At 72.3% G+C, this 57,671-nt stretch carries 43 protein-coding genes and 2 pseudogenes (2 of these 45 only partly in view); 30 read left to right on the forward strand and 15 right to left on the reverse strand.

Annotated features, from left to right (window positions below):
* Positions 1-435, reverse strand: the 5' portion of a protein-coding gene (locus tag J2S41_RS01045) for an SAM hydrolase/SAM-dependent halogenase family protein (protein WP_310361803.1). 342 nt of this gene lie to the left of the window's left edge; the window shows 435 of its 777 coding nt (coding positions 1-435); its start codon is at positions 433-435; its stop codon lies off the left edge, out of view.
* Between the two features lie 101 nt (positions 436-536).
* On the opposite strand from J2S41_RS01045, the gene J2S41_RS01050 reads away from it, so the two are divergent.
* Complete coding sequence (locus J2S41_RS01050; protein WP_310361805.1) at positions 537-1,460, forward strand: LLM class F420-dependent oxidoreductase; 924 nt, start codon at positions 537-539, stop codon at positions 1,458-1,460.
* Here J2S41_RS01050 and J2S41_RS01055 read toward each other — a convergent pair.
* From J2S41_RS01055 to J2S41_RS01070, 4 genes are all read right to left on the reverse strand, one after another.
* Positions 1,437-2,921: a hypothetical protein gene (locus tag J2S41_RS01055; RefSeq protein WP_310361808.1), complete on the reverse strand. Its 1,485-nt coding sequence runs from the start codon at positions 2,919-2,921 to the stop codon at positions 1,437-1,439. The two genes, J2S41_RS01050 and J2S41_RS01055, sit on opposite strands and share 24 nt — an antisense overlap.
* A 37-nt stretch (positions 2,922-2,958) precedes the next feature.
* Positions 2,959-3,159, reverse strand: coding sequence for a DUF397 domain-containing protein (locus tag J2S41_RS01060; RefSeq protein WP_310361809.1), 201 nt, complete (start codon positions 3,157-3,159; stop codon positions 2,959-2,961).
* A gap of 35 nt (positions 3,160-3,194) precedes the next feature.
* On the reverse strand, positions 3,195-4,046 hold the full coding sequence (locus tag J2S41_RS01065; RefSeq protein ID WP_310361811.1) for a DUF5753 domain-containing protein: 852 nt from the start codon (positions 4,044-4,046) through the stop codon (positions 3,195-3,197).
* A 279-nt stretch (positions 4,047-4,325) separates the two neighbouring features.
* Positions 4,326-4,691, reverse strand: a complete 366-nt coding sequence (locus J2S41_RS01070; RefSeq protein ID WP_310361813.1) for a hypothetical protein — start codon at positions 4,689-4,691, stop codon at positions 4,326-4,328.
* A gap of 90 nt (positions 4,692-4,781) precedes the next feature.
* Between J2S41_RS01070 and J2S41_RS01075 the strand changes: the two are divergent.
* The 5 genes and pseudogenes from J2S41_RS01075 to J2S41_RS01090 all read left to right on the forward strand — a co-directional run.
* A pseudogene (locus tag J2S41_RS01075) lies at positions 4,782-9,359 on the forward strand (ATP-dependent helicase); the annotation flags it as partial.
* A gap of 162 nt (positions 9,360-9,521) precedes the next feature.
* Positions 9,522-9,809: pseudogene (locus J2S41_RS39785) on the forward strand (hypothetical protein); the annotation flags it as partial.
* 315 nt (positions 9,810-10,124) lie between these two features.
* Positions 10,125-11,444: a hemolysin family protein gene (locus J2S41_RS01080; RefSeq protein ID WP_310361815.1), complete on the forward strand. Its 1,320-nt coding sequence runs from the start codon at positions 10,125-10,127 to the stop codon at positions 11,442-11,444.
* 295 nt (positions 11,445-11,739) lie between these two features.
* Positions 11,740-12,801, forward strand: coding sequence for a hemolysin family protein (locus J2S41_RS01085; protein ID WP_310361817.1), 1,062 nt, complete (start codon positions 11,740-11,742; stop codon positions 12,799-12,801).
* 71 nt (positions 12,802-12,872) lie between these two features.
* Positions 12,873-13,901 (forward strand): sporulation protein, encoded by a 1,029-nt coding sequence (locus J2S41_RS01090; RefSeq protein ID WP_310361819.1) that lies wholly within the window; start codon positions 12,873-12,875, stop codon positions 13,899-13,901.
* A gap of 616 nt (positions 13,902-14,517) precedes the next feature.
* On the opposite strand, the gene leuE is transcribed toward J2S41_RS01090, so the two are convergent.
* On the reverse strand, positions 14,518-15,168 hold the full coding sequence (leuE, locus tag J2S41_RS01095; protein ID WP_310361821.1) for a leucine efflux protein LeuE: 651 nt from the start codon (positions 15,166-15,168) through the stop codon (positions 14,518-14,520).
* Complete coding sequence (locus J2S41_RS01100) at positions 15,165-16,409, reverse strand: bifunctional pyridoxamine 5'-phosphate oxidase family protein/GNAT family N-acetyltransferase (RefSeq protein ID WP_310361823.1); 1,245 nt, start codon at positions 16,407-16,409, stop codon at positions 15,165-15,167. Before J2S41_RS01100 ends, leuE begins: the two co-directional genes overlap by 4 nt.
* Before the next feature lie 41 nt (positions 16,410-16,450).
* On the opposite strand from J2S41_RS01100, the gene J2S41_RS01105 reads away from it, so the two are divergent.
* The 7 genes from J2S41_RS01105 (at position 16,451) to rny (ending at position 25,615) form a co-directional block, all read left to right on the forward strand.
* The gene (locus tag J2S41_RS01105) at positions 16,451-17,815 is read left to right on the forward strand and encodes an aminotransferase class I/II-fold pyridoxal phosphate-dependent enzyme (protein WP_310361826.1); all 1,365 of its coding nucleotides are present in this window, start codon (positions 16,451-16,453) and stop codon (positions 17,813-17,815) included.
* Positions 17,816-17,852: 37 nt separating this feature from the next.
* Entirely contained in the window at positions 17,853-18,500 is a 648-nt protein-coding gene (locus tag J2S41_RS01110; protein ID WP_310361828.1) for a UdgX family uracil-DNA binding protein, read from the forward strand.
* Between the two features lie 49 nt (positions 18,501-18,549).
* Positions 18,550-19,809: an MFS transporter gene (locus J2S41_RS01115; RefSeq protein ID WP_310361829.1), complete on the forward strand. Its 1,260-nt coding sequence runs from the start codon at positions 18,550-18,552 to the stop codon at positions 19,807-19,809.
* A gap of 1 nt (position 19,810) precedes the next feature.
* Positions 19,811-20,011: a DUF3046 domain-containing protein gene (locus J2S41_RS01120; RefSeq protein WP_310361832.1), complete on the forward strand. Its 201-nt coding sequence runs from the start codon at positions 19,811-19,813 to the stop codon at positions 20,009-20,011.
* Positions 20,012-20,201: 190 nt separating this feature from the next.
* Complete coding sequence (recA, locus tag J2S41_RS01125; protein WP_310361835.1) at positions 20,202-21,248, forward strand: recombinase RecA; 1,047 nt, start codon at positions 20,202-20,204, stop codon at positions 21,246-21,248.
* A 21-nt stretch (positions 21,249-21,269) separates the two neighbouring features.
* Positions 21,270-21,995, forward strand: coding sequence for a regulatory protein RecX (locus J2S41_RS01130; RefSeq protein ID WP_310361836.1), 726 nt, complete (start codon positions 21,270-21,272; stop codon positions 21,993-21,995).
* Between the two features lie 1,841 nt (positions 21,996-23,836).
* Positions 23,837-25,615, forward strand: a complete 1,779-nt coding sequence (rny, locus tag J2S41_RS01135; RefSeq protein WP_310361839.1) for a ribonuclease Y — start codon at positions 23,837-23,839, stop codon at positions 25,613-25,615.
* Positions 25,616-25,938: 323 nt separating this feature from the next.
* Here the strand turns inward: rny and J2S41_RS01140 are convergent, their stop codons facing one another.
* The 4 genes from J2S41_RS01140 to J2S41_RS01155 form a co-directional block, all read right to left on the reverse strand.
* Positions 25,939-26,853 (reverse strand): amino acid ABC transporter permease, encoded by a 915-nt coding sequence (locus J2S41_RS01140; protein WP_310361842.1) that lies wholly within the window; start codon positions 26,851-26,853, stop codon positions 25,939-25,941.
* 1 nt (position 26,854) lies between these two features.
* Entirely contained in the window at positions 26,855-27,532 is a 678-nt protein-coding gene (locus J2S41_RS01145) for an amino acid ABC transporter permease (protein WP_310361844.1), read from the reverse strand.
* A 75-nt stretch (positions 27,533-27,607) separates the two neighbouring features.
* Entirely contained in the window at positions 27,608-28,474 is an 867-nt protein-coding gene (locus J2S41_RS01150; protein WP_310361847.1) for a glutamate ABC transporter substrate-binding protein, read from the reverse strand.
* An 88-nt stretch (positions 28,475-28,562) separates the two neighbouring features.
* Positions 28,563-29,309 carry an amino acid ABC transporter ATP-binding protein gene (locus J2S41_RS01155; protein WP_310361849.1) on the reverse strand — a complete coding sequence of 249 codons (747 nt, stop codon included), beginning with the start codon at positions 29,307-29,309 and terminating at the stop codon, positions 28,563-28,565.
* 211 nt (positions 29,310-29,520) lie between these two features.
* Between J2S41_RS01155 and miaB the strand changes: the two genes are divergently transcribed.
* The gene (gene miaB, locus J2S41_RS01160; RefSeq protein WP_310376223.1) at positions 29,521-31,032 is read left to right on the forward strand and encodes a tRNA (N6-isopentenyl adenosine(37)-C2)-methylthiotransferase MiaB; all 1,512 of its coding nucleotides are present in this window, start codon (positions 29,521-29,523) and stop codon (positions 31,030-31,032) included.
* 1,157 nt (positions 31,033-32,189) lie between these two features.
* On the opposite strand, the gene J2S41_RS01165 is transcribed toward miaB, so the two are convergent.
* A complete protein-coding gene (locus tag J2S41_RS01165) occupies positions 32,190-33,398 on the reverse strand; it encodes a DUF349 domain-containing protein (protein WP_310361851.1) in 1,209 nt (402 codons plus the stop codon).
* Positions 33,399-33,610: 212 nt separating this feature from the next.
* Here J2S41_RS01165 and miaA point away from each other — a divergent pair, with 212 nt between their 5' ends.
* From miaA to J2S41_RS01180, 3 genes are read left to right on the forward strand one after another with little or no spacing between them, the layout of a single operon-like run.
* Positions 33,611-34,564 carry a tRNA (adenosine(37)-N6)-dimethylallyltransferase MiaA gene (gene miaA, locus J2S41_RS01170; protein WP_310361852.1) on the forward strand — a complete coding sequence of 318 codons (954 nt, stop codon included), beginning with the start codon at positions 33,611-33,613 and terminating at the stop codon, positions 34,562-34,564.
* Between the two features lie 7 nt (positions 34,565-34,571).
* Positions 34,572-35,399, forward strand: a complete 828-nt coding sequence (gene dapF, locus J2S41_RS01175; RefSeq protein ID WP_310361854.1) for a diaminopimelate epimerase — start codon at positions 34,572-34,574, stop codon at positions 35,397-35,399.
* Complete coding sequence (locus tag J2S41_RS01180; RefSeq protein ID WP_310361856.1) at positions 35,396-36,139, forward strand: glycerophosphodiester phosphodiesterase; 744 nt, start codon at positions 35,396-35,398, stop codon at positions 36,137-36,139. The genes dapF and J2S41_RS01180 overlap by 4 nt, the downstream gene beginning before the upstream one ends.
* A gap of 11 nt (positions 36,140-36,150) precedes the next feature.
* On the opposite strand, the gene J2S41_RS01185 is transcribed toward J2S41_RS01180, so the two are convergent.
* A complete protein-coding gene (locus J2S41_RS01185; RefSeq protein WP_310361859.1) occupies positions 36,151-37,065 on the reverse strand; it encodes an AraC family transcriptional regulator in 915 nt (304 codons plus the stop codon).
* A gap of 71 nt (positions 37,066-37,136) precedes the next feature.
* On the opposite strand from J2S41_RS01185, the gene J2S41_RS01190 reads away from it, so the two are divergent.
* Together J2S41_RS01190 and J2S41_RS01195 are read left to right on the forward strand one after the other, a co-directional pair.
* Positions 37,137-38,153: an NADP-dependent oxidoreductase gene (locus J2S41_RS01190; RefSeq protein ID WP_310361862.1), complete on the forward strand. Its 1,017-nt coding sequence runs from the start codon at positions 37,137-37,139 to the stop codon at positions 38,151-38,153.
* The gene (locus J2S41_RS01195) at positions 38,150-38,989 is read left to right on the forward strand and encodes an enoyl-CoA hydratase/isomerase family protein (RefSeq protein WP_310361864.1); all 840 of its coding nucleotides are present in this window, start codon (positions 38,150-38,152) and stop codon (positions 38,987-38,989) included. The genes J2S41_RS01190 and J2S41_RS01195 overlap by 4 nt, the downstream gene beginning before the upstream one ends.
* Before the next feature lie 602 nt (positions 38,990-39,591).
* Here the strand turns inward: J2S41_RS01195 and J2S41_RS01200 are convergent.
* Positions 39,592-41,055, reverse strand: coding sequence for an NAD-dependent malic enzyme (locus J2S41_RS01200; protein WP_310361866.1), 1,464 nt, complete (start codon positions 41,053-41,055; stop codon positions 39,592-39,594).
* Positions 41,056-41,264: 209 nt separating this feature from the next.
* Between J2S41_RS01200 and hflX the strand changes: the two genes are divergently transcribed.
* Together hflX and J2S41_RS01210 are read left to right on the forward strand one after the other, a co-directional pair.
* The gene (hflX, locus tag J2S41_RS01205; RefSeq protein ID WP_310376225.1) at positions 41,265-42,680 is read left to right on the forward strand and encodes a GTPase HflX; all 1,416 of its coding nucleotides are present in this window, start codon (positions 41,265-41,267) and stop codon (positions 42,678-42,680) included.
* A 186-nt stretch (positions 42,681-42,866) separates the two neighbouring features.
* Positions 42,867-45,050, forward strand: coding sequence for a hypothetical protein (locus J2S41_RS01210; RefSeq protein WP_310361868.1), 2,184 nt, complete (start codon positions 42,867-42,869; stop codon positions 45,048-45,050).
* A 66-nt stretch (positions 45,051-45,116) separates the two neighbouring features.
* Here the strand turns inward: J2S41_RS01210 and lexA are convergent, their stop codons facing one another.
* Complete coding sequence (lexA, locus tag J2S41_RS01215; RefSeq protein ID WP_310361871.1) at positions 45,117-45,896, reverse strand: transcriptional repressor LexA; 780 nt, start codon at positions 45,894-45,896, stop codon at positions 45,117-45,119.
* A gap of 483 nt (positions 45,897-46,379) precedes the next feature.
* On the opposite strand from lexA, the gene J2S41_RS01220 reads away from it, so the two are divergent.
* From J2S41_RS01220 to J2S41_RS01260, 9 genes are all read left to right on the forward strand, one after another.
* The gene (locus J2S41_RS01220; RefSeq protein ID WP_310361874.1) at positions 46,380-46,664 is read left to right on the forward strand and encodes a LysM peptidoglycan-binding domain-containing protein; all 285 of its coding nucleotides are present in this window, start codon (positions 46,380-46,382) and stop codon (positions 46,662-46,664) included.
* A 271-nt stretch (positions 46,665-46,935) separates the two neighbouring features.
* The gene (gene nrdR, locus J2S41_RS01225; RefSeq protein WP_310361876.1) at positions 46,936-47,472 is read left to right on the forward strand and encodes a transcriptional regulator NrdR; all 537 of its coding nucleotides are present in this window, start codon (positions 46,936-46,938) and stop codon (positions 47,470-47,472) included.
* A gap of 111 nt (positions 47,473-47,583) precedes the next feature.
* On the forward strand, positions 47,584-50,475 hold the full coding sequence (locus J2S41_RS01230; RefSeq protein WP_310376227.1) for a vitamin B12-dependent ribonucleotide reductase: 2,892 nt from the start codon (positions 47,584-47,586) through the stop codon (positions 50,473-50,475).
* Between the two features lie 310 nt (positions 50,476-50,785).
* The gene (locus J2S41_RS01235) at positions 50,786-51,589 is read left to right on the forward strand and encodes a hypothetical protein (protein WP_310361878.1); all 804 of its coding nucleotides are present in this window, start codon (positions 50,786-50,788) and stop codon (positions 51,587-51,589) included.
* Between the two features lie 302 nt (positions 51,590-51,891).
* Complete coding sequence (locus J2S41_RS01240; protein ID WP_310361880.1) at positions 51,892-53,439, forward strand: glycosyltransferase family protein; 1,548 nt, start codon at positions 51,892-51,894, stop codon at positions 53,437-53,439.
* Between the two features lie 2 nt (positions 53,440-53,441).
* Complete coding sequence (locus tag J2S41_RS01245) at positions 53,442-54,761, forward strand: glycosyltransferase family 2 protein (RefSeq protein WP_310361882.1); 1,320 nt, start codon at positions 53,442-53,444, stop codon at positions 54,759-54,761.
* Positions 54,754-55,866, forward strand: coding sequence for a glycoside hydrolase family 26 protein (locus J2S41_RS01250; protein WP_310361884.1), 1,113 nt, complete (start codon positions 54,754-54,756; stop codon positions 55,864-55,866). The genes J2S41_RS01245 and J2S41_RS01250 overlap by 8 nt, the downstream gene beginning before the upstream one ends.
* Positions 55,867-55,889: 23 nt before the next feature.
* Entirely contained in the window at positions 55,890-57,401 is a 1,512-nt protein-coding gene (locus J2S41_RS01255; protein ID WP_310361886.1) for a hypothetical protein, read from the forward strand.
* 98 nt (positions 57,402-57,499) lie between these two features.
* Positions 57,500-57,671, forward strand: the 5' portion of a protein-coding gene (locus J2S41_RS01260) for a hypothetical protein (RefSeq protein WP_310361888.1). It continues 158 nt past the right edge of the window; the window shows 172 of its 330 coding nt (coding positions 1-172); the start codon lies at positions 57,500-57,502; its stop codon lies beyond the right edge, outside the window.

Here is a 57,671-nt window from a genome sequence, read left to right on the forward strand (position 1 = left end):
GAGCGCGGCGCCGGCCGCGATCCGGGCCGCGACCGGGGAGTACACGTCGCGGCCGGGCAGCGTGCCGGAGACCGAGGGCAGGAACCAGTCCACCTCGGCCAGCGTCACCGCGGTCTCCACGCCGCCGAGCGCCTCCGCGGCCCAGGGCAGCACGCCGTTGTCCGGGCCGATCAGCACGCCACCGGGGGTGCGCAGCCCGATCGGGCGCAGCGTGCCCGGCCCGGCCACCGCCACGTGCACGGCCGGCGGCAGGTGCGGGGCGGTCTGGGCCAGCACGGACGCGGCGCGCGGGACGTCGCCGGGCGCGACCGCGTGTGTGATGTCGATGACCCGGACCGCGGGAGCGATGCGGGCGATCACGCCGTGACAGGAGGCGGCGAACCCGTCCGACAGCCCGTAGTCGGTGGTGAGGCTGATCCATGCATAGCCGGCCATGTATGGCACCGTATCCCGGCCGGGGTCGTCGTCCAATGCACCGATCGTCGGGTGTCAGGACCATACGCTTACAGGAACGTCCGGGTGGCAGAGTAAGGGGCATGAGGCTCTGTATCTTCACCGAACCCCAGCAGGGCGCGTCGTACGCGGACCAGTTGCGGGTCGCCCAGCGCACCGAGGAGAACGGCTTCGACGCGTTCTTCCGCTCCGACCACTACCTCTCGATGGGCGGCACCGGCCTGCCCGGCCCGACCGACTCGTGGGTGACGCTGGCGGGCCTCGCGTTGCAGACGTCCCGGATCCGGCTGGGCACGCTGGTCACCTCCGCGACGTTCCGGCTGCCCGCCCCGCTGGCGATCAGCGTGGCGCAGGTGGACGAGATGAGCGGCGGGCGGATCGAGTTCGGCCTGGGCAGCGGCTGGTTCGAGCCGGAGCACACCGCGTACGGCATCCCGTTCCCGCCGGTCGGCGAGCGCTTCGACCGGTACGAGGAGCAGTTGGAGATCATCACCGGGCTGTGGGGGACGCCGGCCGGCCAGACGTACTCCTTCTCCGGCAAGCACTACCAGCTCACCGACTCGCCCGCGCTGCCGAAGCCGGTGCAGTCGCCGGTGCCGATCATCATCGGCGGGACCGGCCGGAAGCGGACGCCGGCGCTGGCCGCCCGCTACGCGGCCGAGTACAACGTGGCGTTCGTCAAGCTGCCGGAGGCGGGCCGGGCCTTCGACCGGGTACGCGCCGCGTGCGCCGAGGCCGGCCGCACCGAGCTGCCCACGTTCTCCGCCGCCGTGGTGCTCTGCGTCGGCCGCAACGACGCGGAGGTGCGCCGCCGGGCCGACGCGATCGGCCGCGACGTCGACGAGATGCGCGGCAACGGTGGCGCGGCCGGCACACCGGACCAGGTCATCGAGCGACTCCGGGAGTACAGGGCGCTCGGCGCGAGCCGGATGTTCCTGCAGGTGCTGGACCTGTCCGACCTGGACCACCTGGACCTGGTGGCGTCAGAGATCGCTCCGCACCTCTGAGTCGTGCCGCCCGGGGTCCGGCGCCGGCCGCACGGCCTCGTCCGCGGCCGGCCTCGGACCCGGGGCCGGCCGGGTGGCGGGCCGGGGCGCCGCGTCCGGCTCTGCCGCCGCTTCCGAGCCCGGCCCGGTCGCCGGGTCCGGCTTCGCCGCCGCTTCCGGGCCCGGCTTCGCCTCCGCCTCCGGAGCGGGCCGGGTGGCCGGTTCCGGCGCCGCCGGTGGGACCTTGCCGGCCGGGCCGCCCCGCTGGCCGGGCAGGACGATGTCGCGGACCGCGAGATAGACCGCGCGGACCGCGAGCGTGCGCTCCACCTCGTCCAGGATCGGCGCGAAGAACTGGCGGCGGTGCTCGGTGTCGCTCATCGAGGTGACCGCGAAGTACATGCTGCCGAACCCGGCCAGCAGCAGCGCGTTGCGCAGCAGCGCCAGCGGCACGCCGAACGTCGCGGCGGACGTGCGCGGCGGCGCGCCGATCCACTGCTCCGCGGTCTCCGGCAGCACCACCAGCAGGCCGAGCGTCAGGAAGAACGTGAACAGGCCGACGCCCACCACGGTCGCCTGGATCAGCTGCCGGGTGGCCAGCATGAGCAGCAGGTTGCCGATCTGCCGGCCGGTCAGCGGCGGCGGCCGCAGCGAGCCCTCCGGCGCGATCTCCTCCATCGGCAGCTCGGCCAGCGGCGTGCGGCGGCACTCCTTGCTCAGCCGCTCCGGGTGCAGCTCCTGCTCCACCCGGCCGATCTCGTCCCGCAGCCGCGCGGCCGTGGCCAGCACGGTCACGGCCGCGAACAGCAGCACCACGGTCCAGACCCGGACCCAGGACAGCCGGTCCATCGCCTGCCACAGCTCGCCGGTGAAGAAGAAGAACAACGTCACGAACAGCAGCGTGGGCAGCGCCCGGCCCTGGATGCGCACGCTGTTGCGCATGTCGTGCACCGCGTGCCGCAGCCCGCGGCGGATGAGCGGCACCACGCCGTACGACGTGGCGAGCCAGGAGGCCGCGAACAGCACCGTGAAGATGCTGAGGAACGCCAGCACCGCCTCCGGGAAGGTGGCGCTGTGCGCGCCGATCCGCTCGCCCACGCCGACCTCGGGCGACCAGTTCTGCCGGGAGACCAGGAACTCCAGCGACGGTACGACCAGCGGCATCGCGGCGTAGCAGACCACCACCGCGCCGGCCGCGCGACGGGAGAACCGGGGCAGCCGCCGGCCGAACGCGGTCAGCCCGGTCCACACCGCCGCGCCGGCCGCGAGCGTGCCGGCCAGCACCCACCACCAGTAGTCCTGGTCCGCCCAGCGCCGCACCAGCCAGAGCAGGCTGGTGACCGAGACGAACGCCAGGAACGGCAGCATGCGGGGGAGCACATGCCGCCGGAAGTCGTAGTCCTCGATCATGAACGGGACGCCCCGGCGCACGAACCAGCGCTCGGTCTGCCGGACCAGTGCCCGCGATGCCGTCAGTGCCACGCCGCGAATCCTCCCAGACCACGCGGCGTGCGGGCGCTCAGCCGAACGTGTCCCCGCGCACGCCCGCGACGAACGCCCGCCACCCGGCCGGGGAGCAGAGCAGCACCGCCCCGGCCGGCCGGCGACTGTGCCGGATCGCGGCCCGGCCGTCCGCCGCCCGGCCCACCTCGACGCAGTTGCCACCCGAGCCCTGGCTCCGGCTGCTGGTGTGCCATCCGGTGATCTCGATCCCAGGCATGTCGCGCGCGCCTTTCGTACCGTCGTGGTGGTGTGTCAGCTCTTGAACTCGTCCGCTATGTCCGCGATGAGCCGGCTGGAGTCCGCCGGATCCAGCGCCGACTCGCGCAGCGCGCGGTAGGTGGCCGCGAAGCGGTCCGTGCGGGACCCCTCCAGGAACGTGCGGCCCGCGATCGTCTCCGTGTACGCCACGTCCGGGAACGGGTCCGGCATCTCGAACAGCTGGAACGAGCCGTCCAGGCCCGGGTGGGCGCCCGCCCCCGCCGGCAGCACGCTGATCTCGATGTGCCGGCGCCGGGCCAGCCGGCCCAGGTGGGTCAGCTGTTCACGCACGACCTCCGGCCCGCCGACCGGGTTGCGCAGCACGGACTCCGCCACGATCGACGCGACCTTGGTGGGCTTGGTGCCCTCGATCGCGCGCTGCCGGCGCAGGCGGAGCTGCACGAAGCGGGCTATCCGGTCGTCGTCCGCGTCCGGCCCCTCCACCGTGCGGATCATGGCCTCCGCGTACGCCGGGGTCTGGAGCAGGCCGAGCACGTACAGCGCGTCGTAGCTGGCGACGCGCTTCGCCCGCTGCTCCAGCCAGACCAGATCGCAGAATGTTGGGTCGTAAATCACATCGGAGAATTCGTCGATCCAGTCGTCCCGGCGCCACACCTCCTCGCTCAGCCGGGTCAGCCGGGTTCGTTCCCGCCGCTCCGAGACGCCGTACAGATCGAGCAGCATCTGCACGTCGTGTCGCGGAATCGGCCATTCCGCGTTCTCGAACCTGCTCAGTGCGGAGAAGTTGCGTTTCAGGTGCTCGGCGACCTGACGAAGCGTCAGGCTGCGCCGTTCGCGCAGGTCGCGCAGCTCCCGGCCGAGCCATTGCGCGCGTAATGTGGGCACTTTACGGCCCTTCGAGTCGAGCATCGCCCCCCCAGGTCGGACGAAAAGTGTGATGCGTCTTCATTCCCTACCATCGATCGGTGGGAGAAGTCGGCCGTGACGTGAACAAAACATCACGGACCACTGCATCGATCGGCGCCAACGCGACACCGTACCGGATGATCGGTAAGCGATCCAGCACGCATTGCCACGAAACCCTTGTCAGGCAGGCATGACGGCACGTGTCAGTCTGGTGTGGATGGTGCCGGTTTCGCGCTTTAGTGACTGATTTAACGCGCGTTAGAAAACGGCGCTCTGCGCCGGTCCACTGTGCTGCGTCGGCGGGTCCGCGGTGACGATCAGATCCGCGCGGCCGAGGTGCTGCGCGGTCTCGTTGATCACCCGCTGATCGGCCGCGAGCGAGCGGACCGGCAGGCGGTCGTGCCGGGCGTCGCGGCGCAGCACGAAGTAGTGCACGGCCGCGCGGACCCGGGCGCGGTCGGCCGCGCACGCGTGCGTGGTGAAGCGCAGCAGGTGGCGGAGGCTGGCCGCGAGCCGCTCGGCGAGCGCGAGGTCGTGCCGCCCGCGCGCGGTGCGCAGCGTGGCGAGGTGGCCGTCCACCTGGCGGATCAGGACGTCCGTGTCATGTTCCAGCCCCCGGTGCACCGCGCACTCCCTCCCGTATGTCCGGAAAAATCGTGGCCTTTCTGGGTACGGTGGGCGCGCCTGCCGGGTTTCCGGGCCCGCCGCCGGGAAATGTCGTACCCGGCGGGCAGGATGGTGGGCATGGCTACGGCGCTGGCGGGATTCGGCGCGGCGACCCGGGAGTGGTTCGCCGCGGCGTTCGCCGCACCCACTCCCGCGCAGGACGGCGCCTGGCGCGCCATCGCGGCCGGCCGGCACGCGCTCGTGGTGGCGCCGACCGGCTCCGGCAAGACGCTCGCCGCGTTCCTCGCCTCGCTCGACCGGCTGGCTCGCGAGCCGCGGCCGGCGGAGCCGCGGCAGCGCTGCCGCGTGCTCTACGTCAGCCCGCTCAAGGCGCTGGCGGTCGACGTCGAGCGCAACCTGCGCGCGCCGCTGACCGGCATCCGGCACGCGGCCTCCCGGCTCGGGCTGCCGCCGCCGGACATCACGGTCGGCATGCGCACCGGCGACACCCCGGCGGAGGAGCGGCGCGGGTTCGCCCGCACCCCGCCGGACATCCTGATCACCACGCCCGAGTCGCTGTTCCTGCTGCTCACATCCGCGGCGCGGGAGTCGCTGCGCGGCGTCGAGACCGTGATCATCGACGAGGTGCACGCGGTCGCGGCCACCAAGCGCGGCGCGCACCTCGCGCTGTCACTGGAGCGGCTCGACGCGCTGCTGCCGAGGCCGGCGCAGCGGATCGGGCTGTCCGCCACGGTCCGGCCGATCGAGGAGGTGGCCCGCTTCCTCGGCGGTGCCGCGCCGGTCGAGGTCGTGCAGCCGCCGTTCACCAAGACCATCGAGGTCAGCGTCCAGGTCCCGGTGGAGGACATGACCGCGCTGGGCGAGGAGTTCGCGCCCGGCCCGGAGCCGGACGGCGGGCCGCCCGACCCGGGCTCCGGCCCGCGGCGGCCGTCGATCTGGCCCGCGGTCGAGGAGCGGGTCTACCAGCTGATCACCGAGCACCGGTCGACCATCGTCTTCACCAACTCCCGGCGCGGGGCGGAGCGGCTGTGCGCGCGGCTCAACGAGCTGGCCGAGGAGCATGCGGTGCCGGGTGACGACGGCGCCCCCGGGCGGCATCCGTCCTCCGCGGGCAGGGTGGCGGGGATGCCGGCCGAGATCATGGCGCAGTCCGGGCAGTCGCACGGTGCGCCGACGGTCATCGCCCGCGCCCACCACGGCAGCGTCTCCCGCACCGAGCGCAAGCAGATCGAGGAGGCGCTGAAGTCCGGCGACCTGCCCGCCGTGGTCGCCACCTCCTCGCTGGAGCTCGGCATCGACATGGGCGCGGTCGACCTGGTCGTGCAGATCGAGGCGCCGCCCACGGTCGCGGCCGGGCTGCAGCGCGTCGGCCGCGCCGGGCACCAGGTCGGCGCCGTCTCCCGCGGCGTGGTCTTTCCCAAGCACCGCGGCGACCTGCTCTCCTGCGCGGTCGTGGCGGAGCGCATGACGGCCGGCGCGATCGAGGAGATGCGCTACCCGCGCAACCCGCTCGACGTGCTCGCCCAGCAGATCGTGGCCATGGTCTCGATGGACGCGTGGACCGTCGCGGACCTCTCCGACCTGCTGCGCCGCGCCGCCCCGTTCGCGGAGCTGCCCGCGTCCGCGCTGCACGCCACGCTGGACATGCTGTCCGGGCGATACCCGTCGACCGCGTTCGCCGAGCTGCGCCCGCGCCTGGTCTGGGACCGCACGGCAGACGTGCTCACCGGCCGGCCCGGCGCGCAGCGCCTCGCGGTCACCAGCGGCGGCACCATCCCCGACCGCGGGCTGTTCGGCGTGTTCCTGGCCGGCGGCGAGCGCGGCGCCCGGGTCGGCGAGCTGGACGAGGAGATGGTCTACGAGTCCCGGGTCGGCGACGTGTTCCTGCTCGGCTCCTCGTCCTGGCGGATCGAGGACATCACGCCGGACCGCGTGCTCGTCACGCCCGCGCCCGGCCAGGCGGCGCGCATGCCGTTCTGGAAGGGCGACTCGCCCGGGCGGCCGATCGAGCTGGGCCGGGCCATCGGCGCACGGCTGCGGGCCCTGGTCCGGGCCGGCGACGAGGCCGCGACCGAGACACTGCGCGCCGAGGGGCTGGACGACTGGGCGGCCGACAACCTGGTGGCGTACCTGCGGGAGCAGCGCGACGCCGTGCGCGCGCTGCCGGACGACCGCACCGTCGTGGTGGAGCGGTTCCGCGACGAGCTCGGCGACTGGCGGATGGCCGTCCACTGCGTGCTCGGCGCCAAGGTCAACGCGCCGTGGGCACTGGCGATCGGGCGCCGGCTCACCGAGCGGTACGGCGTGGACGCCCAGGTCGTACCGTCGGATGACGGCATCGTGGTGCGGCTGCCGGACACCATGGACACGCCGCCCGGCGCCGACCTGATCGTGTTCGAGCCGGACGAGCTGACCCAGCTGGTCGAGGAGTCGGTCGGCACGTCCGCGCTGTTCGCGTCCCGGTTCCGCGAGTGCGCCGCCCGCGCGCTGCTGCTCCCGCGCCGCGACCCGCGCCGCCGCCAGCCGCTCTGGCAGCAGCGCCAGCGCGCCGCCCAACTGCTCGACGTGGCCCGCGAGTTCGCCGACTTCCCGGTCACCCTGGAGGCGGCCCGCGAGTGCCTGCAGGACGTGTTCGACCTGCCCGGCCTGCTCGGGCTGGCGCGCGACCTGGCCGGGCGCAAGGTCCGCGTGGTGGAGGTGGAGACGCCACGGCCGTCGCCGTTCGCCCGCTCGCTGCTGTTCGGTTACGTGGGCGCGTTCCTCTACGAGGGCGACGCGCCGCTGGCCGAGCGCCGGGCCGCCGCGCTCGCCCTGGACGCCACGCTCCTCGGCGAACTGCTCGGCCGCGTCGACCTGCGTGAACTGCTCGACCCCGAGGTGGTCGCGGAGACCGAGGCGCGCCTGCAGTGGCTCACCGAGGAGCGCCGCCCGCGCGACGCGGAGGACGTGGCCGAGCTGCTGCGACTGCTCGGCGATCTCTCACCGACCGAGCTGGCGGTGCGCGGCGCCTCCCCGGACTGGGCCGCCACGTTGCGCGACGCGCGCCGGGCCGTCCCGGTGCGGATCGCCGGCGAGGAGCGCTGGATCGGAATCGAGGACGCCGGCCGGGTCCGTGACGCGCTCGGCGTCGCGCTGCCGGTCGGGCTGCCGGAGGCGTTCCTCGCGCCGGTGCCGGACCCGCTCGGCGACCTGGTCGCGCGGTACGCGCGGACCCACGGCCCGTTCTCCGCCGCCACCTGCGCCGCCCGGTTCGGCCTCGGCGTCTTCGTGGTCGAGCAGGCGCTGCGCCGGCTGGCCGCGGCCGGGCGCGTGGTCACCGGCGAGTTCTCCCCGGTCGCCGGCGGCGCGGCCGGCACCAGCGAGTGGTGCGACGCCGAGGTGCTGCGGCTGCTCCGCCGCCGCTCGCTGGCCGCGCTGCGCCGCGAGATCGAGCCGGTCCCGGCCCGGGCGCTGGCCACGTTCCTGCCACGCTGGCAGCAGGTCGGCGGCGCGGCCCGGGGCGTCGAGGCGGTCGCGGCCACGATCGACCAGTTGCAGGGCGCGGTGGTGCCGGCGTCGGCGCTGGAGCGGCTGATCCTCCCGGCCCGCGTCGGCGACTACACCGCGGGACACCTCGACGAGCTGTGCGCCACCGGCGAGGTGCTGTGGTGCGGCGCCGGCACGCTCCCGGGGAACGACGGGTGGGTCACGCTGGCGTACGCGGACGCCGCGCCGCTGGTGCTGCCACCGGTGGACGAAACGCTGACGCTGACGCCACTGCACCGCGCGGTGCTGGACGCGCTGAGTGACGGGCAGGCGCTGTTCTTCCGATCGCTGTCCGACCGCGCGATCCAGCTGCTGGCGGCCTCTTCGTCGTCATCCGGCGACTCCGAGCAGCCTGGCGGCTCCCGCGAGTCTGGCGGGTCCGGTGAGTCTGGCGGGTCCGGTCGTGTCGCTGAGTCGGTCATCGACGGCGGGTCGCCGTGGCGTGCGGGCCGGGCGGTGCCCGCCGGCCGCGGATCGCTCGGCCGGGGCGGGTCCGCCGTGGGGGACGCGGACGCGGTGCCGGCGAGGAGCGCGGTGGTCGACGACGCGGAGATGGCCGCGGCGGTCTGGGACCTGGTGTGGGCCGGCTACCTGACCAACGACACGCTCGCGCCGCTGCGCGCGCTGCTCGGCTCCGGCGGCGCCCACCGGGCGAAGCCGGTCGCCTCCCGTGGGCGCTACCGGCGTCCGGGCCGGGTGGCGCTGCCCAGCCGCGGTGGGCCGCCGACCATGGCCGGCCGCTGGTCGCTGCTGCCCGACCGCGACCCGGACCCGACCCAGCGCGCCGCCGTCACCGCCGACCTGCTGCTGGAGCGGCACGGCGTGGTCACCCGCGGCGCGGTCGCGGCCGAGGGCCCGCCGGGCGGCTTCGCCGGCGTCTACCCGGTGCTCGCCGCCATGGAGGAGCGCGGGGCCGCCCGGCGCGGCTACTTCGTGGAAGGGCTGGGCGCCGCCCAGTTCGCGGTGCCGGGCGCGGTGGACCGGCTGCGGGCGCTGGCGGACAAGGCCGAGGACCCGAGCCGGCGCGGCGCGGGCGGCCCGGCGCTGATCCTGGCCGCCACCGACCCGGCGAACCCGTTCGGTGCGGCGCTGCCGTGGCCGGACCGCGCGATCGACTCCGGCGACGGGTCCGCGGGCGCGGCGCAGGGCAACCGGGCGGGCTCCACCCAGGATCAGCGGGCCGGCGGCGCGGGCTCGATCGACGGGGCGCGGCCCGATCCCGGTGACACCGCGACGGCCGAGGCCGGCGGCCGGCGTGGGGCGGGCGAGGCGGTCTCCGCGCCGGGCGGACGGCCGGGCGGCAGCGGGCACCGGGCCGGCCGAAAGGCCGGGGCCCTGGTCGCGCTGGTCGGCGGTGAGCTGGTGCTCTACGTCGAGCGGGGCGGCCGGACCCTGCTGTCGTTCACGGAGGAGCCGGAGGCGCTCGCCGCCGCCGCGAAGGCCCTGGCGGACGCGGTGCACTCCGGCGCGCTCGGTGCGCTCTCCGTGGAACGCGCCGACGGCGAGACGCTGCGCGCATCGCCGCTGCGGGACGCGCTCGCCGCGGCGGGCTTCCGACCGACGCCACGCGGCCTGCGACTTCGCTCGTAGGGCGCGGTCCGGCGGCGGTCGTGCGGTGGCTTCGTGATGTCGTGCGCGTGAACGGTGGCCGGGCCGGTGCTCGCTCTGGGTGCGCGGTACCGCGCCGGTGCGCCGGGTGTTTCCACTGTTCAAGGGTGACGTCGCGGGTTCATTCCACACCGGCGGAGTCTGTGATCTTGAATTTCCGTCACAGCCAATGCCCAGCATGTGTTGGTAAAGTGCGCGCATGATCGACCCCAGCCCAGAGGGCTGTAGTCCCCAGCCGGGTGAGCCCCGGCCTTCTCGTCAAAGCCCAGACGTCACGCGCACCGAGGGTGACTCGTCGTGCTGATCGTGGTCGGGCTGTTGCTGATTCTCGTGGTGACCGCCGCTACCGGGTACTTCGTGGCCCAGGAGTTCGGATACGTCGCCGTCGACCGTGGCAAATTGCGCCAGGAGGCGGAGGCGGGCGACGCCGCCGCCGCGCGGGCACTGAAGGTCACGGAGCGACTCTCCTTCATGCTCTCCGGCGCGCAGCTCGGCATCACCGTGACCGCGCTGCTGGTCGGCTACGTCGCGGAGCCGTTCCTGGGCGGCGGCCTGGCCGCACTGTTCGGCGTGGCCGGCGTGCCGGCGGGCGTCAGCTACCCGATCTCGATGGGGCTGGCGCTGGCGTTCGCGACCGTGGTCCAGATGGTCTTCGGTGAGCTGGCCCCCAAGAACCTGGCGATCGCCCGGCCGGAGTCGCTGGCCAAGGCGCTGAGCCGGTCCACGCTGATCTACCTCACCGTATTCGGGCCGGTGATCAAACTGTTCGACCTGGCGGCCAGCCGGCTGCTGCGCCGCATCGGCATCGAACCGGTCGAGGAACTGCCCGAGGGCGCCACGCCGGAGGACCTGACGCAGATCATCGCGGAGGCGCAGAAGGAGGGTCACCTCGACGCCGACACCTCCGCGCTGCTCGACCGCGGCCTCGACTTCCGCCGGCTGACCGCCGGCGAGGTGATGGTGCCGCGGGTGGACGTGTCGACCGTGCGCGCGGACGACCCGGTCAGCCGGGTGGTCGAGCAGATGGCGTCCGGCCACTCCCGCTTCCCGGTGCACGGCGCCGAGGGCGTCGACGACGTGGTCGGCGTGGTCGGCATCAACGACGTCCTGGCGATCCCGCCGGACCGCCGGTCCGAGGTACCGGTCCGCGAGATCACCTCGCCGCCGCTGATGGTGCCGGAGTCGCTGCCGGTCCCGGCCGTGCTCGACCGGCTGCGCGCCGGTCACCGGCAGCTCGCGATCGTGGTCGACGAGTACGGCGGCTTCGCCGGCGTGATCACGCTGGAGGACATCGCGGAGGAGCTGGTCGGCCCGATCCGCGACGAGGTGGACCTGCCCGAGGCCTCCCCGGTCCGGCAGGACGACGGCTCCTGGCTGGTCCCGGCGCGCTGGCGGATCGACGAGATCGCGGACGCGACCGGCATCGCGCTGCCCGAGGCGGACGAGTACGACACGGTCTCCGGCCTGATCATGCGCCGGCTCGGCCGCATCCCGGAGGTCGGCGACGCGCTGGAGCTCACGCTCCCCGGCATCGAGTCGGAGGAGCGCGCGCTGGTGAGCGTGCTCTCCGTGGACCGGCACGTGCCCGGAACGGTACGGGTGGAGGTGCGGGCATGAGCGAGCTTGCGAGCGAATCATTAGCTCAGCGCCGACCACACGCGAACCTGCGGCGTGCCGGTGTGCCCGGCCCAGGTGAGCTTGCGAGCGAATCATTAGTTCAGCGCCGGCCACACGGAAGCCTGCGGCGTGCCGGTGTGCCCGGCTTAGGTGAGCTTGCGAGCGAATCATTAGCTCAGCGCCGACCACACGTAAACCTGCGGCGTGCCGGTGTGCCCGGCCCAGGCGAGCGTGCGAGCGAATCGTCGGCTCGGCACCGCGTTCCGCGAATCCGCGGCGTTGAGGGGAGTCCGGCATGAGTACCGGCTGGGCGGTGACGCTGTCGCTGTTGTTGCTGGCCGGGAATGCGTTCTTCGTGGCGGCGGAGTTCGCGTTGATCGCCAGCAAGCGGTACCGGCTGGAGCAGGCGGCGGCCGGTGGCGGCGCCGCGGACCGGGCCGCGCTGGCCGGCAGCCGCGAGCTGACCGTGATGCTGGCCGGTGCGCAGCTCGGCATCACGCTGTGCTCGCTCGGGCTGGGCGCGCTCGCCGAGCCGGCGATCGAGCACCTGGTCAGCCCGCTGCTGCACCAGGTCGGGCTGCCGGACGCGCCGAGCCACGTGATCGCGTTCCTGTTCGCGCTGACGCTGGTGACGTTCCTGCACCTGGTGCTCGGCGAGATGATGCCGAAGTCGTGGGCGATCAGCCACCCGGAGAACTCGGCGCGTCTGCTGGCGCTGCCGTTCCGCGGCTTCACCCGCGTCGTACGCCCGATTCTGACCGGTTTGAACAGCGCCGCGAACGCGGTGCTGCGCCTGTTCAGGATCGAGCCGCAGAACGAGCTCGCGCAGGTGCATGATCCTGAGGAGCTGCGCATGCTGCTGGAGCAGTCGCGCGAGCACGGCACCCTGCCGGTGGACCAGCATGCGCTGCTGACCAGCATGCTCGCGCTGCAGCGGACCACGGTGGCGGAGATCGCCACGCCGGCCGCGCGGATGGTGAGTGTGGCTCCGGGCGACACGGCGTACCGGATCGAGCAGGTTTCGCACGCCACCGGCCGGTCCCGCCTGGCGGTGATCGACCCGGACGCGCCGGGCGTGCTCGGCATGGTGCACGTGCGCGACGCGGTGCGCGTCACCGCCGGCGAGGAGGAGGCTGTGACCGCGGCCGAGCTGATGTCGCCGCCGTTCACACTGCGCGCGGACGAGACGCTGATGCAGGCGGTGGGACTGATGCGGGCGGAGCGCGCGCAACTGGCGCTGGTGTCGGACGCGGGGGCGACGGTCGGCTTCGTCGCGCTGGAGGATCTCCTGGAGGAGGTCATCGGCGAGTTCGACGACGAGACCGACGAGGTGCCGCGCGGCCGTCGCCTGCGCTGAGTCGCCACACAGGGAACGCCCAGTTTCGTACGGATATAACGGACTTTTCGGATAGAGAGAGGACGAGGCTCATGGTCTTCAAGAAGATGCTCAGCGCCCTCGGCGTCGGCGGGCCCTCCGTCGACACCGTGCTGGCGAACCCGAACACCCGTCCCGGACTCACGCTCGACGGCCAGGTCAACATCGTCGGCGGCACCACGGCGGTCGACATCGAGCACGTCGCGCTCGGCCTGGTCACCCGCGTCGAGGTCGAGGGCCACGACACCGAGTGGGACTCGGTCATGGAGTTCCACCGCGTGGTCGTCGCCGGCGCGTTCCGGCTGGACGCGGGCGAGCAGCGGCAGCTGCCGGTCCGCTTCCCGATCCCGTGGGAGACGCCCGTCACCGACGTGTACGGCCAGCGGCTGCGCGGCATGACCATGGGCCTGCGCACCGAGCTGTCCGTCGCCCGGGCCGTCGACAAGGGCGACCTGGACCCGATCTACGTGCACCCGCTGCCGATCCAGGAGCGAATCCTGGACGCGTTCATGCGGCTCGGCTTCCACTTCAAGAGCGCGGACCTGGAGCGCGGCCGGATCAGCGGCGTCAACCAGCAGCTGCCGTTCTACCAGGAGATCGAGTTCTACCCGCCGGCGCAGTACCAGGGCACGATCAACGAGGTCGAGCTGACCTTCGTGACCAACCCGCAGGGCATGGACGTGATCCTGGAGTTCGACAAGCGCGGCGGGTTCCTGACGCAGGGCCGTGACACGTTCGGCCGCTACCAGGTCTCGCACGCGCAGGCCGACAACACCGACTGGACCCAGGTCGTGGACGGCTGGATGCGGCAGGCGGCCGGCAGCTACCAGTCGATGCGCTCGTCCTACGGCGCGCCCGGCGGCTACCCGCCGCCCGGCTACCCGGGCGGCGGGCACGGGGGTCCGGGTTATGGCGCTCCCGGATACGGCCACGGCGGTCACGGCGGCTACCACGGTCACTACCGCCACGGCGGCGGCATGGGCGGCGTCGTGGCCGGCGCCGCCGGGGGTCTCCTCGGCGGCATGATCCTCGGCGAGGCCATGGAGGACATGTTCGAGGGCGACGAAGGCGACGAGGGCTGATTTCGTCCGCAAGCTGTCCGGAACGTGGAACTTTCACGTTTCGGACAGCTTTTTGTGTGATCGTGCCGTGTGAGTTCGAGCGGTGCGGGGATCTCCACGACAGAAAGACCGCGATCCTGGTCGTGGCCGGGGCTCACATACTCCCGTAGCGCTTGGCGGATTCGTCCTGCCGCGGCCTCTTGCGTGCGGCAGCCGGTGCCGTTCGGACGACCGGCTCTGGCGCGGCGGGTGGAGCGGAGCGCGACCGGCGGGTGGTAGCCGAGGCCATTCGCGCCCGAGGCCGGCCGACGGCCGCACCCCGGGAGCGTGGCCGAACGGGTGATCCCGGTTGAGCCAACGCCGGAACCGGCCTCGACGGCGTGGGCGAGGGAGAGCACCAGCGGGCACGCGATGCCATTCGAGACGAGATCTCGTACCACGGTTCGCCGGAGGCCGCTCCTCGGCCACGCCGGAAGCGCGGCCGAGGGATGGTGGTGAATGAGCCGACGACGGAGCCGGCTCCGACGCGGTGGGCGGAGCGGAGCGCTAGCGGAGTCGGAGCACGCCGCGGGTTTGCCCGCGGGAGCACGCCCAACGGGACCACGCCGGAAGCGGGAAAATGGTGTGAACGGGGGGGTTAGAGCGACGCCGTCGCGAGCTTGGCCCCGAAGGCGACGAAGAGCGCGCCGACCGCGGTGGTGCCGGCGCGGGCCAGGAGACGGCGGCGGCGGAACTGGGTGGCCAGGTGGCTGCCGGAAAAGATCAGGACGGTCAGGTAGACGGTGCTGCAGATCTGCACGATCGCGCCGAGCAGCAGGAACGACAGCTCGGGGTGGGCGTAGCCGGGGTCGACGAACTGGATGAAGAACGAGACGAAGAACAGGATGGCCTTCGGGTTCATCAAACTGATCAACAGTGCCTTGCGGAACGGCTGCGAGGCGGCCGGCGGCGGGGCGGCCGCCTCCGGGGCGGACGAGACGCGGCGGCGCCAGGCGGCGCGGAGCATGGAGAGCCCGACCCAGCACAGGTAGGCGGCGCCGGCGTACTTGATGACCAGGAACACCGGCGGGTACGCCCGGAGCAGTGAGGCGACGCCGGCGGCGGAGAGCAGCATGAGGATGGCGTCGCCGAGGAAGACTCCGGCGGCGGCGCGGTAGCCGGTGGCTATGCCGCGGCGGGCGGCCACGGAGAGCACGAAGAGCGAGTTCGGGCCCGGCAGCAGGACGATCGCCATCGTGCCGAGCACGTAGGTCCAGAGGTCGGTCACTCCCAGCACGCCGTGCATCATGCTCCTTCGGTGGCGTGGGCGCGAAGGCGATTCCGCAGGCTGGACCGTGCGGCCGGCCACTCATCGGCGGTCATCGAGTAGAGCACGGTGTCGCGCCAGGAGCCGTCGGCGCGCCGCTTGTGCCGGCGCAGCACGCCCTCGCGGGTGGCGCCGAGGCGTTCGATGGCGCGCTGGGACCGCACGTTGCGGTTGTCCGTCTCCCACGCCACCCGGACCGCGCCCAGCTCGTCGAACGCGCGGGTGAGCAGCAGCAGCTTGGACTCGGTGTTCGCGCCGGTGCGCCAGTGGCTCTTGGCGAAGTACGTGTGGCCGATCATCAGCGTGCGGTGCGTCTCCTCGATGTCGTAGTACGACGTGGTGCCGATGACCGCGCCGGTGCGCGCGTCGCGTTGCAGCCACGGCACGGTCGGCGTCGCGGCGAGCCGGCGGGTCAGGTAGGCGCGCATCTCGGCGAGCGTGCGTGGCGCGGCGATCGGCAGATGCTCCCAGATCTCCGGGTCGCCGCAGCTCTCCAGCAGGTCGGCGGCGTGCACCAGGTCGAGCGGCTCCAGGATCACGTGCTCGCCGCGCAGGATCGCCGGCGTCTCCCAGGCGCTTCGCGCGGGGCGCAGATAATCCGGCACGGGTACGGTCACCGCCTCGTCCGGCTCGGGCAGGCCGCGGACCCGGTGCAGCGGCAGCAGGCCGGCCCAGTGGGGGAGTGCCTCGTCGCCCGGCTCCTCGCCGACGCCATGCGCGCGGATCTTCGTGGAGACCTCGGTCAGCGGCAGTGCCAGCACGGTGGTCTGGCTGAGCTCCTTGCGCGTGGGCGGGCGGCTGTCCGCGGCGCGGCCCACGGCGATCTTGTCGACCAGCGCGGTGAGCACGCGCTCCTTCTCCACCGGGTCGGTGACCGGCACGGCCGTACCGTGCGCGATGACGGACCGGTAATTGGCGCTGTGGTCGAACTGGGAACGCGCCAGCACCAGCGCGTCCAGGATGGTGGCCTCGACGCAGACGCGCAGGCCCTCCTCGCGCGCGGCCAGCATCGGGCGGCTGCCGGTGGAGCCGTGCAGGTACAGCGTGTCGCCGACGCGGGCGATCAGCGTGGGCAGCACGCGCGGCTCGCCGTCGACCACGAACGCCAGGTGACCCTCGAACGACTCGTCCAGAATCTCGTAGGCCGGCGCCCTGTCGTAGCGAATCCGCCCCCGGTCGCGCAGCGCCGTGGTGCGATTGGTCGGTAGGAAGTCGTCTCCCATGAGTAGCCCTCCAGACTTTGTGCTAGTACAGTAGGGAAACTGTGGCAGAACATTATCAGATCACCGGGTCCACGGCCGCCGAGATCTCGGAGAGCGTGGAGGCCGGCGTGCGCGCCGGGGACCTGCGGCCGGGCGCGGCGCTGCCGCCGGTGCGGGCGCTGGCCAAGACGCTGCGGTGCAGCCCGGCAACGGTGGCGAAGGCGTACCAGGCGCTTCGCCAGCGCGGGCTGATCGAGACCGCGGGGCGCAACGGCACGCGGGTCCGCGAGCGGCCGCCGATCGCCACCGCGGGCCGGTCCGCGCTGCGGCTGCCGCCGCCGCCCGGCGCGATCGACCTCTCCACCGGCGAGCCCGACCTCGCGCTGCTGCCCGCGCTCGGCCCCCGGCTGGCCCGGCTCGCCGCCGCCGAGTTCACGCCGACCAACTACACGGACGCCGGCGCGCTCCCCGAACTGGTGGATCTCGCGCGGGTACGGTTCGCCGGCGACGGCATCCCGGTCGAGGACGCCGGGATCACCGTCACCAGCGGCGCGCTGGACGCGATGGAGCGGCTGCTCTCCGCGCACCTGCGGCCCGGCGACAAGGTCGCCGTGGAGGACCCGGGCTGGTCCAACGCGTTCGACCTGGTCGCCGCGCTCGGCCTGACCGCGGTGCCGATGCCGGTCGACGACGAGGGGCCGACGCCGGACGGCATGCGCGCCGCGCTCGGCGCCGGGGCCGGCGCGGTCATCGTCACCGCCCGCGCGCAGAACCCGACCGGCGCCGCGGTCAGCTCCTACCGCGCGGCCGAGCTGCGGTCGGTGCTGGCCGAGTTCGCGTCCGTGCTGCTGATCGAGGACGACCACGCGGCCGAGCTGGCGCCGGTCACGCTGCACTCGCTGGCCGGCGTGACCGGGTCGTGGGCGTTCGTGCGGTCGGTCTCCAAGCCGTACGGGCCGGACCTGCGCCTCGCCGTGGTGGCCGGCGACGAGGCGACGATCGCGCGGGTGGCCGGCCGCATGCGGGTCGGCGCGGGCTGGGTGTCCACGCTGCTCCAGCGCGTGGTGCTCTACCTGTGGCGGGACGACGAGGTGATCAACGGGGTGATCCGCGCGCGGGACAGCTACGTCACCCGGCGGCTCGCGCTGCGCGCCGCGCTGGCCGCGCACGGGCTGGACGCGCGCGGGCGCACCGGGCTGAACGTCTGGGTCAGCGTGCCGGACGAGACGCGCGCGGTCGCGGCGCTGCGTGACGCCGGATACGTGGTGGCGCCCGGCTCGCTGTTCCGGCTCGCGTCGCCGCCCGCCATCCGGATCACGGTCAGCCCGCTGGCGGAGGAGGACATCCCGGCCCTGGCCGACGCGGTGGCCGCCGCGGCGGCGCTCGATCCGGTCCCGGCCCGGTCCTCGATGGCGTTGACGGCCTGACCGTTTCTGTCGTACGAATCCGGTAAAACACTGCGTCATGCAGACCGCTGCCCCTTTCGTACCGTCAGACGCGTCCACCATCGCCGAACTGCGCGATGCCGCCCCGGCCTGCCGCGGGTGCAAGCTGTGGGAACCGGCGACCCAGGTGGTCTTCGGCCGCGGCGACGAGCATGCCCGGGTGATCTTCGTGGGCGAGCAGCCCGGCGACGTGGAGGACAAACAGGGCCTGCCGTTCGTCGGCCCGGCCGGGCACCTGCTCCGGCGCGCGGTCGACGACGCGGGCCTGCCGGTCACCCAGCTCTACATCACGAACTCGGTGAAGCACTTCCGGTTCGAGCGGCGCGGCGCGCGGCGCATCCACAAGACGCCGGACCAGCAGCACATCACGGCCTGCCACCCGTGGCTGACCAGTGAGTTCGCGCTGCTGCGGCCGGAGCTGGTGGTGCTGCTCGGCGCGACCGCGGCCAAGGCGGTGCTCGGCCCGTCGTTCCGCGTCACCAAGTCGCGCGGCGTGCTGATGCCGTGGCCCGCGTCGGCGCAGCGGCCGGAGGACTTCCCGAGCGACCACGAGGCCAGGGCGCTCGCCACCATCCACCCGTCCGCGGTGCTGCGGGCGGACGACCGGGACGCGGCGTACGACGGCCTGGTCGCGGACCTGCGCGTGGCGGCCACCGCATTGACGTGATCCATTCCCCGGCTACCGTGAATGTCTCTCACCGTGGTCGGGGGTTCTCATGGGCGGGTCGGTGCGGCGGGTGCAGCGGCGCACGCTCACGTTGCTGGTCATCACGCAGATCATCGGCGGCATCGGCGTGGCGATCGGCATCACGGTCGGCGCGCTGCTCTCCGCGCGGATGGCCGGCGTGGGGATGTCCGGCCTGCCCGGCAGCGGCGCGGTGATCGGCGGCGCGCTGCTCGCGGTCCCGGTCACCCGCCTCGTGCAGGCACGCGGGCGCCGGCCGGGCATGGCGCTGGCGTACCTGGTGGGCGCGCTCGGCGCGGTGCTGGTGGTGCTCGCGGCCGTCCTCGGCTCCGTACCACTGCTGTTCCTGGGCATGTTCCTGTTCGGCGGCGGCACGGCGGCGAACCTTCAGGCACGGTACGTCGCGGTGGACCTCGCCGCGCCCGAGCGCCGGGGGCGGGACCTGTCGCTGGTGGTCTGGTCGGCCACGATCGGGTCGGTGGCCGCGCCGAACCTGGCCGACCTCGCGGACCGCGCGGTGGCCGGGCTGCACCTGCCGGTCCTGAGCGGCGCGTTCGTGGTCAGCGGCGTGGCGTTCGCGCTGTCCGCGGCCGCCATCGCGGTGTCGATGCGGCCGGACCCGCTGCTTCTCGCCCGTACCGTCGACGGGTCCTCCACCCCCGCTCCGCACCGGCCGTCCGGGGTGCGGGCCGGCGCGCGCGTGGTGGCCGGGCTGCCCGACGCGCGCCTCGCGATCGCGGCCGTCGCCACCGGGCACCTGGTGATGGTGGCCGTGATGTCGATGACCCCGGTCCACCTCGGCGAGGGGCATGCGGACGCGGACCTGCTGCGCATCGTCGGAATCGTGCTGAGCGTGCACATCGCCGGCATGTACGGGCTGTCGCCGGTGACCGGGTGGCTCGCCGACCGGTACGGGCGCCGCCCGGTGATCGTCGGCGGGCTCACGCTGCTGATCACCGCGTGCGCGGTCGCGGGTACGGCCGGGCACGACACCCCGATGCTGACGCTCGGCCTGGCGCTGCTCGGGCTCGGCTGGTCGGGCACGATGGTGGGCGGCTCGACGCTGCTGTCCGAGTCCGTCCCGCAGGACGGCCGGCCCGCGGTGCAGGGCCTGTCCGACCTGGTCATGGGGGTTGCCGGCGCGGGTGCCGGCGCGCTCAGCGGCGCGGTCGTGGCGTTCGGGGGATATGGCACGCTGACGGTGCTGGCCGCGATGGCCGCGCTCCCGGTGCTGGCGCTAGCGTTGCGGTCCAGGGGTGTCTCCACTCCTGGTTCTGTCGAGGAGATGTGAGTTGCGGCTGACGGATTTCTGGCAGCGGATGGACGAGGTGTTCGGGGCCGGATACGCGCCGAGCATCGCGAGCGATCAGGTGCTGACCACGCTGGGTGGCCGGACCGTGCGGGAGGCGCTCGACGCCGGAGTGGCGACCGTCGTGGTCTGGCGGGCCGTTTGCGCTGCTTATCCGGACCGGGTGCCGTCGAAGCTGCGGTGAATAGAACACCCGTTCGGGCGTGTCGTGTGGATCTCGTACAGGTGTTCGGCTATCGTGCGTTCCCGGGTAAGGGTTCGGCATCGGCGGCCCCCGGAGGCTGTTTTTGTCATACCCAGCGCCTAGCGTGTTGCGCGTGACGAAAGGTTCTTCAAAGACGCCCGCGAAGTCGGCGAATGTAGGGGTGGGGTCAATGGCGGCAGGTCCTGACCGCGAGAAGGCGCTAGAGCTGGCTCTGGCGCAGATCGACAAGCAGTTCGGCAAGGGTTCCGTGATGCGGCTGGGCGAGCGCCCGGTCGCCCAGATGGCGGTCATCCCGACCGGGTCCATCGCGCTCGACGTGGCGCTCGGCGTCGGCGGTCTTCCCCGTGGCCGGGTCGTCGAGGTCTACGGTCCGGAGTCCTCCGGTAAGACCACGGTGGCGCTGCACGCGGTCGCGAACGTGCAGAAGGCCGGCGGCATCGCCGCCTTCATCGACGCGGAGCACGCGCTCGACCCGGAGTACGCGCGGGCCCTCGGCGTCGACACCGACGCGCTGCTGGTCTCCCAGCCGGACACCGGTGAGCAGGCGCTCGAGATCACCGACATGCTGGTGCGCTCCGGCGCGCTCGACATCATCGTCATCGACTCCGTGGCGGCCCTGGTGCCCCGCGCCGAGATCGAGGGCGAGATGGGCGACAGCCACGTCGGTCTCCAGGCCCGCCTGATGAGCCAGGCGCTGCGGAAGATCACCGGTATTCTGAACAACTCGAACACCACGGCGATCTTCATCAACCAGCTCCGCGAGAAGATCGGCGTCATGTTCGGCTCGCCGGAGACCACGACCGGTGGCCGCGCGCTGAAGTTCTACGCCTCGGTCCGGCTCGACGTGCGCCGCATCGAGAGCCTCAAGGACGGCACGGACGTGGTCGGTAACCGCACCCGCGTCAAGGTCGTGAAGAACAAGGTGGCGGCGCCGTTCAAGCAGGCCGAGTTCGACATCATGTACGGCAAGGGCATCTCGCGTGAGGGCTCGCTCATCGACGTCGGCGTGGAGCAGAGCATCATCCGCAAGTCCGGTGCGTGGTACACGTACGACGGCGACCAGCTCGGCCAGGGCAAGGAGAAGGCCCGCGAGTTCCTGAAGGAGAACCCGGACGTCGCGGCCGAGATCGAGAAGAAGATCCTGGAGAAGCTCGGTGTGGGCGTGACCAGCGGCGACGCCGCGGGTGGCCCGGAGCTGCCGCCGGTCGACTTCTGATCGCGGTCGTAAGGTCGTCACATGGCAGGCCGACGCGGAGCGCGCTCGGGGCGGGGCTGGGACGCAGCGCCGCCCCGGACGCGCCGCTCCCCGGGTGCGAAGCCGGAGGAGTTCGAGTCGTTCGGGCACTCGGGGTCGTCCGGGGAGTCCGTCTCCGACGGTGAGAAGCCCGCGCCGAAGCCGCGCGACGAGGCTGAGGTGGCCCGCGAGATCTGCCTGCGCCAGCTCGCCACCCGGCCGCGTACCCGTGCGGAGCTGGCGGCGGCGCTGACCAAGCGGGAGATCTCCGCGGAGGTGATCGACTCCGTCCTCGCGCGCTACGACGAGGTCGGCATGATCGACGACGCGGCCTTCGCCCGTGAGTGGGTGACCACCCGGCATCGCGGCCGTGGTCTCGCTCGCCGCGCGCTGGCCGACGAACTGCGCCGCCGCGGCGTCGATGCGGAGACCGCCGGTGCCGCGCTCGACGAGCTCGATCCGGAGACGGAGGAGGAGACCGCCTTCGCCCTGGCCGCCCGCAAGGTCCGCGTGGCCCGCGGCGAGCCGGACGCGGTGTTCCGCCGCGTGGTGGGCATGCTGGCCCGCAAGGGCTACCCGGCGGGCCTGGCGATCCGCGCGGTCAAGGCGGCGATGGAGGCGCAGGCGGCCGAGACCGACAACCTCGACGACGGATACGCCGAACTTGTCGACCAGATCGACCCGGACGCGATGGCGGATGCGGCCAGGGGCGACACGGACCCGCTCTGACCGTCGCGGCGGCTCTGCGCGGCGGCGGGGTGCTGGCTTCGGTGACGCATGAGCGGTTCCGGCCCCGTGGTGGCGCCTAGCCCGCCGCGGGCACGGTGTGCGTCGGGCGCCGACGACGCGGAGGCGCGGTCGGTCCTCTAGCCGCCCCGACGATGCTGGGGCGCCTGCCGCGGCGGCGTGGTTACCGCGCGCCGACGAAGTCGGCTTCACCGTGTGCGGGCGCCGACGACGCGGAGGTGCGGTCGGTCCTCTAGCCGCCCCGACGGTGCTGGGGTGCCTACCGCGGCGGCGTGGTTACCCGCGCGCCGACGAAGTCGGCTTCACCGCGCGCCGCAATCGCGAGGGCCGGCGTGCCTTCTCAGCGACATCCTGCCCGGCCCTCGGCTCTGCTGACGCCGCGCCGCTTACCGGCTGCTGCGGCGTCGCCGGCTGTTCGCTGACGCCGCGCCGCTTACCGCCCGTGGCTGACGTCGCGCCGCTTACCGGTCGTGGCTGGCTGCTGCGGCGCTTACCGGTCAAGGCTGGCTGTTGCGGCGTCGCTGGCTCGTTGCTGGTGCTGTGGTCAGGCGTGCCAGCCGTTGCTGGCCTCGCCAGCCATTTTTGCTGCCGCGCCGCTTACCGGCGCCCCGGCCGTGTCGGCCGCTGCGATGTGGACACCCGTTCTGATGCGGGGCCGAATGCGGTACCCCCGGCCGTTGCCGCATCGCCAGCGGTTCGCTGACGCCGCATCGCCTGCCGGCTGCACCGGTCATCGCGGCGCCGCCAGTTTTGCTGATGCGGCGCCGCTTACCGGCCGTCCTCGGTCACCGCCGCGTCGCAGCAGTTCGCTGATGCGGCGCCGTTCATCGGTCGCGCCGGGCTGTCGCCGCGCCGCCGGAGTTCGGGTGATGCCGCGCTGCTTACCGGCCGTCCCGGCTTTCGTCGCGTCCAGCGGTTCGCGGTGCCGCGCCGCTTACTGGGCCGCGCCGGGGGCGTTGCCGGGCCGCGAGCGGTTTGCCGGTGCCGCGTCGCTTACCGGCCGTGCTGGCTTAGGCGCGTCGGCAGCCGTTTACTGGTGCCGTGCCGCCTGCCGGTCGCGCCGGGTTGTTGCCGGGCCGTCAGCGGTTTGCCGGTGCCGCGTCGCTCACCGGCCGTCCCGGCTGTAGGCGCGCGGCAGCCGTTCACTGGTGCCGCGCCGCCTACCGACCGCGCCCGGCTTTCGCCGCGCCGCCAGCCGTTCGCCCACTTACCGGTCCGCCATCCGTTGCCGCACCCCCATAGCCCCGCGGCTGCCGCGCCAGCCAACCCTCGCCAATCCCCAACCCCACGCCACATCGCCACGTCGCTCGATTTGTCCATGATCGGCGGAAACCCCCATGAGTGCCCCCGATGACCGCTGGGTAGGATGAGCTGGGCGTGAGCACACGTGTGCCGTGTGTCCCACCTGCTTCCGGATGAGGTCTTCTTGACCGAACGGCCCTCTGCGACCTAGCCTCGCGTACAAAGAGGATTGCCCGACCATTGCAGGCTAAGCGCACAACATAGATCGCGTAACAACACGGCATCATTTCAAGGTTGCTGCCCTGTCATGATGCCCTCCACCGCCGGCCCGGCCGCGCCGACGGTGGCCTGACATACCTCGGCCTGCGGGAGCGTGCCCGGAAGGGCGCGGCCGGCGGGGCGAGCCACGGCCAAGCCGCCTCGGTCGGGCAAGTCCGTGAGCCGCAAGACGGCGCATGAGCCGCTGCAACAGGCGTCCCATGCGGGCGACACGGTGGAGGGGAGGCGGCGGTGACGATCGAGACGCAGGCCGACGGTCACGCCGGAGAGGGCGCCGACGGGGCCGGGAAGCTGGCGCGGCGATGACGGCGCTGTACGTGGGGCTGATCGGCGTCGTGGTCCTGCTGGTCGTGCTGGGGGCGGTCGGTTTCACCTACCTTCTCCGCGTCATGCGCAGCCTGCAACCGGTTACCCCCGCGAAGCCCGCCGAGGACGATCCCGCGTTCCTCGCGCAGAAGGACAAGCAGGAGCGCTCGCTCGCCAAGCTGCAGACCGCCGCCGCCGAGGCCACCTCCGCGGTGGAGGAGGCGAAGAACGAGACGGCCGCCGCCCGTACCGACGCGGCAGCCGCCCGTGCCGAGGCCAGCGCGGCTCGCGCCGAGGCGCGGCGCGTGCTGGACGCGGCGCACGCGGAGGCGGACACGATCCTGGACCGGGCGCACCGGCAGGCCGAGGCCGACGCGGAGCAGGTCCGGGCGGCGGCGCGGCGCAGCGGTGAGCGCGAGGTCGCGCTGCTCAACGCCACCGTCAAGGAGCAGGCCGCGGAGGTCGAGCGCCGCGCGGCCCGGATCGACGAGCGGGAACGTCAGCACACCGAGGAGCTGGACCGGCTGATCGAGCGCGAGCGTCGGCTGGCCGCGCGGGAGAGCGATCTCGCGGCCCGGGAGAGCTCGCTGATCGAGCGCGAGGCCGCGGTCACCGCGGCCGAGGAGGTGCGCCAGCGCGAGCTGGAGCGCGTCGCCGGCCTCACCGCGGACGCGGCCAAGGCCGAGGTGGTCGAGACGATCGAGGCGCAGGCGAAGCGCGAGGCCGCGATCCTGATCCGCGACATCGAGAACGACGCCCGCAACACCGCCGAGGATCGCGCCCGTCACCTGGTGGTCGACGCGATCCAGCGGGTGGCCAGCGAGCAGACCGCGGAGAGCGTGGTCAGCGTGCTGCACCTGCCCAGCGACGAGATGAAGGGCCGGATCATCGGCCGCGAGGGGCGCAACATCCGCGCGTTCGAGTCGGTCACCGGCGTCAACCTGATCATCGACGACACGCCCGAGGCCGTACTCCTCTCCTGCTTCGACCCGGTCCGCCGCGAGATCGGCCGTCTCACGCTGGACAAGCTCGTGCTGGACGGCCGCATCCACCCGCACCGCATCGAGGAGGTCTTCGAGACCGCCAAGGACGAGGTCGAGCGCCTCTGCGTGCGCGCGGCCGAGGATGCGCTGGTCGAGGTCGGCATCACGGACATCCATCCGGAGCTGCGCACCTACCTGGGCCGGCTGCGCTACCGCACCAGCTACGGGCAGAACGTGCTCAAGCACCTGGTCGAGACCGCGCACATCGCCGGCGTGATGGCCGCGGAGCTGAAGCTGGACGTACCCACGATCAAGCGCTGCGCGTTCCTGCACGACATCGGCAAGGCGCTCACCCACGAGGTCGAGGGCAGCCACGCGCTGATCGGCGCGGACCTGGCCCGTAAGTACGGCGAGTCCGAGGACGTCGTCCACGCGATCGAGGCGCACCACAACGAGGTCGCGCCGCAGACCATCGAGGCCGTCCTCACCCAGGCCTCGGACGCCTGCTCCGGCGGCCGTCCCGGCGCGCGCCGGGAGAGCCTGGAGGCCTACGTCAAGCGCCTGGAGCGGATCGAGGAGATCGCCGGCGGCAAGCTCGGCGTCGACAAGGTCTTCGCCATGCAGGCCGGCCGCGAGATCCGCGTCATGGTCCGCCCCGACGACATCGACGACATCGCCGCCGCCGTCCTCGCCCGCGACGTGGCCAAGCAGATCGAGGAGGAGCTGACCTACCCCGGCCAGATCCGCGTCACGGTCGTTCGCGAGTCCCGCGTCACCGAGATCGCCCGCTGACAACCCTTTTCCCTATACCCGCTTCCGGCCCGGCCGGGGTCCGCATGCTCCCGCGGGCACCGGTCGGCCGCGGGCGGCCTCCCTGCCGGTCCCGCACCCGGTCACCCTCGCGAATCCCGCTGCCGCCCAGCTACCCACCGCGGCTCCCGCCGCGCGGCCGACAGCCCCGCGTGTTCCGGCGCCCGGACCACAACGCCGTCAGCCTGCCGGGCCCGCGGCTGGCGACCGGACGCGTAGGCCGCCGCCCTCGCCGATTGCCCGGGAAACAGGAAGGGCGCCCCCGGAGGGGCGCCCTTCGCCGTGTGCGGGGGAGATCGATCCCGTCAGCCGCCGCCGAGGCCGCTGGAGACCGTGGTGTTCTGGGCGGCGGCCGTGGGCTGGACGCCGGTCTGGCCCGGGTTGGCCGACGTGCGCGGCACGCGAATGCCGCGTCGCCGGGTGAGCCGGTCCACCCAGCCCGCCAGCGCGGTGAGCAGGGAATTGATGATGATGTAGATGATCGCGACCACGATCGCCGCGGCCACCACGTTGGCGTAGTTGGCGGAGAGCACGTTGACGCCGAGCTGGAGCAGCTCCGGGAAGGAGATGATGTAGCCGAGCGCGGTGTCCTTCACCAGGACGACCAGCTGGCTCACGATCACCGGGAGCATGGCGCGCGCGGCCTGCGGGATCAGGATGTACCGCATGACCTGGTTCTTGCGCATGCCGATGCCGTACGCCGCTTCGGACTGGCCGCGCGGCACGGCCTGCACGCCGGCCCGGAACGCCTCCGCGAGCACGGAGCCGTTGTAGAGCGTCAGGCCGGCGACGACCGCCCAGAACGCCTCCATCCGGAGGTCCTCGATGACGTACGGCAGGCCGAAGAAGATGAAGAAGATCAACAGCAGCAGCGGTACGGCACGGAAGAACTCGACCACGATGCCGGCCGGCACGCGTACCCACCAGTGGTCGGAGAGCCGGCCGACCGCGAACAGCACGCCGAACGTCAGCGACAGCACCATGGCGACCAGCGCGGCGCTGAGCGTCTGCTGCAGGCCCGGCAGGATGAAGTCGACCCAGGTGCTCTGCTCCAGGAACGGCTTCCAGAGCGTGGCCGCCCACTGGCCCTTCTCGTCGAACTTCAGGTAGATCCAGTAGAACAGCGCCAGCAGCCCGGCGCCGAAGACCGCGGTGAGGATCCAGTTGCGGATCCGCGCGCGCGGGCCGGGGTGGTCGTAGAGGACCGCGTCGGTACTCATGTCAGCGCTTCACCGCCAGTCGGTTCGCGAGCCAGCCGAAGAAGTAGCCGGTGGGGATCAGGACCGCCGCGAACGTGCCGGCGAAGAGCAGGAAGATGAGGATCGTCTGGCTGCTGTACGTCTCGATCATGGTCTTCATGGCCGACGACGACTCGGCGAGCCCGATCGTGCCGACGATCGTCGAGTTCTTCGCCAGCGCGATGAAGATGCTGCCCAGCGGCGCGATCACCGCGCGGCCCGCCTGCGGCAGCACGATGATCCGCAGCACCTGGAAGAACGACAGCCCGAGCGCGCGCGCCGCCTCCGCCTGGCCCGGCGGCACCGTGTTGATGCCGGAGCGGATCGCCTCGCAGACGAACGCGGCCGTGTAGACGGAGAGGCCGAGCACGCCCAGCCAGAAGTTGTTGAGCGCGATGTCCTCGCTGTCGAGCGTCAGGCCCAGCGTCGAGTACAGCCCGAAGTAGCAGAAGAAGATGATCAGCGTGAGCGGCGTGTTCCGGAAGGTGTTGACCCAGCCCGCCCCGAAGGCGCGCAGCACCGGGACGGGGGAGACGCGCATGCCGGCCAGGATCACGCCGAGGACGAGTGCGCCGAGCGCGCCCGCGCCGGTGAGGCGGAGGATCCAGCTGAAGCCGGTGAGGTACAGATCCACATTGTCGGGATCGCTCAGGAAATCCATATCTCGCTTCCTGGCCGGGGTACGACGCGGGGCCGGCCAGGAAGTGGGCCGGCCCCGCGGGAGAACGTGGGGTTGTCAGGCAGGGCAGTTGGTCAGCGAGGCGACGGCCAGGTCCTTCGCCGGCGTGCCGCTCTTGCCGAGCGTGGTGTCCCACGCGGTCTTGTACGTACCGTCGGTCGCCGCGGCCTTGAGGATCTCGTTGATCTTCGCGCAGCCCGCGGTGTCGGTCTTCTTCACCGCGATGCCGTACGGCTCCTTGCTGAACGGCTTGCCGATGACCTTCAGCTTGCCCGCGTACTGCGACTGCGCCGCGTACCCGGCGAGGATGATGTCGTCGGTGGTCACCGCGTCCACCTGGCCACCGTCCAGTGCGGTGACGCACTTGGAGTAGGTGTCGAACTCCTGCAGCTGCGCGTCCGGGTAGTCGCTCTTGATCCGCTTGGCCGGGGTGGAGCCGGTGACGGAGCAGACCTTCTTGCCGGCCAGCGACTCCGGCCCGGTGATGTCCGTGTTGTCCGCCTTGACCAGCAGGTCCTGGCCGGCCTCGTAGTACGGCCCGGCGAACGCGACGCGCTTCTTGCGGTCGTCGTTGATCGTGTAGGTGGCGATCACGATGTCGACCTGGCCCTGCTCGATGAAGGACTCACGGTTGGCCGACGCGGTGGTCTTCCACTCCACCTTCGACGGGTCCAGGCCGAGGCCCTTCGCCACGATCTTGCCGATCTCGATGTCGAAGCCCTCGTACGTGGTGCCGGTCTGCAGGCCGAGGCCCGGCTGGTCACCCTTGACGCCGATGATCAGCTTGCCGGACGCGGCCTTGCCGATCACGCCGTCGGCGGAACCGCCACTGCCGGCGTCGCCGCCGTCCCCACCGCCGCAGGCGGCCGCGGACATCGCGAGGACCGCTGCCGTGGCAACCGCCGCAATCCGCGAAAATCGCATCTCTCGTTCTCCTTCTTCGTCACGGGGAGCCGCGTCGGCGGCCCCTCCGCAGTGGACGCTCAGCTGTTGGACATCCGGTTGATGGAACTCAGTGGGTCAGGATCTTCGACAGGAAGTCCTTGGCCCGGTCGCTCGTGGGGTTGGCGAAGAACTCCGCCGGTGCCGCCTGCTCGACCAGCTGGCCGTCCGCCATGAACACGACCCGGTTGGCCGCGTGCCGCGCGAAGCCCATCTCGTGCGTGACCACGACCATGGTCATGCCCTCGGCGGCCAGCGACGTCATCACGTCCAGCACCTCGCCGACCATCTCCGGGTCGAGCGCGCTGGTGGGCTCGTCGAAGAGCATCGCCTTCGGGCGCATGGCCAGTGCGCGCGCGATCGCGGCGCGCTGCTGCTGCCCGCCGGAGAGCATCGCCGGGTACTTGTCCGCCTGGTTCGCGATGCCGACGCGGTCGAGCAGCGCCATCGCGCGCTCACGGGCCTCCGCCGGCTTCTCCTTGCGGACCTTGATCGGCCCGAGCGTCACGTTCTCCAGGATCGTCTTGTGCGCGAAGAGGTTGAACGACTGGAACACCATGCCCACGTCGCTGCGCAGCCGTGCCAGCGCGCGGCCCTCCGCGGGCAGCTCCTGCCCGTCGAACGTGATGGTGCCGGAGTTGATCGGCTCGAGCCGGTTGATCGTGCGGCAGAGCGTCGACTTCCCGGAGCCCGAAGGACCGATCACCACGACGACCTCGCCCCGGTCGATCGAGAGACTGACGTCCTGCAGCACGTGCAACGGCCCGAAGTGCTTGTTCACCCGGTCCAGCACGATGAGCGGCTCGCCTTCTGCCACGCTTGTCACCGTCCCCCTCGTACCCTCTGATCGCTCTTGACCTTGTGCGTCACTGTAAGGGTGCCCTTGTGTCAGAAAGCAGCCTGGTTGGTCACGGAGAGGCAACACTTGACCGGTCCCCGACGGCGGCGGCACCGATGGTAACCACAGCGTGCACACATCGAGGGCAGGGCTCGTTCACGGGCCGGTGGGCGCGCCGGATACGCTGGTCATCGCCATGACTACCGCAGCCACTTCCGCACCGTCCGAGGCCCGCACCTACGAGGTGCGCACCTACGGCTGCCAGATGAACGTGCACGATTCGGAGCGCATATCCGGCCTGCTCGAGGCGGCCGGTTACGTGCGCGCGCCGCAGGACGCCGACCCCGATGTGGTCGTCTTCAACACCTGCGCCGTCCGGGAGAACGCGGACAACCGCCTCTACGGAAACCTCGGCCACCTGCGCCCGGTCAAGGACTCCCGCCCCGGCATGCAGATCGCGGTCGGCGGCTGCCTCGCGCAGAAGGACCGCGGTGACATCGTGGCCAAGGCGCCCTGGGTCGACGTGGTCTTCGGCACGCACAACATCGGCTCGCTGCCCGCGCTGCTGGAGCGCGCCCGGCACAACGCCGACGCCGAGGTGGAGATCCTGGAGTCGCTGGAGGTCTTCCCCTCCACGCTGCCCACCCGCCGCGAGTCGACGTACGCCGGCTGGGTGTCGATCTCGGTCGGCTGCAACAACACCTGCACGTTCTGCATCGTCCCGTCGCTGCGCGGCAAGGAGCGGGACCGCCGCCCCGGCGACGTGCTCTCCGAGGTGCGCGCGCTGGTCGCGGAGGGCGTGCTGGAGGTGACGCTGCTCGGGCAGAACGTCAACTCCTACGGCGTCGAGTTCGGCGACCGCTACGCGTTCGGCAAGCTGCTGCGCGCCACCGGCGAGATCGAGGGCCTGGAGCGGGTCCGGTTCACCAGCCCGCACCCGAAGGACTTCACCGACGACGTGATCGCCGCGATGGCCGAGACGCCGAACGTGTGCCACTCGCTGCACATGCCGTTGCAGTCCGGTTCCGACGCGATGCTCAAGTCGATGCGCCGTTCGTACCGGCAGGAGCGCTACCTCGGCATCATCGAGAAGGTGCGCGCCGCCATGCCGGACGCCGCGATCACCACGGACATCATCGTCGGCTTCCCCGGCGAGACCGAGGCCGACTTCCAGGCCACGCTCGACGTGGTCCGCGAGGCCCGCTTCTCCAGCGCGTTCACGTTCCAGTACTCGAAGCGCCCCGGCACCCCCGCCGCCACCATGGACTCCCAGGTGCCGAAGGACGTGGTCAAGGAGCGCTACGGCCGCCTGATGGAGGTCGTCGAGGAGATCACCTGGGCGGAGAACCGCGCGCAGGTCGGCCGCGAGGTCGAGCTGCTGGTCGCGGTCGGCGAGGGCCGCAAGGACGAGCGCACCGGCCGGATGTCCGGCCGCGCCCGCGACGGCCGCCTGGTCCACTTCAACACCGGCGACCTCGGCGCCGCGATCCGCCCCGGCGACATCGTGCACACCGAGATCACCTACGCCGCACCGCACCACCTCAACGCGGACGGCACCCCCCTCGGCCACCGCCGCACCCGCGCCGGCGACGCCTGGGCCGCCGGCCGCACCCCCCGCACCCCCGGCGTCAACCTCGGCCTCCCCACCATCGGGGTCCCGGCACCGCTGCCGGTCCAGGCCGCGGCCTGCCAGACCCACTGACCCACGATCCCGATATACCCGCTTCCGGCCACCCGGGGTCCGCATGCTCCCGCGGGCACCGGTCGGCCGTGGCCGGCCTCCCTGCCACTCCCGTGGCCGCAAGCCCATGCCCGCTCCGCGGCTCGTGGTGAGGCTGATCGGCATCGCCCCTCCGCGTGACGGTCACCGCCATCCCGCGATATAGCGATATATCGGGCGGCGCGAGCGCGCCCACCGCCGGCTCGGGCGAGTTCGCCGGCCTGCGCCGGACGTCGCCGGCCTGCGCCGGACGTCGCCGGCCTGCGCCGGACGTCGTCGGCCTGCGCCGGACGTCGTCGGCCTGCGCCGGACGTCGCCGGCCTGCGCCGGACGTCGCCGGACGTCGCCGGCCTGCGCCGGACTGCGCCGGACGAGTTCGCTGGCCTGCGCCGGACCCGGATGCGGCGCTCGCCGGGCAGCGAGACGGTGAGCGGGGTGAGGCCGATGGCCGGGTTACCGAAACGCCTGCGGTTTTCCCCTGAGCCGTGGGTCAGATAAGCAAGAGCGAAGTCCATTTCGCTAGTGGATCGTCTCCTCGCTCACCTGATCGACCACTCAGCGCCCAGGAATGCGCATGACGCCCGGTGCCGAACAGATGTCGCGGCACGAGCCGCCCAGTGCCGGTTCTGCGGTTCGCGGACCGACGTCTCAGTCATTGCGACCCAAGCTTTCGGCGGCCGGTGGCCCCGGTGCCCGGTGGTGCCGGTGCCCGGCGGTCCCGGTGCTGGTTGGTCCCGGGGCTGGGTGGTCCTGGTGCCCGGTGCTGGGTGGCCCTGGTGCTGGGTGGTTCCGGTGCCCGGTGCTGGGTGGCCCTGGTGCTGGGTGGTCCCGGTGCCCGGTGCCCGGTGGCCCAAGGGCTCGGTGGTTCCGGTGCCCGGCGGCCCCGGTGCCCGGTGGGCGGGGGATCTCTCCGGTGTGGGTTCGCTGACCTGCCGCCTGTGGCTCTCATCGTCGACCGGCCCCACTGTGACCCGCGCCGATGCCCAATATTTCGCGATAGCGGGAAGGCATGGCATACGCGGCCGCCGATGGGATGTGGTGGGACCCGGCCGTCGCGTCGGTCGGCCCGTCCCCGAACGTGAAGCGGCGCGAGGAGCGGGAACGGGGGTACGCCGTACGGCGTACCCCCGGAAGGGTTGTCAGCCGGCCTGTTCGGCGAGCTTGAGGAACTGCTGCTTGCCGGCGAGGGCCTTCTCCGCCTCGCGGATGCGCTTGGCGTCGCCGGAGGCCTTGGCGCGCTCGAGGCGCTGCTCGGCCTCGGCGACCTGGTCGCGCATCTGGGCGAGCAGCGGGTTGGCGGACGGCTCGGTGCGGCGCCAGGCGGAGTCCATGGCCTGGCGGAGCTTGTCCTCCACGGCGCGCATGCGGCGGTCGAGACTCGCCATGTTCTCCCGGGGGACGCGGCCGATGTCGTGCCACTGGCCCTGGATCTCGCGGAGCTTGTTCTGCGCGCCCTTGGGGTCGGCGTCGACGTCGACCGCCTCGGCCTCGGCCAGCAGCGCCTGCTTGCGCTCCAGGTTGCCCTTGAGTTCGGCGTCGCGGGCGGAGAAGACCTCGCTGCGGCGGGAGAAGAACGCGTCCTGCGCGGCGCGGAACCGGTCCCACAGCCGCTGCTCGGCCTCCTTGGAGGCGCGGGGCGCGGCCTTCCACTGGGCCATCAGGTCCTTCAGCCGGGCGGCGGTGTCGGCCCAGTCCTCGGAGCCGGAGAGCGACTCCGCCTCCTTGACCAGCTCCTCCTTGGCGGTCTGCGCCTGCTTGCGCTGCCCGTCCAGCGTGGCGAAGTGCGCGCCCCGGCGCCGGGTGAACCCGTCGCGCGCGGCCGCGAACCGCTTCCACAGCTCGCCGTCGGTCTTCTTGTCGATCCCGCGGATGGTCTTCCACTCGTCGAGGATCTCCTTGAGGCGGTCGCCCGCGGCCTTCCACCCGGTCGACTCGGCGGCGATCTTCTCCGCCTCCTCGACCAGCGCGACCTTGCGGGCCTGCGCCTCGTTCCGAGCGGTCTCCTTCGCGGCCTTGGCCGCGGTGGCGCTCTCCTCGGCGAGCGTGGCCAGCCGGTCGAGGCGGGCCGCGAGCCCGTCGACGTCGCCGACCACGTGCGCCTCGGTCAGCTCGGCGCGAAGCTTCTTCACGCTGCTCAGCGAGTGCGCCGGGTCGGCCGCGCCGGACTTCAGCCGCGCCTCGATGAGGTCGACCTCGGTGACCTTGTCGGCGAAGCGTCGCGCGAAGTGGGCGAGGCCCTCCTCGGGCGTGCCCGCCTGCCAGGATCCGACCACGCGCTCGCCGTCGGCGGTCTTGCAGTAGACCGTGCCGTCGGCGTCCACCCGACCGTAGGCGGTCCAGTCGCTCATCTGCCCATCCTCGTTCTTCCCGGCGCCGGAGGGAAAGTGCGTTTTCCCTCCCGGTCACCGCCGCCGCGCAGTAGGTTGCCTAAGAACTTCTCCCGGCATTGTCACAGGTACTCCCCCGTGTCCGTCGAGTGCCTGTTGACGACCGTGACCATACGGTGTTCTAGGTCGGCCGTGCGGCGGTTCCGCACGCCCGTGCAGTTACCGTAGGTCGCGTGTCGTCACCCCCCGCATCCAGGGTCTTCCCCCGTACGGGTCGTGTCGTGGCCGTGGTCGGCCCGACCGCGGCCGGAAAGTCGGATCTCAGCATCGCGCTGGCCGAGGCGCTCGGGGGAGAGGTGGTCAACGCGGACTCCATGCAGCTCTACCGCGGCATGGACATCGGCACGGCCAAGCTCACGCCCGAGGAGCGGCGCGGCGTGCCGCACCACCTGCTGGACATCTGGGACGTCACCGAGCCCGCCGCCGTCGCGGAGTACCAGTCGCTGGCCCGCGCCGCGATCGACGACATCCTGACCCGGGGCCGGGTGCCGCTGCTGGTCGGTGGCTCCGGCCTGTACGTCCAGGCCGTCCTGGAGGAGTTCTCCTTCCCGGGTACGTCACCCGCGCTACGTGAGTCGCTGGAGGCGGAGCTCGCCGTGGTCGGCCCGGCCGCGCTGCACGACCGGCTGCGCGTGCTCGACCCGGCCGCGGCGGAGTCGATCCTGCCCAGCAACGGCCGGCGGATCGTGCGCGCGCTGGAGGTGATCGAACTGACCGGCCGGCCGTTCACCGCGTCGCTGCCCACCGCGCCCCGGCCGTACTACGACAGCGTGCGGATCGGCGTCGACCGGGACACCGCGGAGCTGGACGCGCGCATCGCCCGGCGGGTGGACCTGATGTGGGAGCGCGGCCTGGTCGCGGAGGTCGCCGGCCTGCTTCCGCGCGGGCTGCGCGAGGGCCGGACCGCGAGCCGCGCGCTCGGCTACCAGCAGGCGATCGACCAGCTCGACGGCGTCTGCACCGAGGCGCAGGCGCGGGAGCGCACCACGGCCGCGACCCGCCGCTTCGTCCGCCGCCAGCGCTCCTGGTTCCGCCGCGACGCGTCCGTGCGCTGGCTGGACGGCGGCGCGGCCGGGCTCGTACCGGAGGCCCTGCGGTTGGTGGATCTTCCGGTGGGTGCGGAATGATGGTCCGGTGCAGTTCACCAAGGGCCACGGCGCCGGCAACGACTTCGTCATCCTCGAGGACCCGGACGGGCGTCTCGCGCTGACCCCGGAGCTGGTCGCCGCGCTCTGCGACCGGCACCGCGGGATCGGCGGCGACGGCGTGCTGCGGGTGATCCGCACCGCCAAGCACCCGGACGCGGTCGGCCGGGCCGCGGACGCCGAGTGGTTCATGGACTACTGGAACGCGGACGGCTCGATCGCGGAGATGTGCGGCAACGGCGTGCGCGTCTTCGCCCGCTACCTGGCCGGGTCGGGCCTGGCCGGGACCGGGTCCTTCCCGATCCTCACCCGGGCCGGCCTGGTCCGGGCCGTGATCGACGGCGACACCATCGCGGTCGACATGCCCACGCCGCGGCTGGGCGCCGCCGGCACCGCCACGATCGCCCAGCTCACGCTGCCCGGCACCGCGGTCGACGTCGGCAACCCGCACCTGGTCAGCGTGCTCCCGGACAGCATCGACCTGGACTCGCTGGACCTCACGCGGGCGCCGGTCGTCGACCCGGCGCTGTTCCCGGCCGGCGTCAACGTCGAGTTCGTGACGCCGCTGCCGCCGCTCGACGGGTTCGACCGGCACGTCCGCATGCGCGTCCACGAGCGCGGCTCCGGCGAGACGCTGGCCTGCGGCTCCGGCGCGCTGGCGGTCGCGGCGGTCGTGCTGCACGACGCCGGTCTCGCCGTCGGTACGGTCGCGGTCGACCTGCTCGGCGGCCGTCTGGTCGCCACCCGCGGGGACGCCGGCTGGACGCTGGCCGGCCCGGCGGTGCTGGTCGCGTCCGGCGAGACGACGCTGGGGTGACGACCCGGCCCTCGGTCATCGCCCACCGCGGCTACTCGGCGATCGCGCCGGAGAACACGATGGCCGCGCTGGTGGCCGGCCTCCGTGCCGGGGCGGACCAGCTGGAGGTGGACGTCCACACCAGCGCGGACGGCGTACCCGTGGTGATCCACGACTACACGCTGGAGCGCACCACGGACGGCACCGGGCGCGTCGCCGACCACCCGGTCGCGGCGCTGACCGCGCTGGACGCGGGTGGCTGGCATTCGGCCGCGCACCGCGGCGAACCGGTGCCGACGCTCGCGCGGGTCCTCGACCTGATCGCCGCGCACCCGGGCGTCGGCCTGCTGCTCGAGGTGAAGCCGTCGGCCACCCGCGCGCAGACGGCCACCATGATCGATGAGATCGTCGCGCGCGACCTGGCCGGCCGGGTGCTGCTGCAGAGCTTCGACGAGGCGGTGCTCCGCGACGCACGCGACCTGGCCCCGGCCGGGCTCCGGCTCGGCCTGCTGCGCGAGGCGCTGGACGACGATCCGGTCGCGGCGGCGCGGGACCTCGGCTGCGTCGCGTACAACCCGGGCGTGGACGCGCTGCTGGCGGCGCCGTCCCGGGCGGTGGCGGCGCTCGATGCGGGCCTGCTCGTGATGGTCTGGACCACGGACGACGAGCGGGAGTGGCGCGCGCTCGCCGACCTCGGCGTCACCGGCATCATCACCAACCGGCCCGCCGAGCTGCGCGCCTGGCTGTCCGCCACGGGCTGACGGGCACGTCGTCAGGCGCGGGCGGCCGCGCGGTAGCGGCCCGGCGGCGTGCCGTGCGCCCGGGTGAACGCGCGGCTGAACGCGGGCACCGAGTGGTATCCGACGGCCGCCGCGATCGACTCGACCGACTGGTCGGTGGCGTGCAGGCGGGCGGCGGCGAGATCCATCCGCCACTGCGTGAGGTACGTGCCGGGGCTCTGCCCGATCGCGGCCGGGAAGCGCCGGCCGAGCGTGGCCCGGGAGACCGCGGTCGCGGCGGCGAGCGTCCCGGTGGTCCAGTCCCGGGCCGGGTCGGCGTGGATGTGCTCCAGCGCGCTGCGCACCACCGGGTCGCCGAGCATGCCGAACCAGGTGCCGCGGTGCGCCGCCGCCCGCGTGGGCAGCCAGGCACGCAGCAACTGGATCAGCATGATGTCGACCAGGCTGTTCAGGACCGCGGTGGTGGCGATCCGGGGGTGCGCCAGTTCGCGGCCGAGCATGCGGACGGTGTCGTCGCACTCCGCCCCGGAGCCGGCGCGGACGTGCACGAGGTCGGGGAGCGCGAAGAGAAGCTGGGTCCGTACCGTGTGGTCGCAGTCGTACTGGATCGTGACGATCCGGACGTCGCCCGGCTCGGTGCCGACCCGGATCGCCTCGCCGGTCCGCTGGGCACGCGCGGTCGCGGCCCGGTCGCAGCCGTCGCCGCGGGCGTCCGGCGAGCCGGCCAGCGTGTGCGGGACCCGCGCGGCGACCAGCACGACGTCGCCCGCGGCCAGTTGCACCGGCGGGTGCCCGGGACGGATCAGCCACGCGCCGCCGGCGGTGACCGCGTGCAGCGCGGCGCCCGCCTCGTCGACCGCGACCGCCCAGTCCCCGCCCGCCTCCATCCGCGCGCCGAGGGAGCCGCGGACACCGGACACCTCGAGTACGTCCGTCACCACGTCCATGAGGCAGAAGGATAACCTTCTGGCTCAAACGGGCATCGACCGGCGCATTCGCGGTGCATACGGTTGCTGTCATGACCGATCACACGATGCGGGCGCTCGTCGCCACCGGCTACGGCGAGCCGGAGCGGCTCACCATCGCCGACCTTCCCGTCCCGCGGCCCGGACCGGGGCAGATCCAGGTGCGGACCACCGTCGCGACGATCAACCCACCCGATCTGCACGCGATCTCGGGCGGGTTCGGGGACGCGCTGCGGCTGGAGTTCCCGTACGTTCCCGGCACCGAGTTCGCCGGCACGGTCACCGAGGCCGGGCCGGGCGTGACCGCGTACCGGGTCGGTGACGAGGTGTTCGGCTCCGCGCTGCCCCGGCCGTTCGCACCGATCCTCGCCGCGGTTCCGCGCCCGTCGTTGAGCACCGGCGCGCTCGCCGAGTACCTGGTCTGCGAGGCGGACACGCACCTGATCGGGCTCCGCCCGGCCGGCGTGCCCGCGGAGCAGGCGGCGGCGCTGGCGATCGCCGGGTCGACCGCGCAGGCGCTGCTGGACGTCACCGCGCTCAAGCCCGGCGAGTCCGTGCTGGTCATCGGCGCGACCGGCGCGGTCGGCACCACCGTGCTGCCGCTGCTGGCCGCCGCGGGCGCCCGGATCATCGCGACCGCGGCCCGGGAGGCCGGTGCGACGCTGCTCCGGCGGCTCGGCGCGCACGAGATCATCGGGCATGATCCGGCCGGGTATCCGTCCGGCGTCGACGCGGTGTTCAACCTGGCGCTGTCCGCCGCCAGGCTGCCGGACGCGGCCCGGGCGCTGCGCCCCGGCGGCCGGCTGGTGTCGATCATCTATCCGGAGCCGACCGCGGAGCAGGCCGGCCGCGACGACGTGGACCTGCACTTCGTGTGGGACGTGGCGGGCGTGCACGGCGGCATGCCCCGGGTCGCGGAGGCGGCCTCGGCCGGCGAACTGACGGCCGTGATCGCGGGCCGGTACCCGCTGGCCGACGGCGTGCGGGCGGTCGTCGACTACGCCCGCACACATCCGCTCGGCAAGATCGTCGTCACGTTCCCGGCGCCGGGAACAGAGGCCACGGCATGAGCGAGTCATCGGTCGCGGGCACGCTGCGGGTGACGCGGGACCGCGGGGTCGTCACGGTCGTCATCGACAATCCACCGGTCAACGTGCTCAGCCTGCCGATGATGGGCGAGTTGGGGACGCTGTTCGCCGCGCTGCGCGAGGACGACACCGCCCGCGTCGTGGTCTTCGAGAGCGCCGACCCGGAGTACTTCATCGCGCACGTCGACATGACGCTCGCGGACGACCCGGAGGTGGTGGCCGACCCGACCGCCGGCGCGCCGGCGGGGCTCAACGTGTTCCAGGCACTCGGCGAGGCGCTGCGCACGCTGCCGCAGGTGTCGATCGTCAAGCTGGCCGGGCTCGCCCGGGGCGGCGGCGCCGAGTTCGTCGCCGCGGCCGACCTGACGTTCGCCGCGATCGGCCCGGCCGGGCTCGGCCAGATGGAGGTGCTGGGCGGCATCGTCCCCGGTGGCGGCGGCACGCAATATCTGCTGCACCGGACCGGCCGCAACCGGGCACTGGAGATCGTCCTCGGCGCGGACCTCTTCGATGCCGAGACCGCCGAGCGGTACGGATGGATCAACCGCGCCCTGCCCGCCGACCGGCTCGACGCGTTCGTCGACCGGCTCGCCCGCAACATCGCCGCACTGCCGGACGGCTCGATCGCCGCGATCAAGCACGCCCTCCCACCCCAGGACCTGTCCACCGGCATGCTGCGCGAACACGAGGCGTGGTCCACCCAGTTCACCCGCCCCGCCGCGGAGCGCCTGCTGCGCGCCGCCCTGGCCGCCGGCGCCCAAACCCGTGACGGCGAGCGCAACCTGGAGGACCTGCTGCGCGCCATCGATCCGGCATGACGCCGGCTTGGGGCGGCGGGCGGCCCGCATGGTCCCGCAGAGGCGGCCGGGTGGCCGGCTGACCCGCCGGAGCGTGGCCGCCTGACGATCGGCGCGAGCCGCCGGCCGGCTGGCTGTCACCTGCCGGCCCGGAGAAGCCGCCGGGTGGCCGACGGCCGGCCGGAGTGTGGTGGCCGCCCGCCGGTTCGCAGGCGCAGCAGCATGACCGGCGAGGTGCGAAGACGCCGGAGATCATCGCCAGCGTGGCGAGAGTCCTCCCGAAGGGTGGTGGCCGGCCGCTGGAAACACCGCGCGACCGACTCGGTCGGACGGTCCCTCGGCAGACAGTGGTGGCCGGCCGCCGAGCCGGAGACGCCGCCGGACGAGTCGGCGAGTGCGAAGCGGCAACCGCCGCACCTCTGAGCGGAACGCGGCGCGCCGGCCGGGGACGACGGGGACCGGGCCGGGGTTTGTGGTGACCAGCCTCGGATCGGACAGGGAGGCCGGCCACGGCCGACCGGTGCCCGCGGGAGCATGCGGGCCGGACCACGCCGGAAGCGGGAAGATCAGAATTGGCGGAACCGGGCGCGGTCGCCAGGAACTCGGCGACCGCGCCCGGCGCGTCACTGCTCCGGTGCGCCGAAGCTGGTGTCCTCGCCGGCGTCGACGCCGCCGAAGTCGGCGCTGGGGGCGGTCGAGTCGGCGGCGGCGCGTCGGACGGCGGCGGCGACCGCGGGGGCGACGCGGGTGTCGAAGACGCTCGGCACGATGACCGTTGGGTTAATCTTGTCGTGGCCGACGACGTCGGCGATGGCGCGGGCGGCGGCGAGCGCCATCTCCTCGGTGAAGTTCTCCGCGTGGGCGTCGAGCATGCCGCGGAAGACGCCGGGGAACGCCAGCACGTTGTTGATCTGGTTGGGCTGGTCGCTGCGGCCGGTGGCGACGATGGCCGCGTGCTCGCGGGCCGCCCGCGGGTCGACCTCAGGGTCCGGGTTGGCCAGCGCGAACACGATCGAGTCGTTCGCCATGGTGGCGATGTCGTCGCCGGTGAGCAGGTTGGGCGCGGACACGCCGATGAACACGTCGGCGCCGCGGATCGCTCCGCGCAGATCTCCGACATATCCGGACTTGTTGGTGTTCTCGGCGAGCCACTGCCAGGTCGGGTTCAGGTCGGCCAGGCCGCGGTGCAGCGCGCCGGGCCGGTCGTACGCGATGATGTCGCCCACGCCCTGCCGGAGCAGCAGCTTCATGATGGCGGTGCCGGCGGCGCCCGCGCCCGAGACGACCACCCGCACGTCCGCCAGGTTCTTGCCGACCACGCGCAGCGCGTTGGTCAGCGCGGCCAGCACGCAGATCGCGGTGCCGTGCTGGTCGTCGTGGAAGACCGGGATGTCTAGCAGCTCACGCAGCCGCGCCTCGATCTCGAAACACCGCGGCGCCGCGATGTCCTCGAGGTTGATGCCGCCGTAGCCGGGCGCGATCGCCTTGACGATGTTGACGATCTCGTCGGTGTCCTGGGTGTCCAGCACGACCGGCCACGCGTCGACGCCGCCGAACCGCTTGAACAGCGCGGCCTTGCCCTCCATCACCGGCAGCGCGGCGGCCGGGCCGATGTTCCCCAGGCCGAGGACCGCGGAGCCGTCGGTGACGACCGCGACCGTGTTGCGCTTGATGGTGAGACGCCGGGCGTCCTCGGGGTTCTCCGCGATCGCGAGGCAGACCCGGGCGACACCCGGCGTGTACGCCCGGGACAGCTCGTCACGGTTGCGCAGCGCGACCTTGGACGTGACCTCGATCTTGCCGCCCAGGTGCAGCAGGAACGTGCGGTCGGAGACCTTCCGGACCTCGACGCCGTCCAGCTCCTCCAGGGCCTTGACGACCTGGTCCGCGTGGGTGGAGTCGGCGGTGTCGCAGGTGAGGTCGACGGTGACGCGCGAGGGGTCGGAGTCGACCACGTCGAGCGCGGTGACGATCGCGCCGGCCTCGCCGACGCACGTGGTCAGCCGGCCGATCGCGGAGGCGTCGGCGATGACGCTAACCCGGATGGTGATCGAGAACCCTGCGCTCGGCAGGCGGGTCGGGGACAACGGTCCTCCCAGGTTGTACGGCGATGTACCAGTCCTGATTCTTGTCTCCTACCCGAAGAGTGCCGTTTCGGGGTCGTACCCGCGGGTAGACGCGCAGGGGCGATTTGTGAGTGCGCCCGGGCGGCGAGCGTGCAACCATCGAGGTCTGAGGAGGGAAATACTTGCCTAGCAACCGCGCAGCATCAACCTCGGATCCCGACTTCGACGAGATCGATCTCTGGGACGACGAGGAGCAGAGCACCGACGACGATGTGACGACCGGTGAGCTGGAGCTGGAGGACAGGCACGCCCTGCGCCGCGTGGCGGGTCTCAGCACCGAGCTCACGGACATCACCGAGGTCGAGTACCGGCAGCTCCGGCTGGAGCGCGTCGTGCTCGTCGGCGTCTGGACCGGCGGGTCCGTCACCGACGCGGAGAATTCGCTGACCGAGCTGGCCGCGCTCGCCGAGACCGCCGGGTCGCAGATCCTGGAGGGTCTGATCCAGCGCCGCGGCCGCCCCGACCCGGCCACGTTCATCGGCCGTGGAAAGGTCGAGGAGCTGGGCGCGGTGGTCCGCGACACCGGCGCCGACACCGTCATCTGCGACGGTGAGCTGTCGCCGTCCCAGCTGCGCAACCTGGAGCAGCAGGTCAAGGTCAAGGTCGTCGACCGGACGGCGCTGATCCTGGACATCTTCGCGCAGCACGCCAAGAGCAAGGAGGGCAAGGCGCAGGTCGAGCTGGCCCAGCTCGAGTACCTGGTGCCGCGCCTCCGAGGCTGGGGTGAGTCGCTGTCCCGCCAGGCCGGTGGCGCCGGTGGCGGCGCGAGCGGCGGCGGCGTGGGCCTGCGCGGTCCCGGTGAGACGAAGCTGGAGATCGACCGCCGGCGCATCCGCACCCGCATCGCCCGCCTGCGGCGGGAGATCAAGGCCATGAAGACGGTACGGGAGACCAAGCGCGCCCGCCGCACGCGGCGCTCGGTGCCGGCCGTCGCGATCGCCGGTTACACCAACGCCGGAAAGTCCAGCCTGCTGAACCGGCTGACCAACGCGGGCGTCCTGGTGGAGAACGCGCTGTTCGCCACGCTGGACCCGACCACCCGCCGGGCGTACGCGTCCGACGGCCGGGTCTACACGCTCTCCGACACGGTCGGCTTCGTCCGGCACCTGCCGCACCAGATCGTGGAGGCGTTCCGCTCCACGCTCGAGGAGGTCGCGGAGGCGGACGTGGTGCTGCACGTGGTGGACGGCTCGCACCCGGACCCGGAGGAGCAGCTGCGCGCGGTACGCGAGGTGCTGGCCGAGGTCGGCGCGGACCGGCTGCCCGAGTTGCTGGTGGTCAACAAGGTCGACGCCGCGGACGAGGAGACGCTGCTCCGCCTCAAGCGCGAGTGGCCGGACGCGATGTTCGTGTCCGCGCACACCGGCCGGGGGATCGACGAGCTGCGCGCCGCGATCGAGGCGCGCCTGCCGCGGCCGGCCGTGGAGATCCGCGTCACGGTGCCGTACGACCGGGGTGACCTGGTGGCGCAGGTGCACCGGCGCGGCGAGGTGCTGAGCACCGCGCACACCGGCGAGGGCACCGAGCTGCACGTCCGGGTCGACGAGGCGCTCGCCGCCGAGCTGTCACCGTGGGTAACCGGCTGACGTTCGGTATTGTCCTGGTTCGCAGTTGTTTGGGGTGCGGTGCGGCGCGTAAGGGCGGCATCGCACCCGGTGTGTGCCAGCGTGCTTTGATCGGCGTGTAACCAAGGTCCGAGGATGACGTGCGAGACTAGCCGGATGCGGCGTGCGGTTTCTTCGATTGTTGTGGCGTTCGGGCTGGTCGCTGCCATGCCGTCGAGCGCCATCGCGGCAGCGGCCGCGGAGCCCGCGAAGGGCCAGGAGGTCTGCAAACTCTCGGACGACGTGCTCGCCGAGCTGTCCGGCATCGCCGCCTACGAGGACGGCTACTTCGTCATCAACGACAGCTCGGACAACCCCGAGGCGAGCAAGGTCTTCTACCTCGACGGCAAGTGCAAGCTCCAGGGCGGGCGCGCCATCGAGTACCCGGGAGCGCCGTCCGACACCGAGGACATGGCGCTCTCCCCGGACGGCAAGACGCTCTGGGTCGGCGACATCGGCGACAACGAGGGCAAGCGCGCGACGATCGGCCTCTTCAAGATCGACCTCGCGGCCGAGGACCCGAAGGCGGTCTACTACCCGCTGCGCTACCCCGGCGACAACGCGCCCAATGCCGAGGCGCTGCTGGTCAACGGCGACGGCACGCCGATCGTGGTGACCAAGGAGGCGGCGATCGCGCACCTCTGGGTCCCGTCCGCGCCGCTCGAGAAGACCGAGAACGGCATCGAACTCAAAGAGGCCGGCGAGTGGAAGATCCCGCTGACCGAGACCAGCACCTGGCTCGGCGTGCCGGGCCGGCTCGCGGTCACCGGCGGCGCGGTGGCGCCCGGCGGCGCGAAGGTGACCCTCCGGACGTACGCGGACGCCTTCGAGTGGGAGGTGCAGAACGGCGACGTCATCGCGGCCGTGACCTCGGGTGAACCGCGGATCACCGGGCTGCCCGACGAGTCGTTCGGTGAGGCGATCACGTACAACGGGGACGGCTCCTCGTACGTGACGGTGTCCGAGGTGTCGCCCGGCCAGCAGTTCGCGAAGGACACGCCCAAGCTGCTCAAGTACGCGCCGGCGGACAACGCGGTGCAGGCGGACGCCGCGGGTGGCGACGGCCAGGGCGACGACCGGGCGTTCTGGGAGAAGCTCTCGCTCGGCCAGATCACGGCCGCGGTCGCGTCGGTCGGCATCGTCGGCCTGCTCATGCTCGGCGGCGGCATCGCGGGCATCGTGATGTTCCGGCGCCGCAACCCGGAGCCGATCGAGGACGAGTCGCCGCTCAAGAGCAAGGCGGCCGAGGGCTCCGGCGACGGCGACCCGGAGCGGAGCGGCGGCATCGGCCCGGAGTCCTCCGGGGCGAACCGGCGGGAGCCGGCCGCCGCGGGCGCGGGGTACGGCGGTGCCGCCCGGTCCGGTGGCGTCTACGGCGGCGGCCCGGCGGGCATGAGCGGCGGCGGGTCCGGCGCGGTGTACGGCGGCAACGGCTCGGGCAGCGGCGCGGCGCGCAGCGGTGGCGTGTACGGCGGCGGCCCGGCCGGGATGAACGGTGGCGGGTCCGGCGCGGTCTCGGGCGCGGTCTACGGCGCCGGCGGCAAGGCCGAGGGCCCGGGCGGCGGCAAGGCCGGCGGAGGCAAGGCCGGCGGCGTGTACGGCGGTGGCCCGGCCGGGATGAACGGCGGCGGGTCCGGCGCGGTCTACGGCGCCGGCGGACGCGGTGCCGCTCCCGGAGGTCCCGGCGGTGGCCAGGGCCGTGGCGGTCAGGGCGGTCCCCGTGGCGGTCGTGGTCCGCAGGATCCGCAGCAGAGCGGTGGCGTGTACGGCGGCGGCCCGGCCGGGATGAACGGTGGCGGGTCCGGCGCGGTCTACGGCGCGGGCGGGCAGAGCGGCGGCGGCCAGGGCCGAGGCGGTCAGGGCGGCCCTCGCGGCGGCGGCCCCGGTGGCGGCGGCCCGCGCGGCGGCGGTTCAGGCGCTCAGGGCGGTGGCCCGCGCGGCGGCGGTCAGGGCGGTCCCGGCGCTCAGGGGGGACCGGGCGGTCCGCGCGGCGGCCAGGGCGGAGCTCCCGGTGGCGGCCCGCGCGCCGGCGGTCCCGGCGGCCCGCGCGCCGGGAGTTCCGGCGGCCCGCGTGGCGGCGCGCCTCGCGGCCCGCAGCAGAGCGGCGGCAATCCGGTGCAGAGCGGCGGAAATCCGATGCAGTCCGGTGGTCATCCGCAGGGCGGCGGGCGCGGTCGTCCCCCGCGCCAGGGCGGCGGTGGCGGCGTGTACGGCGGCGGCCCGGCCGGCATGAACGGCGGCGGCTCCGGCGCGGTCTACGGCGGTGCCGAGGACAGCGGCGGTCACGACCGCCGGGACGGCCGGCGCGGCGACTATCCGCAGAACCCGCCGTACGACGATCGCCGGCGCTGAGCCGGAACGGCGGAAATCCGGGGTGTGGTCCCCACGGCCAACGGAGCCCACACCCCGGACGTTCCCTCAGATGCGGCGCAGCACCGCCACGACGCGGCCGATGATGGACGCGTCGTCGCCCGGGATCGGGTCGAACGCCGGGTTCGCCGGCATCAGCCACACGTGCCCGTCGCGGCGGCGGTAGGTCTTCACCGTCGCCTCGCCGTCCAGCATGGCGGCGACGATCTCACCGGAGTCCGCGGTCGGCTGCTGCCGGACCACGACCCAGTCACCGTCGCAGATCGCGGCGTCGATCATCGAGTCGCCCTTGACCTTCAGCATGAAGACCTCGCCCTCGCCGACCAGCTCGCGCGGCAGCGGGAAGACCTCCTCGACCGCCTGCTCCGCGAGGATCGGGCCACCGGCGGCGATCCGGCCCAGCATCGGCACGAACGCGGGCGTGGGCCGCTGCGCGCGGGCCGCCTCGTCGTCCATCAGGTCGCTGGGCGGGCGCACGTCCACGGCGCGCGGCCGGTTCGGGTCGCGGCGCAGGAAGCCCTTCCGCTCGAGCTCCTTCAGCTGGTACGCCACGGAGGACGGGGAGACGAGCCCGACCGCCTCGCCGATCTCGCGCACGCTCGGCGGGTAGCCGTACTTCTCCACCCACTCGCGGATGAACTCGAGGATTTTGCGCTGCCGCGCGGTCAGGTCGGCGGAGACCAGGTCGGGAAAGCTGCTGACCGGCTGCACCGGCCGCAGGTGCGGGGCCGAGGCCCGTTGCCGCCCGGCGCCGCGCTTGCCCCCGGAGGGCGCGCTCTTGCCCTGCTGCTCCTGCTCCGGATGCTTGCTCCGGTCGTCGGTTGACACGTCCGTCCTCCCTGGTCGGTGAGTGCCTCGCGGCACCTGGTGCTGAATGCGCGGTTGGGGAAGTGCGCACAAACCACCACTCGGTAGGGGAGTAGCCCGACGATCCGCAACCGGCGAGCGCCGGGCGCGGGTCGGCGGAACAGTCCCGCCGGAACCGGATTGGGGAAGCCGGTCGGCGTGGTGACCCCTCTGTGCGCAAACGGTAGTGGTGAAATCCCACTTCTTCAAACATCTGTACGAGATCGGTGCGGCGTGTCGCGCTTTCGAGTCTCGACATCCGTACGCATGTTCTGGTAGACCTTCGTACGTCCGTTCTATCGAACCCTTGTTCGAGTAAGATCATCTTTGCTGGGGGGTCCCGTGGCCGGGACGGTTTCCACCTCGGCGTTCTCCGCGTCCGCGGTGAGCGCCCCCACCAGGGCGGCGATCGGTTGGGGGACCGAGCGCCAGGCCCGTCCGCGTCGCGCTCCGGGGAAGAGGCCGTTGCGCCTCACCCGGCGCGGCCGGATCGTCCGCATGATCGCGCTGATCGCACTGGCCTGGGTGGCGGTCGGCGTGCTCGCCGCCACCGCGTCGCACGCGGAGCGCGAGACCGGCCCGCTGCCGACCGCGGTGGTGGGTCGGCACGACACGCTGTGGGACATCGCGGCGCGGCACCGTCCCAGCCGCGATCCGTTCGCCATGGTGGAGGAGATCCGGAAGCTCAACGATCTGCCCGACTACACCGTTCATCCCGGCCAGGAACTGCGACTTCCGCGCGGGCGGTAACCGGGGTCCCACGAGGCGTGTTGAGACCGCAGGCACAGTTGTGACCGATGCGGCGGGTGAGCTTGCATCTGTGGCGTGGGGGGCCTACGGTCACAACATCTAGTAGTGACACGGGTGTAAGTCATCAACTGGTAGGGGTCCTCGCCCTCACCTTCCCGGCCTGTTCACCACAGCGGCCGCCCGGCGCAACCGGGCGTTTCGCTGCGGTTCGGCGTGCGCGGGGTAAGGCTGGAGGGGAGCCGGCCCGACCGCGGGGGAGGGGGCGCTCGACATGCGCTGTCCGTATTGCCGGCACGCCGACTCCCGGGTGGTCGACTCCCGCGAGGCCGATGACGGGCAACTGATCCGCAGGCGGCGGTCGTGCCCGGAGTGCGGCAAGCGGTTCACCACGGTCGAGGAGGCGGTTCTCGCGGTGGTGAAGCGCAGCGGCGTGACCGAGCCGTTCAGCCGGACGAAGATCGCTAACGGCGTGCGCAAGGCCTGCCAGGGCCGCCCGGTCACGGAGGACGCGCTGGCGCTGCTCGCCCAGCGGGTGGAGGACGCGGTGCGGTCGCGCGGTGCGGCCGAGATCCCGAGCAACGAGGTCGGTCTCGCGATCCTCGGCCCGCTCCGGGAGCTTGACGTGGTGGCCTACCTGCGGTTCGCCAGCGTCTACCGGTCGTTCGACTCGCTGGGGGACTTCGAGCGGGAGATCGAGGCGCTGCGCGCGGAGGCGTTGGCGCGCGAGGCCGAGATCGAGCAGGGCGCGGACGGCGGCGCAGCCACGACGGGCACCGATCGGGAGCCGGTCGTCAGCCGTACCGTCTGAGGGTTTTCGAGGTTTGAGAAAGTCGCGGCGACGGGCCGCGCCAACCGAGGGGGAAGCACATTGGCCGGGGACAACGCGTCCACGAGCAGCGCGACGACGGGTAAGGGGCGGATCCGGGCGTCGCAGGGCAATCCTTCGGCTCCCAAGGAGCCGAAGGAGCCCAAGGGCCTCACGGTCGAGCGGGTCTGGACGACCGAGGGCGTCCACCCGTACGACGAGGTCGAGTGGGAGCGTCGCGACGTCGTCATGACCAACTGGCGGGACGGCTCGATCAACTTCGAGCAGCGCGGCGTGGAGTACCCGACGTCGTGGAGCGTCAACGCGGCGAACATCGTGACCACGAAGTACTTCCGCGGCGCGGTGGGGACCCCGGCGCGTGAGTGGTCGCTGAAGCAGCTCATCGACCGGGTCGCGAAGACGTATCGCGCCGCGGGCGAAAAGTACGGCTATTTCGCGACGTCGGCCGATGCCGAGATCTTCGAGCACGAGCTGACCTGGATGCTGCTGCACCAGGTGTTCAGCTTCAACTCGCCGGTCTGGTTCAACGTCGGCACCGCGTCGCCGCAGCAGGTCAGCGCGTGCTTCATCCTCTCCGTCGACGACTCGATGGACTCCATCCTGGACTGGTACAAGGAGGAGGGGCTGATCTTCAAGGGCGGCTCCGGCTCCGGCGTGAACCTCTCCCGGATCCGTTCCTCCAAGGAACTGCTCTCCAGCGGAGGCACCGCCTCCGGCCCGGTCAGCTTCATGCGCGGCGCGGACGCGTCCGCCGGCACCATCAAGTCGGGCGGCGCCACCCGGCGCGCGGCCAAGATGGTCATCCTCGACATCGACCACCCGGACATCGAGGAGTTCGTCGAGACCAAGGCGCGCGAGGAGGACAAGATCCGCGCGCTGCGGGACGCCGGCTTCGACATGGACCTGGGCGGCGCCGACATCGTCAGCGTGCAGTACCAGAACGCGAACAACTCGGTCCGCGTCTCGGACGAGTTCATGACCGCGGTGGAGAACGGCACCGAGTTCGGCCTGCGTGGCCGCCTCGACGGCAGCGTCATCTCGACGATCGACGCGAAGGGCCTGTTCCGCAAGGTCGCGCTGGCCGCGTGGGAGTGCGCCGACCCGGGCATCCAGTACGACGACACGATCAACGACTGGCACACGAACCCGGAGACCGGCCGGATCACCGCGTCCAACCCGTGCTCGGAGTACATGTCGCTGGACGACTCGTCCTGCAACCTGGCCTCGCTGAACCTGATGAAGTTCCTCAAGGACGACGGCGGCTTCGAGATCGAGAAGTTCGTCAAGTCGGTCGAGTTCATCATCACCGCGATGGACATCTCGATCTGCTTCGCCGACTTCCCGACCGAGCGGATCGGCGCCACCACCCGGGCGTACCGTCAGCTGGGCATCGGGTACGCGAACATCGGCGCGCTGCTGATGGCGTCCGGCCTGCCCTACGACTCGGACGGCGGCCGCACCGTCGCCGCGGCCATCACCTCGTTGATGACCGGTACGGCGTACCGCCGCTCGGCCGAGCTGGCCGGCATCGTCGGCGCGTACGACGGCTACGCCCGCAACGCCAAGGCGCACCAGCGCGTCATGCGCAAGCACGCCGCGGCGAACGACGACATAAGGGCGTTCAGCACGGTCTCCGACGCGATCCGCGAGGCGGCCGGCGAGCAGTGGACGCTGGGCAACCGGATCGGCGAGAAGAACGGCTGGCGCAACGCGCAGGCCTCCGTGCTCGCACCGACCGGCACCATCGGCCTGATGATGGACTGCGACACCACCGGCATCGAGCCGGACCTGGCGCTCGTCAAGTTCAAGAAGCTGGTCGGCGGCGGCTCGATGCAGATCGTCAACCAGACGGTCCCGCGCGCGCTGCGCAGCATCGGCTACCAGGAGGAGCAGATCGAGGCCATCGTCGAGCACATCGGCGAGCACGGCCACGTGATCGACGCGCCCGGCCTGAAGAAGGAGCACTACTCGATCTTCGACTGCGCGATGGGCGCGCGGTCCATCTCCCCGATGGGCCACGTGCGGATGATGGCGGCCGTCCAGCCGTTCATCTCCGGCGCCATCTCGAAGACCGTCAACATGCCGGAGGACGCGACGGTCGAGGAGGTCGAGGAGGTCTACTTCCAGGGCTGGAAGCTCGGCCTCAAGGCGCTCGCGATCTACCGCGACAACTGCAAGGTCGGCCAGCCGCTCTCCGCGATGAAGAAGGAGACCCCGGCCGCCGAGGCACCGGCCCCCGTGGTCGAGAAGGTCGTGGAGAAGGTCGTCGAGTACCGCCCGGTCCGCAAGCGCCTGCCGAAGAAGCGCTCCTCGCAGACCGTGTCGTACTCGGTCGCCGGCGCCGAGGGCTACCTCACCGCCTCCGGCTACCCCGACGGCGGCCTCGGCGAGGTCTTCCTGAAGATGTCGAAGCAGGGCTCCACGCTCGCCGGCGTGATGGACGCCTTCTCGGTGGCCATCTCGATAGGGCTTCAGCACGGCGTCCCGCTGGAGACGTTCGTCAGCAAGTTCACCAACATGCGCTTCGAGCCGGCCGGCATGACCGACGACCCGGACATCCGCATGGCCTCCTCGGTGATGGACTACATCTTCCGCCGCCTGGCGCTGGACTACCTCGACTTCGAGACCCGCTCCGAGCTGGGCATCCTGACCGCACGCGAGCGCGCGGCCCAGGTCCAGGCCGAGCAGGACGCCGCCGTCGACCTGGCCGGCATGGCCGCCTCGGCCCCGGTCCCCACCAAGGCCCCGGAGCCGGTCGTCGCCGAGCCGGTCCTCCCGGTCGCCGCCGAGCCGGCCAAGCCCGCCGAGACCAAGGTCCCGGCTCAGCCCGCGCCGGTCACGGCCCGCACCTCGACCGAGCTCCTCGAGCTGGTCCAGGGCCGCTCCGCCGACGCTCCGCTCTGCTTCACCTGCGGCACCAAGATGCGCCCCGCCGGCAGCTGCTACGTCTGCGAGGGCTGCGGCTCCACCTCCGGCTGCAGCTGAACCAGCACGTCGTAACACCTAAGATGCCTCCCACCCGCTTCCGGGTGGGAGGCATCTGCCTTCCGGGTGTGCGTCGTCCTTCTCGCCCGCCGAGGAGCTCTCTCGCGCAGAGGCGATCTCCGTTTGACCCGCGGGCGGCGGCGCGGCGCGCGGCGGCCGGATCGTGCGCGGTGCTCGAAGGGAACCGCCTGCGGTGCCGGTTCCCGGCCTCGCACGTCAGTGCCCACGCCTCACCGAGGGTGACCGTGGTTGCGCGACTGATCTAGCCTGCGTTGCGTTGATCGAGGTCCTGCTACCGAAAGTGACGCACGTGAAGTCTGTGAAGATCACCATCGCCATCCTGTCCGCGGCCACCGTCCTGGGCGTCGCCGCCGGGTGCGGGGGGAGCGGTGACGCCGGTGGAACGGGTACGCCGGCGGCGGGCGGGACGACCGCGGCCGCGCCCGCGACCACGCCGGCCGATCCGAAGGAGGCGTTCCTCGGCGCGTTCGCGGCGCTGAACGAGCGGCACTTCGCGTACACGCTGACGCTGGACGAGACGAAGGCCTCCGGCGTCATGCACGCGCCGTCGACGTCGTCGCGCAGCGTGTCCGAGGGCGAGCTGGAGGGCACGAAGTTCAGCACCGAGACCGTGTACGCGGGCGGCAAGGCGTTCGTGAAGCTGGACTTCGGCGCGGCCAACGCCAACATCGGCATCGACCCGGCGACCTGGTACGAGCTGGACCTGAACGTGGCCAAGCAGCTGAACTACACGTTCGAGCAGCAGTCGCCGATCCAGCCGAGCTTCTCCACGTCGATCGCCTCGGTGGAGCGGGACGGGGACGACGCGTTCACCGGCGCGTTCGACTTCGCGGCCGCCACGAAGGGCAACCCGAGCGCGCAGACCAAGTCGCTGGTGCAGATGCTCGGCGACGCCGCGAAGTCGGCGACGTTCGACGCGCACCTGGACGACCAGGGGCGCATCGCCGAACTGGTGTTCACGATCGCGAAGACGGACAAGACGCCGGAGATCAAGCAGACGCTGACGTTCACCGAGTACGGCACGGCCGCGGCGCCCGAGGTGCCGACGAACGCGCAGCCCGCCCCGGCCTCGCTGAACAACCTCTACAAGTGACCCCTGCGGTGGCGGAGGCGGCACGGGCGGCCTCCGCCACCTCGGCATTGCATAAAGATTCGATGACGAACCATTACGACAAATCGTCCAGATAACGCGTAAAGGCCGCGGCGCATCACGGATCGTGGCCGTGATTTGACGCTCTGACGAATTATCGAGGCTCGATGCTCGGAGCCGGTCGACCGGGACGGTTACCCTCGTGCGGAACCGTGGCACGGCATCAAGGCAGGCGAAAAGCGCGACGATGCCGCACGGTCGCTATCGGCGGGCCAGACGGGGGCCCCCGCTCGGTAAAGGTGACCATGCAGAACAGCGATCAGGACACCGTTCTTCTGCCGAAGATACGGTTCCCGGACCTCGATGAGGACGGCGACGGAGACGAGCGCCCGGACGCCTGGTCGGCGCCGGACGGCGAGGGACCGGCACGGCGCGCGCTGACCACGGTCGCGTGGCTGCTGCCGATGCTCGCCATGGCGGCGCTCGGCATGGTCCGGCTCACGTGGAGCAGCCTCTCCGCGGACGAGCTCGGCTACTGGGCGTTCGTGACCACGCCCTGGGACGAGGCGCTGGACCTGCTCGGCGAGCTGGACTCCGGCACCGTCCCGTACCACGTGGCGCTCAAGGCGTACGCGATGGCCGCCGGCACCTCGGATCTGGCGCTGCGCGCGCCGTCGGCGCTGTTCATGGCGCTGGCCGCGGCGCTGGTGGCGGGCCTCGGCGCGCGCCTGACCCGGCCGCGCACCGGCTTCACCGCGGGCATCCTGTTCGTGATCGTGCCGGGCGTGACCCGGTTCGGCCAGGAGATCGGCCCGACCGCGGCCGCGGCGTTCCTGACCGCACTGAGCACGTTGTTGCTGGTCCTGGTGCTGGACCGGGGGACCGGCTGGCGCTACACCGGGTACGCGTTCACCGTCCTGCTGCTCGGCCTGACGCTGCCGGTCGCGCTGCTCGTCCTGGCGGGGCACGGCTTCGCGGTGCTGATGATGCGCCGCCGCGCGCTGCTCGGCTGGCTGCTCGCCACCGTGCTGGGCCTGGTCCCGGCGATCGGCTCGATCGTCTACCTCGGCCTGCCGACCGTCCGCATCGGACTGGACACCTCCACCGAACTGCTGGACGTGACCACGGTCGCGAGCGCGCTGTTCGGCACCGCGCTGGTCGGCGGCGCGCTGGTCGGGCTGGGCCTGATCAGCGTCTCGTTCCGCAAGCCGTCCGTCATCTACAGCTGCTGGGCGGTGATCCCGGTCGTGCTGCTCTACGCGCTGAGCCGGGTCGGCCTGAGCTGGGAGGCGCCCGCGCTCGCGTTCACGCTGGGCGGCTGGGCGCTGCTCGGCGCGCACGCGCTGCACCGCGCGCCGGTGGTGCGCGGCGTGGCGGCCGGGCTGATCCTGGCCGCGTTCTGCGTGCCGAGTCAGATCGCGGTCCGGCAGCGCGACGGGCACGGCCTGGCCAGCGCGGAACTCGGCGCGATCATCACCGGTCAGGCGCTGCGCGGCGACGTCGCGGTCTACGGCCCGGGCCCGAAGAGCGGCGCGGTCGGCCGGGACGTGGTCGCCCGATACGTACCGGCGGACATCCGCCCGGCGGACGTGCTCGCGCTGACGCCGCCGCGCACCGACGGCCGGATCGTGGTGGACGAGTGCGCGGACGTGGCGCGCTGTCTCGACGGCGCGCTGCGCGTGTGGCTGATCCGCACGGACCGCCCGGAGTCGCCGCTGACCGGCCTGCCCGCGGCCAAGGCGAACCCGCTCGGCGACCTGTACGACGTGGACCGCACGTGGTACCTGTCCGGGCTGATGCTGGTGCGGTTCACGCTCAAGCCGACCGGGCCGGACCAGGTGCGGGTCGGATAGCCATGCTCGCCTTCCTGCTGCAACTCAACGCGTGGGCGACGACCGGGCAGCTCTACCTGTTCGCGCTCTTCATGATCATGGTCTGGGGGCTGTGGCTGCTGCGCATCACGCTCGCGCGCTATTACAAGCCCTGGACCAGGCCGTACGGTACGACCACCTCCGTGATCATCCCGGTCGTGGACGAGCCGGAGCAGCTGTTCCGGGCCGTGCTGGAGCGCATCGTGGAGCAGCGGCCCACCGAGATCATCGTGGTGATCAACGGGCCGCGGAACGAGCTGCTGGAGAAGATCTGCGGGTCGATGGACGTACGGTGGGCGTGGACCGAGACGCCCGGCAAACGCAACGCGCTGCGCATCGGCGTCGGGCTGATGACCTCGGACATCGCGGTCCTGGTCGACTCCGACACGGTGTGGACGCGGGACACGCTGTCCGAGCTGATCAAGCCGTTCGCGGACGCGCGGGTCGGCGGCGTCACCACGCGCCAGCGCATCCTCGACCCCGGCCGTAGCCTGCTGACCCGCTGGGCGGACTGGCTGGAGAACGTGCGCAACGAGTACTCGATGCCGGCCATGAGCGTGCTCGGCACCGTCGGCTGCCTGCCCGGCCGGACCATCGCGTTCCGCCGGTCGATCCTGGTGCGCTCGATGGACAAGTTCCTGAGCGAGCGGTTCCTCGGCGTGTTCCTCGAGGTCAGCGACGACCGCACGCTGACCAACTACACGCTGCGGGCCGGGTACCGCACGGTCTACCAGTCGACGTCGCTGGTCTACACGGACGCGCCGACGCGGCTGGGCAAGCTGGTCCGGCAGCAGTACCGGTGGGCGCGCGGCTCGCAGTACAACACGCTGCGCATGCTGCCCTGGATGGCGCGGCACACGCCGCTGCTGGCCCTCTTCTACCTCGCCGACATCGTGGTGCCGTTCGTGCTGGTCGGCTCGTTCGTGTCGTGGGGCGTCACACTGGTCACCGGCCGGGAGGCCGCGCTCTACGACGCGCTGCCGCTGCCCGCGTCGCGGTGGGCCGCGCTCGGGATGATCCTGGCGCTCAGCGGCGTGCTCACCACGCTGTCGCTCGGGCTGCGGTTCGGGCGCCACTTCGCGTACCGGCCGAACGACCTGGCTCATCTGCCGGCGTTCATGCTGATCAACACGTTCGTGCTGATCCCGGTCCGGGTGCTCGGCTTCTTCCGGATGGCGCACAACGCGGGCTGGGGCACGCGGGCCGGCGGCTTCGCGGGGGAGAAGCGCCGCAGCCCGCTGCTGGTCGTCCCTTACCTGCTGGGCGTCCTGCTGCTCGGGATCTCGGTGGTGATCGGTGTCTGACGGGGCCGACGTCTTCAAACTCTCCGACCTGTCCCGGACGGCGCGGGAGGAGCGGCGGGGCCGCATCCGGTTCCGGGTCTGGATGACCGTGCACACGATCGCGCTGCTCGGGCTGGCCGGCTGGGTCCTGCTGCCGGAGTCGACCGGCTCCGACCTGAAGCCGATCGACTCCCGCGCCGCCGCGGCGGCCGCGATGGAGACGACGGCACCGCCCACCAAGGAGGACGTCCTCGCGATCCCGGGCGTCCGCTTCGGGCTGAGCGCGCCGCAGGTGCCGTACTCGGCCACCGAGTTGGAGCGGATCAGCGAGGCGGCCGGGTCCCGGCCCACGATGCTCCAGTTCTTCGTGAAGTGGACCGAGACGCTGCGCCCGGAGAGCATCGAGCTGGCGTACCTGGAGAACGCGCTGCCGGTCGTCTCCTGGGAGCCCTGGGCCGGGTCCGGCGCGGGCGAGGACCAGCCGGAGTACGCGCTGGCCAGGATCGCGTCCGGCGCGCACGACGACTACATCCGCGCCTTCGCCACCACGGTCCGGGACAGCGGCCTGCCGGTGGCGCTACGGTTCGCGCACGAGATGAACGGCACCTGGTACCCGTGGTCCGAGCGCCACTCCGGCAACGCCGCCGGCGACTACGTGAAGGCGTGGCGGCACGTGCACGACACGTTCCGCGAGGTCGGCGCGGACAACGTCATCTGGGTGTGGAGCCCGAACATCCTGCGCCCGGTGCCGAACGTCAGCCTGGCCGCGCTCTACCCCGGGGACGAGTACGTGGACTGGGCCGGCCTGGTCGGATACGCGGTGCGGGAGAAGACCGCGCGCGAGGTCTTCGAGCCCACGATCACCGCGATCCGGAAGATCACCGACAAGCCGTTCCTGATCACGGAGACCGGCGCGGTGGCGAGCGACCGCAAGGTCGGCTGGATCACCGACTTCTTCACCTGGCTGCCGACCCAGGAGGGACTGGTCGGCTTCGTCTGGTTCGAGTTCAGCGACGACGAGGGCGGCACCGAGGACTGGCGGTTCAGCGCGGACAGCCGGTGCGCCGCGGCGTTCAGCGCGGGAATGTCGACGTTGACGCCGGCCGCCCCGCCGCTGGGGTCCTGATAAAGCACATGATGGAGAGTTCCGTGGACCCTGGCGCCCGCGCCGTGAGCCGCCGCGCCGTCGCCCTGATCGCCGCCGCGGTCGTGGCCGTGCTGGCCGGTGGCCTGGCCGTGATCGTGTTGGTGAACCGCCCGGACGACGACCCCCCGCCGCAGCCCGTGATCGCCGGGGGCAGCACCGTGACGGTCGACGCCGCGCGGGACCTGGGGCCGTTCGGCAACCCGGCCGGCTTCCAGAACCAGAGCGGGCCCGAGGAGCCGCTCGGCTCGGCCGACCTGGACCGGGTCGCGCGGCTGGAGCCGCAGGTGGTGCGCGCGTGGTTCAAGCCGCACATGTACTACGACCACGAGGCGACGACGTTCGACTTCGACTTCGCCACCGGCAACGGCGACAGCGCCTACGACTACTACGACCAGGTCGCCGCGCAGGGCGAGTCGATCATCGGCAACTTCGACCAGTGCGACCAGGTGCTGATGCGGCTGGACCGCACCGAGGACTGCCGCTGGGTGCTGAAGGCCGGCCTGCTCCACTACAAGAAGCGGTACCCGTCGCTGCGGTACATCGAGGTGTTCAACGAGCCGGACAAGACCTGGAAGCCGAGCGCGATCGAGCAGCCGGCGATGTCGCTGGACGACTACTACCGCTGGTACCAGGTCGCGTACCGGGTGGTGAACGAGGTCAACGACGAGCTGGCGCCGGACGTGCCGCTGGAGATCGGCGGTCCCTCGTCGTACACGTTCAACGAGGACTTCCTGACCGGCTTCCTCGACCGGTACGTCCGGGACGGCGACCCGGACAAGAGGTTCGCGTTCATCTCCTATCACCAGTACGCCCAGCGTGAGCGCCCGGCGACGGTGGCCCGGGAGCGCGAGATCGTCCGCGGCTGGATGCGGGAGCGGAAGCTGGACGAGGACCGGCCGGTGTTCGTCACCGAGTACGGCATCTTCCCCGGTGCGAACACCGGCACCACGTTCGAGGCGGACCTGCTCACGCACGCCGCCGGCATGGCCACGCTGGGCCGCTACTACGCGTACAGCGGCACCGACATGTACCTGCACTGGGTGTACGACCACCTGGAGAACGAGCGGAAGTCGATGTTCGTGGACGACGTCGACGGCGGCGTCTACCCGTACTACAACCTGGTCCTGATGCAGCGCATGCTGGCCACCCGGCTGGTGCCGGCCGAGTCCGACGCGGTGACGGACACCGGCATCGGCGTGTCCGCGGTCGCCACCACCGAGGACCGGAAGGTGGCGGTGCTGCTGACCAACTACCAGTGGACGACCGGCGCGGCCGAGCACGACGTGACGCTCGCGCTGCGGAACCTGCCGGCCACGCTGACCGCGGGCGAGGTCACGGTGGAGCGGTACCTGGTCGACGCGCGGACCAGCAACCGCACGTCCAACCCGCTGGGTCAGGACCTGCAGCGGGTGGAGCGGTACGACACCAGGCTCACCGCGTCCGCGGACCTGGGCCTGCACCTCGGCGTCAACGCCATGTCGCTGGTGGTGATCACGCCCAAGGGCGCTCGGTAACGTTCGCGCACCTGGACGGGCGGTCGACCGCGATCACGGCGTACCCCCGGCGGCTCGTCAGGTGCGGCCTGGGACTCGGCGCGCTGCTGGTGCTCGTGATGGCCGTGCTCGCGCCGGACCTGCTGGCCGTGCGGCGCGGACTGCCCGGCGCGATCCCGGTCGCGGTGATCTGCGGCGCCGCCGGGACCGCGCTGCCGGTGGTCGTGCCGCGCGCGGCCGCGTGCTGGCAACCCGGCGGCCCGCCCTGGCCCGCGCTGGCGCGCGCCGCCG

It is taken from the genome of Catenuloplanes atrovinosus, from assembly GCF_031458235.1.
Taxonomy (GTDB): domain Bacteria; phylum Actinomycetota; class Actinomycetes; order Mycobacteriales; family Micromonosporaceae; genus Catenuloplanes; species Catenuloplanes atrovinosus.

Excerpts from the sequence above, each read along its gene's own strand:
- J2S41_RS01150 (WP_310361847.1), bottom strand. The coding sequence starts at position 28,474 with ATGCGATTTTCGCGGATTGCGGCGGTTGCCACGGCAGCGGTCCTCGCG.
- leuE (WP_310361821.1), bottom strand. The coding sequence starts at position 15,168 with ATGATGCACGGCGTGCTGGGAGTGACCGACCTCTGGACCTACGTGCTC.
- J2S41_RS01060 (WP_310361809.1), bottom strand. The coding sequence starts at position 3,159 with ATGCCTGGGATCGAGATCACCGGATGGCACACCAGCAGCCGGAGCCAG.
- recA (WP_310361835.1), top strand. The coding sequence starts at position 20,202 with ATGGCGGCAGGTCCTGACCGCGAGAAGGCGCTAGAGCTGGCTCTGGCG.
- nrdR (WP_310361876.1), top strand. The coding sequence starts at position 46,936 with ATGCGCTGTCCGTATTGCCGGCACGCCGACTCCCGGGTGGTCGACTCC.
- J2S41_RS01245 (WP_310361882.1), top strand. The coding sequence starts at position 53,442 with ATGCTCGCCTTCCTGCTGCAACTCAACGCGTGGGCGACGACCGGGCAG.
- J2S41_RS01185 (WP_310361859.1), bottom strand. The coding sequence starts at position 37,065 with ATGGACGTGGTGACGGACGTACTCGAGGTGTCCGGTGTCCGCGGCTCC.
- J2S41_RS01115 (WP_310361829.1), top strand. The coding sequence starts at position 18,550 with ATGGGCGGGTCGGTGCGGCGGGTGCAGCGGCGCACGCTCACGTTGCTG.
- J2S41_RS01240 (WP_310361880.1), top strand. The coding sequence starts at position 51,892 with ATGCAGAACAGCGATCAGGACACCGTTCTTCTGCCGAAGATACGGTTC.
- J2S41_RS01210 (WP_310361868.1), top strand. The coding sequence starts at position 42,867 with ATGCCGTCGAGCGCCATCGCGGCAGCGGCCGCGGAGCCCGCGAAGGGC.
- J2S41_RS01140 (WP_310361842.1), bottom strand. The coding sequence starts at position 26,853 with ATGAGTACCGACGCGGTCCTCTACGACCACCCCGGCCCGCGCGCGCGG.
- J2S41_RS01130 (WP_310361836.1), top strand. The coding sequence starts at position 21,270 with ATGGCAGGCCGACGCGGAGCGCGCTCGGGGCGGGGCTGGGACGCAGCG.
- J2S41_RS01195 (WP_310361864.1), top strand. The coding sequence starts at position 38,150 with ATGAGCGAGTCATCGGTCGCGGGCACGCTGCGGGTGACGCGGGACCGC.
- rny (WP_310361839.1), top strand. The coding sequence starts at position 23,837 with ATGACGGCGCTGTACGTGGGGCTGATCGGCGTCGTGGTCCTGCTGGTC.
- J2S41_RS01165 (WP_310361851.1), bottom strand. The coding sequence starts at position 33,398 with ATGAGCGACTGGACCGCCTACGGTCGGGTGGACGCCGACGGCACGGTC.
- J2S41_RS01100 (WP_310361823.1), bottom strand. The coding sequence starts at position 16,409 with ATGGGAGACGACTTCCTACCGACCAATCGCACCACGGCGCTGCGCGAC.
- J2S41_RS01110 (WP_310361828.1), top strand. The coding sequence starts at position 17,853 with ATGCAGACCGCTGCCCCTTTCGTACCGTCAGACGCGTCCACCATCGCC.
- J2S41_RS01090 (WP_310361819.1), top strand. The coding sequence starts at position 12,873 with ATGGTCTTCAAGAAGATGCTCAGCGCCCTCGGCGTCGGCGGGCCCTCC.
- J2S41_RS01085 (WP_310361817.1), top strand. The coding sequence starts at position 11,740 with ATGAGTACCGGCTGGGCGGTGACGCTGTCGCTGTTGTTGCTGGCCGGG.
- J2S41_RS01145 (WP_310361844.1), bottom strand. The coding sequence starts at position 27,532 with ATGGATTTCCTGAGCGATCCCGACAATGTGGATCTGTACCTCACCGGC.
- J2S41_RS01050 (WP_310361805.1), top strand. The coding sequence starts at position 537 with ATGAGGCTCTGTATCTTCACCGAACCCCAGCAGGGCGCGTCGTACGCG.
- J2S41_RS01190 (WP_310361862.1), top strand. The coding sequence starts at position 37,137 with ATGACCGATCACACGATGCGGGCGCTCGTCGCCACCGGCTACGGCGAG.